This window comes from Actinomycetospora rhizophila (assembly GCF_042657905.1).
Classification (GTDB): Bacteria; Actinomycetota; Actinomycetes; order Mycobacteriales; family Pseudonocardiaceae; genus Actinomycetospora; species Actinomycetospora rhizophila.
The window spans coordinates 1-56,944 of sequence record NZ_JBHSKG010000010.1 but is presented as its reverse complement, the minus strand read 5'-3'; the positions used below and the strand labels follow the sequence as shown (position 1 = coordinate 56,944).

Annotated in this window: 54 protein-coding genes and 1 pseudogene (1 of these 55 cut by a window edge); 42 read left to right on the top strand and 13 right to left on the bottom strand. The window is 74.9% G+C overall.

Annotation, left to right across the window (positions count from 1 at the left end; all coding sequences use genetic code 11):
- The 3 genes from dprA to ACFPK1_RS18810 form a co-directional block, all read left to right on the top strand.
- Positions 1–558, top strand: partial view of a DNA-processing protein DprA gene (dprA, locus tag ACFPK1_RS18820; RefSeq protein WP_378022472.1) — the final stretch only. Its footprint begins 666 nt before the window's first position; 558 of the gene's 1,224 nt are visible here — the last part of the coding sequence; the start codon falls outside the window, past its left edge; its stop codon occupies positions 556–558.
- Between the two features lie 360 nt (positions 559–918).
- Positions 919–1,875 carry a tyrosine-type recombinase/integrase gene (locus tag ACFPK1_RS18815; RefSeq protein ID WP_378022471.1) on the top strand — a complete coding sequence of 319 codons (957 nt, stop codon included), beginning with the start codon at positions 919–921 and terminating at the stop codon, positions 1,873–1,875.
- A gap of 283 nt (positions 1,876–2,158) precedes the next feature.
- Positions 2,159–3,016 carry a FliA/WhiG family RNA polymerase sigma factor gene (locus ACFPK1_RS18810; protein ID WP_378022640.1) on the top strand — a complete coding sequence of 286 codons (858 nt, stop codon included), beginning with the start codon at positions 2,159–2,161 and terminating at the stop codon, positions 3,014–3,016.
- Positions 3,017–3,022: 6 nt separating this feature from the next.
- Here the strand turns inward: ACFPK1_RS18810 and ACFPK1_RS18805 are convergent, their stop codons facing one another.
- The gene (locus ACFPK1_RS18805; RefSeq protein WP_378022470.1) at positions 3,023–3,601 is read right to left on the bottom strand and encodes a peptidoglycan DD-metalloendopeptidase family protein; all 579 of its coding nucleotides are present in this window, start codon (positions 3,599–3,601) and stop codon (positions 3,023–3,025) included.
- A 500-nt stretch (positions 3,602–4,101) separates the two neighbouring features.
- Between ACFPK1_RS18805 and rpsB the strand changes: the two are divergent.
- The 14 genes and pseudogenes from rpsB to ACFPK1_RS18735 form a co-directional block, all read left to right on the top strand.
- Positions 4,102–4,962: pseudogene (rpsB, locus tag ACFPK1_RS18800) on the top strand (30S ribosomal protein S2); the annotation flags it as partial.
- A 220-nt stretch (positions 4,963–5,182) separates the two neighbouring features.
- Complete coding sequence (gene tsf / locus ACFPK1_RS18795; protein WP_378022469.1) at positions 5,183–6,007, top strand: translation elongation factor Ts; 825 nt, start codon at positions 5,183–5,185, stop codon at positions 6,005–6,007.
- Positions 6,008–6,111: 104 nt separating this feature from the next.
- Complete coding sequence (gene pyrH / locus ACFPK1_RS18790; protein WP_133825399.1) at positions 6,112–6,858, top strand: UMP kinase; 747 nt, start codon at positions 6,112–6,114, stop codon at positions 6,856–6,858.
- A 13-nt stretch (positions 6,859–6,871) separates the two neighbouring features.
- Positions 6,872–7,429 (top strand): ribosome recycling factor, encoded by a 558-nt coding sequence (gene frr, locus ACFPK1_RS18785; RefSeq protein WP_378022468.1) that lies wholly within the window; start codon positions 6,872–6,874, stop codon positions 7,427–7,429.
- 7 nt (positions 7,430–7,436) lie between these two features.
- Positions 7,437–8,357 (top strand): phosphatidate cytidylyltransferase, encoded by a 921-nt coding sequence (locus tag ACFPK1_RS18780; protein WP_378022467.1) that lies wholly within the window; start codon positions 7,437–7,439, stop codon positions 8,355–8,357.
- Complete coding sequence (locus ACFPK1_RS18775) at positions 8,354–9,112, top strand: class I SAM-dependent methyltransferase (RefSeq protein ID WP_378022466.1); 759 nt, start codon at positions 8,354–8,356, stop codon at positions 9,110–9,112. The genes ACFPK1_RS18780 and ACFPK1_RS18775 overlap by 4 nt, the downstream gene beginning before the upstream one ends.
- Before the next feature lie 161 nt (positions 9,113–9,273).
- A complete protein-coding gene (locus ACFPK1_RS18770) occupies positions 9,274–10,500 on the top strand; it encodes a glycine cleavage T C-terminal barrel domain-containing protein (protein WP_378022465.1) in 1,227 nt (408 codons plus the stop codon).
- Positions 10,501–10,513: 13 nt separating this feature from the next.
- On the top strand, positions 10,514–11,335 hold the full coding sequence (locus tag ACFPK1_RS18765; RefSeq protein ID WP_378022464.1) for a methylenetetrahydrofolate reductase: 822 nt from the start codon (positions 10,514–10,516) through the stop codon (positions 11,333–11,335).
- Between the two features lie 15 nt (positions 11,336–11,350).
- Positions 11,351–13,846 (top strand): GcvT family protein, encoded by a 2,496-nt coding sequence (locus tag ACFPK1_RS18760; RefSeq protein WP_378022463.1) that lies wholly within the window; start codon positions 11,351–11,353, stop codon positions 13,844–13,846.
- Positions 13,847–13,853: 7 nt separating this feature from the next.
- Positions 13,854–14,609, top strand: a complete 756-nt coding sequence (locus ACFPK1_RS18755) for an electron transfer flavoprotein subunit beta/FixA family protein (protein ID WP_378022462.1) — start codon at positions 13,854–13,856, stop codon at positions 14,607–14,609.
- Between the two features lie 11 nt (positions 14,610–14,620).
- Positions 14,621–15,580: an electron transfer flavoprotein subunit alpha/FixB family protein gene (locus ACFPK1_RS18750; protein WP_378022461.1), complete on the top strand. Its 960-nt coding sequence runs from the start codon at positions 14,621–14,623 to the stop codon at positions 15,578–15,580.
- A 259-nt stretch (positions 15,581–15,839) separates the two neighbouring features.
- Entirely contained in the window at positions 15,840–16,361 is a 522-nt protein-coding gene (locus tag ACFPK1_RS18745) for a hypothetical protein (protein ID WP_378022460.1), read from the top strand.
- Positions 16,358–17,515, top strand: a complete 1,158-nt coding sequence (gene rlmN, locus ACFPK1_RS18740) for a dual-specificity RNA methyltransferase RlmN (protein ID WP_378022459.1) — start codon at positions 16,358–16,360, stop codon at positions 17,513–17,515. Before ACFPK1_RS18745 ends, rlmN begins: the two co-directional genes overlap by 4 nt.
- 7 nt (positions 17,516–17,522) lie before the next feature.
- Positions 17,523–18,779: a GNAT family N-acetyltransferase gene (locus tag ACFPK1_RS18735; protein ID WP_378022458.1), complete on the top strand. Its 1,257-nt coding sequence runs from the start codon at positions 17,523–17,525 to the stop codon at positions 18,777–18,779.
- A 5-nt stretch (positions 18,780–18,784) separates the two neighbouring features.
- Here the strand turns inward: ACFPK1_RS18735 and ligD are convergent, their stop codons facing one another.
- Positions 18,785–19,735, bottom strand: a complete 951-nt coding sequence (gene ligD, locus ACFPK1_RS18730) for a non-homologous end-joining DNA ligase (protein WP_378022457.1) — start codon at positions 19,733–19,735, stop codon at positions 18,785–18,787.
- Positions 19,736–19,786: 51 nt separating this feature from the next.
- Between ligD and ACFPK1_RS18725 the strand changes: the two genes are divergently transcribed.
- Positions 19,787–21,169, top strand: a complete 1,383-nt coding sequence (locus tag ACFPK1_RS18725) for an FAD-dependent oxidoreductase (protein ID WP_378022456.1) — start codon at positions 19,787–19,789, stop codon at positions 21,167–21,169.
- A 13-nt stretch (positions 21,170–21,182) separates the two neighbouring features.
- On the opposite strand, the gene ACFPK1_RS18720 is transcribed toward ACFPK1_RS18725, so the two are convergent.
- Positions 21,183–23,168 (bottom strand): APC family permease, encoded by a 1,986-nt coding sequence (locus tag ACFPK1_RS18720; RefSeq protein ID WP_378022455.1) that lies wholly within the window; start codon positions 23,166–23,168, stop codon positions 21,183–21,185.
- On the bottom strand, positions 23,165–23,470 hold the full coding sequence (locus ACFPK1_RS18715; RefSeq protein ID WP_378022454.1) for a DUF2631 domain-containing protein: 306 nt from the start codon (positions 23,468–23,470) through the stop codon (positions 23,165–23,167). The genes ACFPK1_RS18720 and ACFPK1_RS18715 overlap by 4 nt, the downstream gene beginning before the upstream one ends.
- 91 nt (positions 23,471–23,561) lie before the next feature.
- Here ACFPK1_RS18715 and dxr point away from each other — a divergent pair, with 91 nt between their 5' ends.
- From dxr to ACFPK1_RS18660, 11 genes are all read left to right on the top strand, one after another.
- Positions 23,562–24,731, top strand: a complete 1,170-nt coding sequence (dxr, locus tag ACFPK1_RS18710; RefSeq protein ID WP_378022453.1) for a 1-deoxy-D-xylulose-5-phosphate reductoisomerase — start codon at positions 23,562–23,564, stop codon at positions 24,729–24,731.
- Positions 24,732–24,786: 55 nt separating this feature from the next.
- Positions 24,787–26,106, top strand: a complete 1,320-nt coding sequence (locus ACFPK1_RS18705; protein ID WP_378022639.1) for a M50 family metallopeptidase — start codon at positions 24,787–24,789, stop codon at positions 26,104–26,106.
- Between the two features lie 89 nt (positions 26,107–26,195).
- The gene (ispG, locus tag ACFPK1_RS18700) at positions 26,196–27,359 is read left to right on the top strand and encodes a flavodoxin-dependent (E)-4-hydroxy-3-methylbut-2-enyl-diphosphate synthase (RefSeq protein WP_378022452.1); all 1,164 of its coding nucleotides are present in this window, start codon (positions 26,196–26,198) and stop codon (positions 27,357–27,359) included.
- Positions 27,360–27,393: 34 nt separating this feature from the next.
- Entirely contained in the window at positions 27,394–29,397 is a 2,004-nt protein-coding gene (locus ACFPK1_RS18695) for a S9 family peptidase (RefSeq protein ID WP_378022451.1), read from the top strand.
- Positions 29,398–29,449: 52 nt separating this feature from the next.
- Positions 29,450–30,283 (top strand): GNAT family N-acetyltransferase, encoded by an 834-nt coding sequence (locus tag ACFPK1_RS18690; protein ID WP_378022450.1) that lies wholly within the window; start codon positions 29,450–29,452, stop codon positions 30,281–30,283.
- Positions 30,283–30,657, top strand: a complete 375-nt coding sequence (locus ACFPK1_RS18685; RefSeq protein WP_378022449.1) for a DUF3054 domain-containing protein — start codon at positions 30,283–30,285, stop codon at positions 30,655–30,657. The genes ACFPK1_RS18690 and ACFPK1_RS18685 overlap by 1 nt, the downstream gene beginning before the upstream one ends.
- A gap of 49 nt (positions 30,658–30,706) precedes the next feature.
- The gene (map, locus tag ACFPK1_RS18680; RefSeq protein ID WP_378022448.1) at positions 30,707–31,564 is read left to right on the top strand and encodes a type I methionyl aminopeptidase; all 858 of its coding nucleotides are present in this window, start codon (positions 30,707–30,709) and stop codon (positions 31,562–31,564) included.
- 4 nt (positions 31,565–31,568) lie between these two features.
- Complete coding sequence (locus ACFPK1_RS18675; RefSeq protein WP_378022447.1) at positions 31,569–32,579, top strand: dihydrofolate reductase family protein; 1,011 nt, start codon at positions 31,569–31,571, stop codon at positions 32,577–32,579.
- A 23-nt stretch (positions 32,580–32,602) separates the two neighbouring features.
- Positions 32,603–33,088 (top strand): hypothetical protein, encoded by a 486-nt coding sequence (locus ACFPK1_RS18670; RefSeq protein ID WP_378022446.1) that lies wholly within the window; start codon positions 32,603–32,605, stop codon positions 33,086–33,088.
- A gap of 23 nt (positions 33,089–33,111) precedes the next feature.
- Complete coding sequence (locus ACFPK1_RS18665) at positions 33,112–33,687, top strand: pyridoxamine 5'-phosphate oxidase family protein (RefSeq protein WP_378022445.1); 576 nt, start codon at positions 33,112–33,114, stop codon at positions 33,685–33,687.
- Between the two features lie 41 nt (positions 33,688–33,728).
- Positions 33,729–35,285 carry a cobyric acid synthase gene (locus ACFPK1_RS18660; protein ID WP_378022444.1) on the top strand — a complete coding sequence of 519 codons (1,557 nt, stop codon included), beginning with the start codon at positions 33,729–33,731 and terminating at the stop codon, positions 35,283–35,285.
- Here the strand turns inward: ACFPK1_RS18660 and ACFPK1_RS18655 are convergent.
- Together ACFPK1_RS18655 and ACFPK1_RS18650 are read right to left on the bottom strand one after the other, a co-directional pair.
- On the bottom strand, positions 35,264–36,487 hold the full coding sequence (locus ACFPK1_RS18655) for a saccharopine dehydrogenase family protein (RefSeq protein WP_378022443.1): 1,224 nt from the start codon (positions 36,485–36,487) through the stop codon (positions 35,264–35,266). The genes ACFPK1_RS18660 and ACFPK1_RS18655 overlap by 22 nt on opposite strands.
- 102 nt (positions 36,488–36,589) lie before the next feature.
- Positions 36,590–36,991: a nitroreductase family deazaflavin-dependent oxidoreductase gene (locus ACFPK1_RS18650; RefSeq protein WP_378022638.1), complete on the bottom strand. Its 402-nt coding sequence runs from the start codon at positions 36,989–36,991 to the stop codon at positions 36,590–36,592.
- Between the two features lie 156 nt (positions 36,992–37,147).
- Between ACFPK1_RS18650 and ACFPK1_RS18645 the strand changes: the two genes are divergently transcribed.
- Positions 37,148–37,792: a TetR/AcrR family transcriptional regulator gene (locus tag ACFPK1_RS18645; RefSeq protein ID WP_378022442.1), complete on the top strand. Its 645-nt coding sequence runs from the start codon at positions 37,148–37,150 to the stop codon at positions 37,790–37,792.
- Between the two features lie 2 nt (positions 37,793–37,794).
- Here the strand turns inward: ACFPK1_RS18645 and ACFPK1_RS18640 are convergent, their stop codons facing one another.
- The 4 genes from ACFPK1_RS18640 to ACFPK1_RS18625 are packed head-to-tail and all read right to left on the bottom strand — an operon-like array spanning position 37,795 to position 42,528.
- Complete coding sequence (locus tag ACFPK1_RS18640; RefSeq protein WP_378022441.1) at positions 37,795–39,333, bottom strand: class I adenylate-forming enzyme family protein; 1,539 nt, start codon at positions 39,331–39,333, stop codon at positions 37,795–37,797.
- A 27-nt stretch (positions 39,334–39,360) separates the two neighbouring features.
- Complete coding sequence (locus ACFPK1_RS18635) at positions 39,361–40,473, bottom strand: NDMA-dependent alcohol dehydrogenase (RefSeq protein ID WP_378022440.1); 1,113 nt, start codon at positions 40,471–40,473, stop codon at positions 39,361–39,363.
- Between the two features lie 7 nt (positions 40,474–40,480).
- On the bottom strand, positions 40,481–41,719 hold the full coding sequence (locus ACFPK1_RS18630; protein ID WP_378022439.1) for a thiolase family protein: 1,239 nt from the start codon (positions 41,717–41,719) through the stop codon (positions 40,481–40,483).
- 20 nt (positions 41,720–41,739) lie between these two features.
- A complete protein-coding gene (locus ACFPK1_RS18625) occupies positions 41,740–42,528 on the bottom strand; it encodes an enoyl-CoA hydratase/isomerase family protein (RefSeq protein ID WP_378022438.1) in 789 nt (262 codons plus the stop codon).
- A 99-nt stretch (positions 42,529–42,627) separates the two neighbouring features.
- Here ACFPK1_RS18625 and ACFPK1_RS18620 point away from each other — a divergent pair, with 99 nt between their 5' ends.
- Positions 42,628–43,269, top strand: a complete 642-nt coding sequence (locus ACFPK1_RS18620; protein WP_378022437.1) for a TetR/AcrR family transcriptional regulator — start codon at positions 42,628–42,630, stop codon at positions 43,267–43,269.
- Between the two features lie 131 nt (positions 43,270–43,400).
- Complete coding sequence (locus tag ACFPK1_RS18615; RefSeq protein ID WP_378022436.1) at positions 43,401–43,661, top strand: hypothetical protein; 261 nt, start codon at positions 43,401–43,403, stop codon at positions 43,659–43,661.
- A gap of 2 nt (positions 43,662–43,663) precedes the next feature.
- On the opposite strand, the gene ACFPK1_RS18610 is transcribed toward ACFPK1_RS18615, so the two are convergent.
- On the bottom strand, positions 43,664–44,332 hold the full coding sequence (locus ACFPK1_RS18610; protein ID WP_378022435.1) for a TetR/AcrR family transcriptional regulator C-terminal domain-containing protein: 669 nt from the start codon (positions 44,330–44,332) through the stop codon (positions 43,664–43,666).
- Between the two features lie 70 nt (positions 44,333–44,402).
- Between ACFPK1_RS18610 and ACFPK1_RS18605 the strand changes: the two genes are divergently transcribed.
- Both ACFPK1_RS18605 and ACFPK1_RS18600 read left to right on the top strand, forming a co-directional pair.
- On the top strand, positions 44,403–45,374 hold the full coding sequence (locus tag ACFPK1_RS18605; RefSeq protein ID WP_378022434.1) for an ABC transporter ATP-binding protein: 972 nt from the start codon (positions 44,403–44,405) through the stop codon (positions 45,372–45,374).
- Positions 45,374–46,237, top strand: coding sequence for an ABC transporter permease (locus ACFPK1_RS18600; protein WP_378022433.1), 864 nt, complete (start codon positions 45,374–45,376; stop codon positions 46,235–46,237). The genes ACFPK1_RS18605 and ACFPK1_RS18600 overlap by 1 nt, the downstream gene beginning before the upstream one ends.
- Positions 46,238–46,249: 12 nt before the next feature.
- Here ACFPK1_RS18600 and ACFPK1_RS18595 read toward each other — a convergent pair whose 3' ends face one another.
- The gene (locus ACFPK1_RS18595) at positions 46,250–47,638 is read right to left on the bottom strand and encodes a mycothione reductase (protein ID WP_378022432.1); all 1,389 of its coding nucleotides are present in this window, start codon (positions 47,636–47,638) and stop codon (positions 46,250–46,252) included.
- Positions 47,639–47,958: 320 nt separating this feature from the next.
- Between ACFPK1_RS18595 and ACFPK1_RS18590 the strand changes: the two genes are divergently transcribed.
- From ACFPK1_RS18590 to ACFPK1_RS18570, 5 genes are all read left to right on the top strand, one after another.
- Complete coding sequence (locus ACFPK1_RS18590) at positions 47,959–48,837, top strand: S1 family peptidase (RefSeq protein ID WP_378022431.1); 879 nt, start codon at positions 47,959–47,961, stop codon at positions 48,835–48,837.
- 243 nt (positions 48,838–49,080) lie between these two features.
- Positions 49,081–51,093 carry a VWA domain-containing protein gene (locus ACFPK1_RS18585; protein ID WP_378022637.1) on the top strand — a complete coding sequence of 671 codons (2,013 nt, stop codon included), beginning with the start codon at positions 49,081–49,083 and terminating at the stop codon, positions 51,091–51,093.
- A gap of 58 nt (positions 51,094–51,151) precedes the next feature.
- A complete protein-coding gene (gene cobO, locus ACFPK1_RS18580) occupies positions 51,152–51,766 on the top strand; it encodes a cob(I)yrinic acid a,c-diamide adenosyltransferase (RefSeq protein WP_378022430.1) in 615 nt (204 codons plus the stop codon).
- A 28-nt stretch (positions 51,767–51,794) separates the two neighbouring features.
- Complete coding sequence (locus tag ACFPK1_RS18575) at positions 51,795–53,201, top strand: cobyrinate a,c-diamide synthase (RefSeq protein WP_378022429.1); 1,407 nt, start codon at positions 51,795–51,797, stop codon at positions 53,199–53,201.
- Positions 53,198–53,545, top strand: a complete 348-nt coding sequence (locus ACFPK1_RS18570; protein WP_378022428.1) for a cobalamin biosynthesis protein — start codon at positions 53,198–53,200, stop codon at positions 53,543–53,545. The genes ACFPK1_RS18575 and ACFPK1_RS18570 overlap by 4 nt, the downstream gene beginning before the upstream one ends.
- Here ACFPK1_RS18570 and ACFPK1_RS18565 read toward each other — a convergent pair whose 3' ends face one another.
- Positions 53,546–54,211: an alpha/beta fold hydrolase gene (locus ACFPK1_RS18565; RefSeq protein WP_378022427.1), complete on the bottom strand. Its 666-nt coding sequence runs from the start codon at positions 54,209–54,211 to the stop codon at positions 53,546–53,548.
- Positions 54,212–54,347: 136 nt separating this feature from the next.
- Here ACFPK1_RS18565 and ACFPK1_RS18560 point away from each other — a divergent pair, with 136 nt between their 5' ends.
- The 3 genes from ACFPK1_RS18560 to ACFPK1_RS18550 form a co-directional block, all read left to right on the top strand.
- Positions 54,348–54,782, top strand: a complete 435-nt coding sequence (locus ACFPK1_RS18560) for a LapA family protein (RefSeq protein WP_378022426.1) — start codon at positions 54,348–54,350, stop codon at positions 54,780–54,782.
- Positions 54,782–55,861: a cysteine--tRNA ligase gene (locus ACFPK1_RS18555; protein ID WP_378022425.1), complete on the top strand. Its 1,080-nt coding sequence runs from the start codon at positions 54,782–54,784 to the stop codon at positions 55,859–55,861. Before ACFPK1_RS18560 ends, ACFPK1_RS18555 begins: the two co-directional genes overlap by 1 nt.
- Before the next feature lie 353 nt (positions 55,862–56,214).
- Positions 56,215–56,944: DUF222 domain-containing protein (locus ACFPK1_RS18550; protein ID WP_378022424.1), on the top strand; the 730-nt coding region annotated here is incomplete at its 3' end.

Below are 56,944 nucleotides of genomic sequence, written 5' to 3'. Positions count from 1 at the left end.
CGGCACGCCTCGCTGCTCGAGCACGTGGGCCAGCGCGGGCTGGTGGTCACCGAGTACCCGCCCGGTGCCACGCCGGCGCGCCACCGGTTCCTGGTGCGCAACCGGCTCATCGCGGCGCTCACGGCGGGGACGCTCGTGGTCGAGGCCGCCGCGCGGTCGGGCGCCATGCGGACCGCGCTCGTCGCCGGGGCGCTGGGGCGCGCGGTCATGGTGGTGCCCGGGCCGGTCACGTCGCTGATGTCGCTGGGGTGCCACGAGCTCGCCCGCCGCCCGGAGGTGTCGGTCGTCGGCCGGGTCGAGCACGTCGTCGAGGAGATGAGTCCAGTGGGGGACGGGCTCGCCCCTCCACCGGGTACCCCGGTGCGTCCGACGGACGGTCTTGACCCGGGTGCGATGCGTATGCGTGAAGCGCTTCCCCTCCACGCGGCGCGCACAGCCGTACGTCTGGCCCATGACGCCGGGGTCGACTTCGCGGAGGCGGACACCCACCTGAGGGATCTCGAGGCCCGTGGACTGGTCTCGGAACACGGTGGGCGGTGGCGTCGCCGACCCGGGTGAACAGGCACAGAGCGACGAACGGTTGCAGAGCGCGACGAATGGAACCGCTCCCCGACCGTCGCCGACGGTCACCGAACGCGGTGCGTCGGTGCTTGACCGTCGCCACCCGGATCGGGAGTCTTCACGGCGATGACCGGCACGTTCTCTCCCGACGACGCAGCTCGACGGCTGCCCGCGCCGCCGCGGTCACCCGGTCGAGGGGCCTCTCGTGAGTTCCCCTTCGACCCGGTGATTTCGTCACGCTCCGCGTTCGCCGAGACCGGCAGTGCGGGGACTCCGGGCGGGTCGGGAGCCACCGAACCGACCGGTCCGGATGCCGCGCGTCACGTTGCGGGCCACCGATCCGTCCCGTCCGGTGCCGTGCCGGGGCCGCGGCACCCGGACGCCGAGCGCGAGCAGGGCTCCGCGGCCCACCTCGCGGCGTTCGCCGCGCACCTGCGCTACGAGCGAGCGCTCTCGCCGCACACCGTGCGGGCCTACCTCGGCGACGTGACGTCCCTGCTCGCCCACCTCCGCGGGCCCGACGCCGGGGAGGACGCGCCGCTCGACCTCGACGCGCTCGACCTCGCCGGCCTGCGCGCCTGGCTCGCCGCCGTGCGGGCGCGGGGCGCGAGCCGCACGACGCTGGCGCGCCGGGCGGCCGCGGCACGCACCTTCACCGCGTGGGCGGCCCGCACCGGGCGCGCGGCCACCGACGCGGGCGCGCGGCTCGCGTCGCCGCGGGCCCACCGGCGCCTGCCCGAGGTGCTGCGCGCCGACCAGGCCGCCGCCGCCCTGCAGGCGGCGGCCTCCGGTGCGGCAGAGGGTGACCCCGTCGCGCTGCGCGACCACCTGCTGCTGGAGCTGCTCTACGCCACCGGTGTGCGGGTGGCGGAACTGTGCGGGCTGGACGTCGACGACGTCGACGACGGCCGCCGCACGCTGCGGGTCCTCGGCAAGGGCGGCAAGGAGCGCACCGTCGTCTACGGCGCGCCGGCCGCCACCGCGCTCGAGGCCTGGCGCCGGGAGGGGCGCCCGGCGCTCGCCGTCCCGACGTCACCACCGGCGCTCCTGCTGGGCGCCCGCGGCGGCCGGCTCGACCAGCGCATCGCGCGCCGGGTCGTGCACGACGCCGCCGGGGCCGTCCCGGGGGCACCCGACATCGCGCCGCACGGGCTCCGGCACTCGGCGGCGACACACCTGCTCGAGGGGGGAGCGGACTTGAGGAGCGTCCAGGAGTTGCTGGGGCACGCGTCACCGGCGACGACGCAGCTGTACACGCACGTGTCCGCCGAGCGGCTGCGGGCCGTTCACGACACCGCCCACCCCCGTGCCTGAGGCGTGGGGCGGCGCCGCGCGGGTGCCCGTGGCGACGATGTCCGCCGACGACGCAGCGCAGGGTGGCTCCGTGACCGGGCCGCAGACCGGCCCGCTGCCGGCCCTGCCGGGGTCGAACTCGGACGCCGCCGTGCGCGCCGCCGGGGTCGCCGCCCGCACGCCGCGCCGCCGGGCTCCCGGGCGCCGCGACCCGGCCGGTCCCGCCACCGACGGCGCCACGGCCCTCGCGCCGGTGCCCGCGCCGGCGGACGGGTCGCGCCACCAGCAGCCGGCGACTCCTGCCGTGGCCCCCGACGGCCACGTCCTGCCCGCGACGCTCGGCGGTGCCTCGCCGGGCGGCGCCGACGAGGAGGCGATGGTCGAGGCCGGCATCGCCGACCTCTGGGCCGCCTACGCGGACGACCCGCGCAAGTCGACCAAGGACCGGCTGGTGCTGCACTACGCGCCACTGGTCAAGTACGTCGCCGGCCGCGTGGGCACCGGCCTGCCCGCCCACGTGGACGTCGCGGACCTCATCCAGTGCGGGATCTTCGGCCTCGTCGACGCCATCGAGCGCTTCGAGCCCGACCGCGGCCGGAAGTTCGAGGTCTACGCGATGCAGCGCATCCGCGGCGCGATCCTCGACGAGCTCCGCTCCCAGGACTGGGTGCCGCGCTCGGTGCGCTCCCGGGCCCGCGAGATCGAGCGCGCCATCGAGCGCCTCGAGGGCCGCGAGCAGCGCTCGTGCAGTGACTCCGAGCTCGCCGCCGAGCTGGACACCTCCACCGAGGACCTCCGCTCGACGTTCGGGCAGATCGCGATGACCAGCGTCGCCGCGCTCGACGAGCTCGTCGCCGCGGGCCGCGGGGGCGGGTCGGTGGACGGGGCGGGCGCGCCGTCGCTCGCCGACTCGCTGCCCGACACCGGCGCCGAGGACCCGCTCTCGGCGATGGAGGACCGGGAGACCCGCCGCCTGCTCGCCGAGGCGGTCGGGCAGCTCGCCGAGCGCGACCGCACCGTCGTCGGCCTCTACTACTTCGAGAACCTGACCCTCGCCGAGATCGGGCGGGTCCTCGGGGTCACCGAGTCGCGGGTCTGCCAGCTGCACACGCGCGCGGTGATGCGGCTGCGCGCCCGGCTCGCCGAGCTCCAGCACGCCTGAGGCGCCTCAGGGGCCGGTCGGGAGCAGGCGCACCCGGCCGAGCCCCAGCAGCAGGAGCGGGTCGAGGTACTCGAGCGCGCCCGCCGCGGGGTCGGCCGACGGGCGGCGCAGGCCCCAGTGCAGGCAGGCGGCGACGGGGCAGCCGCGGTGCCCGGGCTCGAGCGCGCCCAGCGTGTCGCCCCGGCGGACCCGCGCGCCCGGCGCGACGGCGGCCGCCACCGGCTCGTAGGTCGTGCGCAGCCCGGCGGCGTGCTCCACCGAGACCACGCCGCGCCCGGCCACCCGGCCGGCGAACACCACGACCCCGTCGCCCGCGGCGATCACCGCGAGCCCCGGCCGCCCCGCCACGTCGGCGCCCCGGTGCCCGCGGCCGTAGTAGTGCGGCGGCGGGTCGAACAGCCGCGTCACCGTGCCCGGGGCGCCCGCGGTGGCCGGCGCGGCGCGCCCGTCCACCCCGGCGACGGGCCACCCGAAGGCGCCGACGGGCACGACGGGCGGGGGAGCGGGCGCGGCGGCGGCGGGTCCGGCGAGCAGGGCCGAGATCAGGGCGGCGAGCACGACGGCGGCCGGGGGACGACGGGTCACACGGGGTTGGACGCAGCCGGGGCCCGATCGGCTCCCTCGACCGGGCGAGGACCCCGCATCCCGGAGATCAGCAGGACCCCACGCACCTCGTGGCGCCGTCCGAGGTGCACCCCGTCCTGGTGATCTCCGACGTCGCCCGACCCGGGTGTCTCGCGCGATCGAGCGGGCGGGTTTCCTGACGTTGGACGTCAGCGTGGCCCCCACGCTGACACCACCCCGTGCGTCGGCGAGGGCGCGGGGAAGCGGGAGGAGGCGCGCGGGTACACTCGTGACCAGCGGTTCGTCGTCTCCACTGTCGTGGGGGTGCACGGGCCGACTTCGCGTGTCCTCGCAAGCGCTCGCACGCTCGTGCGCTGCCGGCACCCGGGCGGTCCCGCCTCCGAGCGGGTTGCCGGGACCGGTTCACCGAGGGCACCAGGGCGACGGCCCGACCGGGACCGTCGCGACAACCGCCAGGTCCGGTCGACGTGCCGGGCCGCCGAGAGAGGTCGTTCCACCGCATGGCCGTCGTCACGATGCGCCAGCTGCTGGACTCCGGTGTCCACTTCGGTCACCAGACCCGCCGCTGGAACCCCAAGATGCGCCGCTTCATCTTCACCGAGCGCAACGGCATCTACATCATCGACCTGCAGCAGACGCTGTCCTACGTCGATCGCGCCTACGAGTTCGTCAAGCAGACCGTCGCCCACGGCGGCACGGTGCTCTTCGTCGGCACGAAGAAGCAGGCCCAGGAGGCCATCGACGAGCAGGCGCGCCGCGTCGGCATGCCGTTCGTGAACCAGCGCTGGCTGGGCGGCATGCTCACCAACTTCCAGACCGTGCACAAGCGCCTCCAGCGGCTCAAGGAGCTGGAGGCCATGGAGCAGAGCGGGGGCTTCGAGGGTCGCACCAAGAAGGAGATCCTCATGCTCACCCGCGAGCACGACAAGCTCGAGAAGACCCTCGGGGGTATCCGCGACATGGGCCGCGTGCCCAGCGCGGTGTGGGTGGTCGACACCAAGAAGGAGCACATCGCGGTCGGTGAGGCCCGGAAGCTCAACATCCCGGTCGTCGCCATCCTCGACACCAACTGCGACCCCGACGAGGTCGACTACCCGATCCCGGGCAACGACGACGCCATCCGGTCGGCGGCGCTGCTGACCCGCGTGGTCGCCCAGGCGTGCGCCGACGGCCTGCAGGCCCGCGGCCAGCGCGACGGCGGCGAGCGCGGCGAGGACGAGCCGCTGGCCGAGTGGGAGCAGGAGCTCATGGCGCAGGGCGGGGACGGCGCCAGCGCGCCGACCGGCCTGGAGCAGGGCAGCACCAGCTCCGCGGTGGACGCCCCCGGCGACGCGCCGGTCGCGACCCCCGAGGCCGAGGCGACCACCAACGCCATCGGCGACGACACCACGCCGGTCAGCCGCCCCGAGCGCACCGCCGGCACCGTCGACGCGAACTCGGAGAGCGACGACAACGCGATCGCCGCCGCGCCCGAGGCCGGGCAGCAGAACGGCGCCCCGACCCCGCAGGGCGGGGCCGGCTGACGGTCGGCCCACCGATCGCCAGCACCCACACGACACGAGGACGGACGAGAGCCGCACCATGGCGAACTACACCGCTGCGGACGTGAAGAAGCTCCGGGACCTCACCGGGTCCGGGATGATGGACTGCAAGAAGGCCCTCGAGCAGAACGAGGGCGACATGGGCAAGGCCGTCGAGGCCCTGCGCATCAAGGGTGCGAAGGACGTCGGCAAGCGGGCCGGCCGCACCACCGCCAACGGCGTGGTGGCCGCCCGCGACGGCGCGATGATCGAGCTCAACTCCGAGACCGACTTCGTCGCCAAGAACGCCGACTTCGTGCAGCTCGCCGAGGACATCCTCGGCGTGGCGCTCGCGAGCGGCACCAAGGACCTCGAGTCGCTCAAGGCCGCGTCCCTCGGTGAGGGCACGGTCGAGGACAAGGTCCAGGAGCTCTCGGCGCGCATCGGCGAGAAGCTCGAGCTGCGCCGTGTCGCGCTGCTCGACGGCCCGACCGCGACCTACCTCCACCGTCGCTCGTCGGACCTCCCGCCGGCCATCGGCGTGGTCGTCGGCTACACCGGCGACGGCGACGAGGCCGCCGAGGCGGCCCGCGGCGCGGCCATGCAGGTCGCGGCGGCGCGCCCGCTCTACACCACCCGCGACGAGGTCCCCTCGGACGTGGTGGACAACGAGAAGCGCATCGCCGAGGCCACCGCCCGCGAGGAGGGCAAGCCCGAGAAGATCCTCGAGAAGATCGTCGAGGGTCGGCTCAACGGCTACTACAAGGACACCGTGCTCCTCGAGCAGGACTCGGTGGCCGTGGACAAGAAGACGGTCGGCAAGGTGCTGGAGGAGGCGGGCGTGTCCGTCCGTACCTTCGCGCGCTTCGAGGTCGGCCAGCCCTGAGTCGTGCGGGGGCGGGGCCGGGTCCACGCCCGGCCCCGCCCCCGACGCACTCGCAGAGCACGTCCCCGTCGGTGGGAGGAGAGCGCGTGGCCAGTCCCCAGACCGTGTCGGACGCGGGCCCCGATGCCCGTTCCGGACATCGCCGGGTCCTGCTCAAGCTCGGCGGCGAGATGTTCGGCGGCGGCGGGGTCGGGGTCGACCCGGTCGTCGTGCAGACCGTCGCCCGCCAGATCGCCGACGTCGTGAACTCCGGCATCCAGATCGCCGTCGTCATCGGCGGCGGCAACTTCTTCCGCGGCGAGGAGCTGCACCGCTACGGCATGCAGCGCCAGCGCGCGGACTACATGGGCATGCTCGGCACGGTCATGAACTGCCTGGCCCTCCAGGACTTCCTCGAGCGCGAGCACCACATCGACACCCGGGTGCAGACCGCGATCACCATGGGCCAGGTCGCCGAGTCCTACATCCCGCGGCGCGCGATGCGCCACCTCGAGAAGGGCCGCGTCGTCATCTTCGGCGCCGGCGTCGGGATGCCCTACTTCTCCACCGACACCACGGCCGCCCAGCGCGCGCTGGAGATCGAGTGCGAGATCGTGCTCATGGCCAAGGGTGTCGACGGCGTCTACACCGCCGACCCCAAGCTCGACCCCACGGCGACGATGTTCCACGAGATCTCCCACCGCGAGGTGCTGGAGAAGGGCCTGAAGGTCGCGGACGCCACCGCCTTCAGCCTGTGCATGGACAACAACATGCCGATCATGGTGTTCAACCTGCTGGTCGACGGGAACATCGCACGCGCGGTGCGGGGTGAGAGGATCGGCACGCTGGTCCACACCCCATCCGGCTCCTGAGGAGAGGCGACACATGATCGACGAGACGCTCCTCGACGCCGAGGAGAAGATGGAGAAGGCGGTCAGCGTCGCCAAGGAGGACCTCGGCGGCGTGCGCACCGGTCGCGCGAGCCCGGCGATGTTCAACCGCATCAACGTCGAGTACTACGGCGCGTGGACCCCGCTGAACCAGCTCGCGTCGGTGCAGGTGCCCGAGGCGCGGATGGCGGTCATCAAGCCCTACGACGCGAGCCAGCTGCAGAGCATGGAGCGCGCGATCCGCGACTCCGACCTCGGCGTCAACCCGAGCAACGACGGCCAGATCATCCGCGTCGTGTTCCCGCAGCTCTCCGAGGAGCGCCGCAAGGACATGGTCAAGGTGGCGCGCAGCAAGGGCGAGGACGCCAAGGTGTCCATCCGCAGCGTGCGTCGCAACGCCATGAGCGAGCTCCAGCGCATCGTCAAGGACGGCGAGGCCGGCGAGGACGAGGAACAGCGCGCCGAGAAGGAGCTCGAGAGCGTCACCGCGCGCTACGTCGCCGCGGTCGACGACCTCGTGAAGAACAAGGAAGCCGAGCTCCTCGAGGTCTGAGGTCCCCATGCCCTCCTCCGCATCGCGGCCCCGGCGCCCCGCCCCGGCAGCGGCCGACGCCGCCGGGTCCGCGGCGACCCCGGCGACCCCGGCGGAGGACAAGCCCAAGTCCTCCCGCGCCGGGCGCAACCTGCCCGTGGCCATCGGGGTGGGCCTCGCGATGGGCGCGGTCATCCTGGTCGCGCTGCTGACCGTCCGGCAGGCGTGGATCGGCATCGTCGCGATCTCGGCGGTGATCGGCACCTGGGAGCTGTTCGGCGCCCTGCACCGCGGCGCGGGCATCCGCCTGTCGCGGGTCCCGGTGCTGGTCGGCGGGCAGGCGATGATCTGGCTGGCCTGGCCGTTCGGCACCGAGGGCATCCTGGGCGCGCTGCTGGTGACGGTGCTGGGCTGCTTCCTGTGGCGCATGCGCCTGGGCGCGGCCGGTTTCGTGCGCGACGTGGGCGCCTCGATGCTCGTGCTGTGCTGGGTGCCGCTGTGCATGGCGTTCGGGTCGATGCTCGTCGTCCCCGCCGACGGCACCGCGCGCGTGCTGACGTTCCTCATCGTCGTCATCTGCTCCGACACCGGCGGCTACGCGCTGGGCGCGCTGTTCGGCAAGCACCCGATGGCGCCGAAGGTCAGCCCGAAGAAGTCGTGGGAGGGCCTGGCCGGGTCGCTGATCGCCGGCTCCACGGGCGCGTGCCTGTGCGTGGCGCTGCTGCTCGACGACCACTGGTGGTACGGGCTGATCGTCGGGCCGCTGCTGGTGGCCACCGCCGTCACCGGCGACCTCGTCGAGTCGCTCATCAAGCGCGACCTCGGCATCAAGGACATGGGCCACACCATCCCCGGCCACGGCGGGCTGATGGAGCGCCTCGACTCGCTGGTCACCTCGGCGCCGATGGCCTGGCTCCTGCTGCTCGTGCTCGTCCCCGTGCACGTGTGACCAGGGCAAGCAAAGGATCGGAGGGTCGAGCTCCGCTGCGCTCCGTCTCCCGCGACGTCGTCGAGTCCCCGAACATCTGGCGCTGGCCCGAGGTCTACGAGCGCGAGAACGAGGCGCAGGACGCCACCGGCGCGCTGTGGGACACGGTCGCCGAGCTCGCCCCCCACGACGGCGCGGACGTCGTCGACGTCGGCTGCGGCGACGGCTACCACCTGCCCCGGTTCGCGCAGCGGGCGCGCACGGTGGTGGGCGTCGAGCCGCACGCCCCGCTGGTGGCCCGCGCCCGCGAGCGCGTCGAGGGCCTGCCCGGCGTCCGCGCCGAGCAGGGGAGCGCGGCCGCCCTGCCGCTGCCCGACGACTGCGCCGACGTCGTGCACGCCCGCACCGCCTACTTCTTCGGCCCCGGCTGCGAGCCCGGGCTGGCCGAGGCGTCGCGGGTGCTGCGCCCGGGCGGGGTGCTCGTGATCGTCGACCTCGACGCCACCCGCCACTCCTACGGGTCCTGGATGCGCGCCTCGGCCCCGCGCTACGACCCCGGCGCCGCCGAGCGCTTCTTCGCCGGGCAGGGCTTCGCGGTGCGCCGCGTCGACACCCTGTGGCGCTTCGCCGACCGCACGACGCTCGCCGACGTCCTGCGCATCGAGTTCACCCCCGCCGTCGCGCAGAAGGCGATCGACGGCACCCCCGGCCTCGCGCTGCCCGTCGCGTACCGCGTGCACACCCGCCGGGAACCGTCCGGGCTCGTCCGGCCGTGACCAGCTGTAACGCTCCAGAAACCCACTGATCCGGATCTCTTGACGTGATCTCGGTCACGGTCGCACTCTGGTTGCGTCCAGCGAAACCGGTTGCGGGAAGCGCAACATCGTCCGTATGCAGGCTCGGGGGGCCGCCGGACGCACGATGAAGTGAGGTGCTGATGACGGACGTCCTGCCCACCCGGGCGGCGGTGGAGCTCGTACCGGAGCCGTCGTCGACGGTGGTGACGAATCCCGGGATCCTGCTGTACCCCCGGCTGCGGAAGTCGCCGTACTTCTGGAAGTCGCGCGCGCACGGCGTGGCGATGTACAGCGTCTACAACCACACGTACCACCCGCGCCACTACGGCGACCCGATCGCCGAGTACTGGGCGCTGCTCGAGGACGTGACCCTGTGGGACGTCGGCGTCGAGCGCCAGATCGAGATCGTCGGCCCGGACGCGTTCGCGTTCACCAACATGCTGGTGCCGCGCGACCTGACCAAGTGCGCGGTCGGCCAGTGCAAGTACGTGTTCATCACCGCGCCCGACGGCGGGATCATCAACGACCCCGTGCTCCTGCGGGTCGAGGAGGACCGCTTCTGGCTCTCGCTCGCCGACTCCGACGTCGGGCTGTGGGCGAGCGGCCTGGCCCACGCCGGCGGCTGGGACGTGCAGGTCCGCGAGATCGACGTCGCCCCGGTGCAGGTCCAGGGCCCGAAGGCCAAGGCCGTGGTCACCGACCTGTTCGGGACCGACGTCGCCGAGATGCCGTACTACCACCTGCGGCACGCGGTGATCGACGGCATGGAGGTCGTCGTCAGCCGCACCGGCTACAGCGCCGAGATCGGCTACGAGATCTACCTGCGCGACGCCGTCGCGAACGCCGGCCGGCTCTGGGACCGGGTCTGGGAGGCGGGCCGCCCGCACGGGATGCGCCCGATCGGCCCGTGCCACATGCGGCGCATCGAGGGCGGCATGCTCGCCTACGGCTGCGACATCACCCTCGACACCAACCCGCTCGAGGTCGGCTACGACTACACGTGGATGGTCGACCTCGACCAGGAGGCCGACTTCGTCGGCAAGGACGCGCTGATCCGCGCCAAGGCGCGAGGGCTCTCGCGGTCGATGGTCGGCGTCGAGATCGGCGGCGCGCGCCTGGGCACGTTCAACGACGGGTCGATGATCGAGCCGTTCACGGTGCGCAACGAGGCGGGCGAGCGCGTCGGCACCGTGACCAGCGCCTGCTGGTCGCCGCGGCTCGAGCGCAACATCGGCCTGGCGATGGTGGCGACGCCGTCCACGCCGCTGGGGACGACGCTGCAGATCGCCACCCTGGACGACGTGCGCGACGGCGTCGTGGTCGAGAAGCCGTTCGTCGACCCGCGCAAGCAGACGCCCAAGGGCTGAGCGGGGGCCGGTCATGGACCACGTCACCACGCTCGCGACCCTGCTGGCCGCGCCGCGCTTCGAGGTGGCGCCGACGGCGGGGGTGCTGGACGCGGCCGCGGACCTCCCGGCCGGGGCGACGGTGACCGTCACCGCCGCCCCGAGCCGGGGCCTCGCGGCCACGGTGGACACGGCCGTCGCGCTCGCCGCGCGCGGGTTCGCGGCGGTGCCCCACCTCGCGGCGCGCAGCGTGCGCGACCGCGGCGAGCTGGCCGGGCACCTCGACCGGCTCGCCGCGGCCGGGGTCCGCGAGGTGTTCGTGGTCGGCGGCGACGCGCGCGAGCCCGCCGGGGACCTGCCCGACGGGCTCGCGCTGCTGCGGGCGATGGAGGACCTCGACCGGCGCCCGCCGCGGGTGGGCGTCCCGTCCTACCCCGACGGCCACCACCGGATCGCCGACGACGTGCTGTGGGCCGACCTGCGGGTCAAGCAGTTCCACGCCGACTACACGGTCACGCAGCTGTGCTTCGACGCCGACCTCGTGTGCCGGTTCGCCGGCGAGGCCCGGGCCCGGGGGATCGACCTGCCGGTGATCGCCGGCGTGCCCGGCGTCGTGGACGCCGCGCGGCTGCTGCGGCTCTCGGTGCGGATCGGGGTCGCCGACGCCGTGCGTTTCGCCCGCTCCCACCGCGCCACCGCGGGGGCCTTGCTGCGGGGCGGGCGCCACACCCCCGACGAGCTCGTCGGGGGCCTCGCGGCGTCCGGGTGCGAGCTCGCGGGGCTGCACCTCTTCACGTTCAACCAGATCGAGCCGACCGTGCGGTGGCTGTCGCAGGCCCGCCGCACGGCCGCGTGACCCCGAGGAGCCACCGTGACACCGTTCCCGGACCGCGCCCAGGTCGTCGTCATCGGGGCCGGCATCGTCGGCAACGCCGTCGTGCACCACCTCGCGCGGCTGGGCTGGCGCGACATCCTGCTCGTCGACAAGGGGCCGCTGCCCGACCCGGGCGGGTCCACCGGGCACGCGTCGAACTTCGTCTTCCCGGTCGACCACTCCCGCGAGATCACGCTGCTCACCGGCGACTCGATGCGCCAGTACACCGAGCTCGGGACGCTGACGACCTGCGGCGGGATCGAGGTCGCCCGCACCCCGGAGCGCGTCCAGGAGCTCGACCGGCGGATGTCGTCGGCGCGGGCGTGGGGCATTGACGCCGAGCTGATCACGCCGGCCGAGGTGGTCGACAAGGTCCCGTTCCTCGACCCCTCGCCGCTGCTCGGGGCGTTCTGGACGCCGTCGGTGGCCGTGGTCGACCCGCTGCGGGCCGGCGAGCTGATGCGCGAGCGGGCGACCGCGGCGGGCGCGCTCACCGTGTCCGCGCTCACCGAGGTGCTCGCGATCGACACCGAGGACGGGCGGGTGCGCCGCGTGCGCACCGACCGCGGCGACGTCGAGGCCGAGTACGTCGTCGTGGCCTGCGGCGTGTGGAGCCCGCGGATCGCGGCGCTGGCCGGCGCGACGATCCCGCTGACGCCCGCCGTGCACCAGATGATCGACGTGGGGCCGATCGCGGAGCTCGCGGCCACCGGGCGCGAGATCGCGTTCCCGATCATCCGCGACATGGACCCGCTGATGTACGAGCGGCAGAGCGGCGCCGACCTCGAGATCGGGTCCTACGCCCACCGGCCGATCCTCTGCGACCCCGACGACATCCCGTCGCTGGCCGCCGCGGCGCTCTCGCCGACCCAGCTGCCCTTCACCCCCGACGACTTCGACCCGCAGATGGAGGCGGCGCTCGAGCTCTTCGCGAGCATCCTCGACCGCCCCGACGCCGGCATCCGGCACGCCATCAACGGGCTGCTCTCGCTCACCCCGGACGGCCACCCGCTGCTGGGGGAGACCCCGGAGGTGGCGGGCCTGTGGTCCGCGGCCGCCGTGTGGATCAAGGAGGGCCCCGGCGTCGGGCGGCTCATCGCGGAGTGGATGACCGCGGGCGTCCCCGAGATCGACCCGCACGCCGCCGACGTCGCCCGCTTCGCCCCGCACGAGCGCACCCGCGCCCACGTGCGGGCCCGCGCCGCCGAGGGCTTCAACAAGACCTACGGGATCATCCACCCGCGCGAGCAGTGGAGCTCCGACCGCGGCGCGCGCCGCTCGCCCTTCTTCGGTCGCGAGGAGGCTCTCGGCGCCGAGTTCTTCGAGGTCGCGGGCTGGGAGCGCCCGCAGTGGTACCGGTCCAACGAGCCGCTCGTCGCCGAGCTCGGCGTCGAGGACCGCCCGCACGAGTGGGACGCCCGCTGGTGGTCGCCGATCATCAACGCCGAGCACCTGGCGATGCGCCGCGGCGTCGCGATGATCGACCTCAGCGCGTTCGCGCAGTTCGACGTCCGCGGCCCGGGCGCGCTCGCGTACCTCCAGCACCTCTGCGTCGCGCAGATGGACCGCCCGGTCGGGCGCGTGATCTACACGCCGGTGCTCGGGCCCGACGGCGGGTTCCGCAGCGACCTCACCGTCGTGCGGCTCGGCGACCAGCACTTCCGGGTGGTCACCGGCGGGTCGGACGGGGCGCGCGACCTGCACTGGTTCACCCGCCACCTGCCGGTCGACGGCTCCGTCGCGCTGGTCGACGTGACGTCGGCGGTGTGCACGCTCGGGCTCTGGGGGCCGCGGGCGCGCGACGTGCTCGCGGCGGTCACCGAGGACGACGTGTCGCACGAGGCGTTCGGCTTCGCCACCGGGCGCGCCATCACCATCGGGTCGATCCCGGTGCTCGCGCTGCGCCTGTCCTACGTCGGCGAGCTCGGGTGGGAGCTGCACGCGCCGACCGAGTGCGGCCTGCGGCTGTGGGACGCGATCGCCGAGGCCGGCGCACCGCACGGGATCGTGCCCGCCGGCATCGGCGTCTACGGCACCACGGCGCGCATCGAGAAGGGCTACCGGCTCATGGGCCACGAGCTCGACGGCGAGCACGGCCCCGTCGAGGCCGGGCTCGCGCTGCCGGGGCTCAAGTCCGCGGACTTCGTCGGCAAGGCCGCGTACACCAAGGCACGCGAGGGCGAGCCCGAGGCGACGCTGTGCACGCTGACCCTCGATGCCTCGACACACCGGCGGTACCCGCAGGGCGGCGAGCCGGTGCTCACCGCCGACGGCGCGCGGATCACCGACCGGCGCGGGCGCCCGTCGTACGTCACCAGCGCCGGCGCCGCCCCGTCGCTCGGCACGCACCTGCTCATGGCGTACCTGCCGCCGTGGCACGCCGTGGAGGGGACTGGCCTGCTCGTCGAGTACCTGGGGGAGCGCTACCCGGTCACGGTCGCCCGGGCCGGGCGGACGCCGCTGTTCGACCCCGACGACGCGCGGATGAGGTGAGGTGCGCATGGACGTCCTGGTCTGCATCAAGCGCGTCCCCGCGGTGGGCGCGGAGATCGCGCTGACCGCCGACGCCACGGCGATCGACACCCGCCACCTCGGCTTCACCATCGGCCCGCACGAGGAGTGCGCGGTCGAGGAGGCGGTGCGGATCGCCGAGCGCACCGGCGGGTCGGCGGGCGTGCTCACCGTCGGGCCGCCCGAGGCCGACGAGCAGCTGCGCTACGCGATGTCGATGGGCGCCGACCACGCGGTGCGCGTCGAGGCACCCGTGGCCGACCCCGACCCGGAGGTCACCGCCGCGGCGATCGTCGGCGCGGTGCCCGACCTGCGGCCCTACGACCTCGTGCTGTTCGGGGAGGCGTCGGCGGACGCCGGGCACGCGCAGGTGGGCTTCCGCGTGGCCGCGGTGCTGCGGCGCCCGGTGGTCGGCGGGGTCAAGGGGATCGACACCGGCGACGGGCGGGTGCGCCTGGAGCGTCACGTCCCCGAGGGCGTCGAGGTGCACGAGGCCCCGCTGCCCGCGCTCGCCGCGGTGCTCGAGGGCCTCAACCTGCCGCGCTACCCGACGATCAAGGGCCGGCTGCGGGCGAAGAAGGCGCCGATCCGGGTGCTCGCGGTCCCGACCGCCACCGGCGGGCTGCGGACCCGCCGGCTGCGCCACCGGCCCGAGGCCCGCGCGGAGACCGTCGTCCTGGGGCGCGGGGCCGCGGCGGCGCCCGCCGTCGTCGACGTCCTGACCGAGCTGGGGAGGGTGCGCTGATGGTGCTCGCGATGATCGAACGCGACGGCGAGGGCGTCCTGGCCGCGGCGTCCGCCGAGGTCCTGGCGGCCGCGCGGGACCTGGCCGACGGACTGGGCGACGGTGTCGGGGCGGTCGCGGTCGGGGAGCCGGGCGACCTGCCCGACGACCTCGTCAAGCGGGGCGTGTCGACGCTGCACCTGCTGCGCCACGAGCTGCTCGCCGACGCCGGGCCCGCCACCGTCGGGGAGGCGCTGGCCCAGCTCGTGGCCGCCGAGCGGCCCGTCGCGGTGCTCGCGGCGGCCACCGACGCGAGCACCGAGGCGATGGCCTGGGCGGCCGGCGCGGTCGGCGTGCCGCTGGCGACGGCGTGCCTGGAGATCCGGCCCGGCGCCCCGTGGGAGGTCACCCGCGAGCGGGCCGGCGGCATCCTGCTCGAGGACGCCGAGCTCGACGCCCCGATCCGCTTCGCCACGCTGGGCACCGGGACCCGCACGCCCACCGAGACCGCCGCGGCCGCCGAGGTGACGGTGCGCGCGTTCGTCCCGGAGCTCGACGAGACGGTGCCGCGCGCCCGGCTCGTCGAGCGCCGGGCGCGGGCCAGCGGCATGACGCTCGCCACCGCGCCGGTCGTCGTGTCCGGCGGCCGCGGGGTCGGCAGCGCCGAGGGCTACGCCGTGCTCGAGGAGCTCGCGGGGCTGGTCGGCGGGGCCGTCGGGTGCTCGCGGGTGGCCACCAACAACGGGTGGCGCCCGCACAGCGACCAGGTCGGGCTCACCGGCACCCGCGTCAGCCCGGACCTCTACATCGCCTGCGGGATCAGCGGCGCCACCCAGCACTGGGTGGGGTGCATGAACGCCCGCGCGATCCTCGCCGTCAACACCGATCCCGAGGCGCCGATGGTGAGCCGCGCGACGTGGGCGGTGATCGGCGACGTGCACGAGGTGCTGCCCGCCGTGGTCGCGGAGATCCGGCGGCGAGCCGGGGGTTGACGGGCGGGGCTGGCGTCCGGAGCAGAGGCGCGGTGGCGTTACCGTGGATGTCGTGTCCGCGTATCCCCCTCCGCGTCCGCCGTCCGGGTACCCCGGCCCCGGTGGGCAGGGTCGTCCCGGTGGCCCCGGGGGCCACCACGGTGGCTACCAGGCCGGCCACGGCGGCGGCCCCGGCCGTCCCGCCGGCTTCAGCGGTGCCGGCGGTGGCGGTGGATATCGCAGCTCCGGGGGGTCGTCCCCGCGGCCGAGCGGTCGCGCCGTGCGCATCGACCCGGTGCTCGTCGAGATCGGCGCCGGGCTGGTCTGGCTGGCCGTGGGCACGCTCGGGCTCGCGGCCGACGGCGCGGGCACGCTGGTGCTCGCGGTCGGCATCGCGGTCGCCATCGGCATCGGCGTGGAGAACCGCCGGCGCGGGCCACGCCCGTTCGACACCTCGCGGTCCACCGAGGTGCTGCGCCTCGGCGGCGGCGTGATCGTCGCGGTGATCGTCGCGTCGATCGTGCTCGGGCTGCTCAGCGGCTCGGCGTTCCTGCCGGGCATCGCGCTGCTGCTCACCGGCGGGGCGTTCGTGCTGCTCAGCCGCGCCACCGGTCAGCGCCCCACGCGCTGGCTCGGGATCGCGCTCGTCGCCATGGGCCTGCTGTCGGCCCTCATCACGCTGGGCACCGCGGGCGGGTTCGTCTCGCAGGGCCTGCTCGGCGTGCTCGCGGGCGTGCTGCTCCTGCTGTCCGCGGCCGACCGGGTCGGCCTCGTCGAGATGCTCCGGGACCGGACGCGATGAGCGAGCCCGCCCCGATCGGTGCCGATGCCGCCGGCGCTGCCGGCCCCGTCCTCTCGCTGTCGCCCCGCGGCAGCCGGCGCGGCCGCCCCGCGCGCCACCTCGCCGACCTCGACCCGGCCGCCCGCCGCGACGCGGTCACCGAGCTGGGCCTGCCGGCCTTCCGGGCCGACCAGCTCTCCCGCCACTACTTCACCCGCCTCGAGGCCGACGCGGGGACGATGACCGACCTGCCCGCCGCCGCGCGGGACACGCTCGGCCCGGCCCTGCTGCCCGAGCTGCTCACGCCCACCTCGGTGGTCGACTGCGACGGCGGCGCCACCCGCAAGACGCTGTGGCGCGCGAACGACGGTGCCCTGGTCGAGAGCGTCCTCATGGGCTACCCCGACCGCGCCACCGTCTGCATCTCCAGCCAGGCCGGGTGCGGCATGGCCTGCCCGTTCTGCGCCACCGGCCAGAACGGCCTCGAGCGCAACCTCTCGACCGCCGAGATCGTCGAGCAGGTCCGCTCGGCGGCCGCCGCGGTCAAGGGCGGCGAGCTCGGCGCCGACCTGCGCCGCCTGTCCAACGTCGTGTTCATGGGCATGGGCGAGCCGCTGGCCAACTACGCGCGCGTCGTCGACGCCGTGCACCGGCTCTGCGACGCCCCGCCGGCGGGCCTGGGTCTCTCGCAGCGCTCGGTCACCGTGTCGACGGTCGGCCTCGTGCCCGCGATCCACCGGCTCGCCGACGAGGGCCTGCAGGTGACCCTCGCGGTCTCGCTGCACACGCCCGACGACGAACTGCGCGACACCCTCGTGCCGGTGAACACCCGCTGGCCGGTCGCCGAGGTGTTCGGCGCCGCGCGGCACTACGCCGAGGTCACCGGGCGGCGCATCTCCATCGAGTACGCGCTGATCCGCGACGTCAACGACCAGCCCTGGCGCGCCGACCTGCTGGCCAAGCTGGCCCACAAGCACCTCGGGCGCCTGGTGCACGTCAACCTCATCCCGCTGAACCCGACCCCGGGCAGCAAGTGGGACGCGAGCCCCGCCCCGGTGCAGGCCGAGTTCGTCCGGCGGGTGCGCGACGGCGGCGTGGCGTGCACCGTCCGCGACACCCGCGGGCGCGAGATCGCCGCCGCCTGCGGGCAGCTCGCCGCCACCGCCCGTCCGTGAAGCGCTCGTGACGCACGAGGTCCGCCGGATCGTCCCGCACGCCGCCGAGGGCGTGGCCGACGCGGACACCGTCACGTGGGCCCGCGCGATGCTCGCGGCGTTCCTGCGGCCCCGCGTCCCCCCGGGCGACCTGGCGCGGGCGGCCGCGGACTACGTCGGCCAGCGGCTGCGCGGGGTGTACGAGACCGGCGACCCGGCGCCCGTCGCGACGCTGCGCTCGTGGGACACGCGGATGAGCGTGCCCGGCGGCGAGGTCGCCGTGGACGCGGTCACCTCGATCGGCGTGCGCTCGACCCACCGGCGCCGCGGGCTGCTGCGCGCCGTGCTCGTCGACGACCTCGCCGACGCCGCCCGCGCCGGCACCCCGGTCGCCGCGCTGACCTCCACCCAGGGCGCGCTGTACGAGCGCTTCGGCTTCGGGCTGGCCAGCTGGAACCGCGCGCTGCGCCTGGACACCCGCACGGCGACGTTCCGCGCGCCCGAGGCGACGGGGCGGCTGCGCACCCTCGACGTGGCGACGCTGCCGTCGGCCGCCGGCCCCGTGCAGGACCGCGCCCGGCGCCGGCACCCGGGGTCGATGGACCGCACGGGCATGTCGTGGACGGCGCTGATGACCGGCGAGAACACCTTCAGCGGCATGACGGCCGACCCGCACCGGCACGCGGTGCTGTGGTCGGACGCCACGGGCCGGCCCGACGGCTACGTCGTCTACCGCGTCGCCCAGGACTGGGCGGGCGGGGCCGGCGAGATCGCCGTGCTCGACCTGCAGGCCACCACGCCGGAGTCGTACCGCGAGCTGTGGCGCCACCTCGTCTCGCTGGACCTCGTCGGCGCCGTGATCTGGAACGACGCCTCGACCGACGAGCCGCTGCCGTGGCTGCTCACCGACCCGCGGGCCGCCGCGGCGGGGGCCGGCCGCGAGATGCTGTGGCTGCGGATCCTCGACGTCCCGGCGGCGTTCGGGGCCCGCCGCTACCCCGTCACCGAGCAGCTCGTCCTCGCCGTCGCCGACCCCGCGGGCCACGCCGCGGGCACCTGGCTGCTCGACACGACCGACCCCGTCGAGCCGCGGGTCGTCACCACCACCGCCGAGCCGGACGTCGCCCTCGACGCCGCGACGCTCGGCTCGCTCTACCTCGGCGGCGCCGACCCCCGGGTGCTCGCGCGGGCCGGGCGCCTCGAGGAGCGCACCCCGGGTGCGGCCGGCCGGCTCGCGCGGCTGCTCGCCGCGCCGAGCGTGCCCTGGAACGGCATCCGCTTCTAGCGGCGTCACACCTCGGGCGGCTCGTCCGGCACGTCCGCGTCGCGGTCGGCCCACTCGAGCAGCGCGCGGAGGTCGAACACGGCCTCGTCGATGCCGGCGGTGAGGTCGCCGACCTCGGCGTAGCGCGCCGGCATCGTCGCGATGGTGAAGTCGCCGGGCTCCGCGTCGTCGATCTCGTCCCAGCGCAGCGGCGCCGACACGCGGGCCTCCGGCGTGCCGCGCACCGAGTAGGCCGAGGCGATCGTGTGGTCGCGGGTGTTCTGGTTCCAGTCGAGGAAGACGGTGCCGGGCTCGCGGTCCTTGCGCCACCAGGCGGTGGTGACGAGGTCGGGGGCGCGCCGCTCGACCTCGCGGGCGAACGCCAGCGCGGCCCGCCGCACCTCGGTGAACGAGTGCTCGGGGCGGATGCGGACGTAGACGTGCAGGCCCTTGCCGCCCGAGGTCTTGGGGAAGCCGACGGCGCCGAGCTCGTCGAGCACCTCGTGGGCCACCGCGGCCACGCGCCGGATCGTCGGGAACTCGACGCCGGGCATCGGGTCGAAGTCGATGCGCCACTCGTCGGGGGTCTCGACGTCGGCGGCGCGGGTGTTCCAGGGGTGGAACTCGACGGTCGACATCTGCACCGCCCAGATCACGTCCGCGGGGCTCGTGACGCACAGCTCGTCGGCGGTGCGGTTGTAGCGCGGGAAGTGCACGCGGACGGTGCGCACCCAGTCCGGCGCGCCCTTGGGCAGCCGCTTCTGGTGCACCTTCTCGCCGTCGGTGCCCGTCGGGAAGCGGTGCATCATGCAGGGCCGCTCGTAGAGCGCGCGAACGATGCCGTCGGCGACCGACAGGTAGTAGTGGGCGAGGTCGAGTTTGGTTTCTCCCCGCGCCGAGAAGTACACCCTGCCCGGGTTGGTCAGCCGCACGGTCCGGCCACCCACCTCGATCTCCGCAGCGTCGCTCCCGGCCACGTCGGGAACCTACCCTTCCGCCGCGGTCGGTCCCCTGCGAAACGGAGCCCCATGAGCAAGCGGATGGTCGTCCTCGGGGGCGACGCCACCGGCATGTCGGCCGCGTCGACCGCCCTGCGCCACGCCGGCGACGGCGAGCTCGAGGTCGTCGTCCTCGAACGCGGGCACTACACGTCGTACTCGGCGTGCGGCATCCCGTACTGGATCTCCGGGCACGTGCCCGACCGCGACCAGCTCATCGCCCGCTCGCCCGGCGAGCACCGCGAGGCCGGCATCGACGTGCGGATGCGCACCGAGGCGACCGCGATCGACCTCGAGAAGCGGACGGTGAGCGTCCGCGGGGTCGACGACGGCGACACCTACGAGCTGGGCTTCGACGAGCTCGTCATCGCGACCGGCGCCGTCCCGACCGTGCCGCCGCTGGAGGGTGCGGACGCGCAGGGCATCTTCGGGGTGCAGTCGCTCGAGCAGGGCGAGGAGATCGTCAAGGACCTCGCCGACGGCGACCGGCGCCGCGCCGTCGTGGTGGGCGCCGGCTACATCGGTGTCGAGATGGCCGAGGCCATGGTCGTCCGGGGCATCGAGACCACGGTCGTCGAGCACGCCCCCGAGCCGTTCACGCAGGTCGACCCGGACATGGGCGCGCTGATCCGCGAGGCCATGGAGGGCATGGGCATCACGGTGATCACCGGGACGTCCGCCGACGGCTTCGACGTCGGCGAGGACGGACGGGTCACCGCGGTGCGCGCGGGCGACACGGTGCTGCCCGCCGACATCGTCATCATGGGCCTCGGGGTGAAGCCGAACGCCGCGCTCGCCGCCGACGCCGGGCTGACCATCGGGCCCTCGGGCGGGATCGTCACCGACGTGCGGATGCAGGCCGCGCCGGGGGTGTGGGCCGGCGGTGACTGCGTCGAGGTCCGGCACCGGCTCTCCGGCGCGGGCGTGCACATCGCGCTGGGCACCCACGCCAACAAGCACGGGCGGATCATCGGCACCAACATCGCCGGCGGCTACGGCGCCTTCCCGGGCGTGATCGGCACGGCGATCAGCAAGGTCTGCGACCTCGAGATCGGGCGTAGCGGCCTGACCGAGCGCGAGGCCGCCGCCGCCGGCTTCGGCTACGTCGCCACCAGCGTCGAGTCGACGACGACCGCGGGCTACTGGCCGGGCGCGGAGATGATGACGGTCAAGGTGCTCGCCGAGCAGCGCACCGGCCGCCTGCTGGGCGCGCAGATCGTCGGGCGGCAGGGCTCGGGCAAGCGCATCGACGTCTTCGCCACGGCGATCTGGAACGGCATGACCGTCGAGGAGATGACGTTCATGGACCTGTCCTACGCGCCGCCGTTCTCGCCGGTGTGGGACGCGGTCCTCGTCGCCGCGCGCAAGGCCGCCAAGGAGGTCCAGGGCGAGATCCCGGCGTCCCCGGTGTGATGGGCGGAGCCCATCAGCCCACGTGGACGGCCGGGCGGCGGGTGCGGTCGGGCTCGGCCTCGCGCAGCACCTCGCGGGTCACCGGCGCCACCTCGCCGACGCCGAAGAGCAGGTAGCGCGCGAGGTTGGTCGCCGGGCTGCCCTCGTCCCACTCGAAGTAGACGTGGGGCACCACGCCGGTGACGTCGCGCAGGTGCAGCAGCAGCGCGGCGATGGCGTTGGGCACTGTCGAGCTGCGGGCGCGCAGCACGCGGTAGCCGTGTCGCTCCTCGCCCAGCACGTGCAGCTCGGACTCGAAGTTCGAGGGGTCGTCCACCGTGATCTCCACGAACACCACGACGTCGGCGGACGGGATGTGGTGGTCGTAGCGCTCCTCGAGGTCCTTCTCCTCGTACTCGCGCTTGTCGCGGCGGTCCGGCTCGTTGGCGACCAGGCGGATCGTCGCGTGCGGGTCCTGCGCGGTGGCCTCGCGGACGATGCGCCGCGCGGTCTTGTCGAGGTGCACGGCGGTGATCCGCAGCTCGGTGCTGCGCAGCGCCCGCGACGCGAACGAGACCACGAAGATGGCGGCCACGAACAGCAGGCCGATCTTGAGGCCCTCCGGGCGCTCGATCATGTTCGCGATCGTCGTGTAGACGAAGACCACGGCGATGATCCCGAACCCGACCGTCGCGCGCTTCTGCCCCTTGGCCCGGGCCGAGAGCGTCACCGAGATCGACGCCGACGTGATGAGCACGAGCACGCCGGTGGCGTAGGCGCCGCTCTGCGCGTCGACGCTGGCGTCGAAGATGATCGTGATGAGGATGCCGAGCGCGGTGAACACCAGCACCATCGGCCGCACCGCGCGCGCCCAGTTCGGCGCCATGCCGTAGCGGGGCAGGTAGCGCGGCACCAGGTTGAGCAGGCCCGCCATCGCCGACGCCCCCGCGAACCACAGGATCGTGATCGTCGAGAGGTCGTAGACGGTGCCGGCGATCTCGCCGAACTGCTCGTGCGCCAGGTAGGCCAGCGCACGCCCGTTCGCCTGGCCGTCCGGACCGAACTGCTCGAGCGGGATGAGCAGCGTCGTCACGAAGCTCGAGGTGACGAGGAAGCCGCTCATGATCAGCGCGGCGGTGGTGAGGAGCTTGCGCGCCCCCGCGATGCGCCCGGCCGGGTTCTTCTCGGTGTCGCCCGGCGCGCCCCGCACCAGCGGCATGACGGCCACGCCGGTCTCGAAGCCCGACAGGCCCAGCGCGAGCTTGGGGAACACGACCAGGGCGATCGCCACGATGACCAGCGGGTTGCCGTGCTGGGTGAACAGCGCGTCGGTCCAGTCGACGATGCGCGTCGGCTCGGTGAACACGCGGTAGAGCCCGCCGACGACCACCACGAGGTTGAGCAGCAGGAACGTGGCCACGACGACGACCGCGATGCCGATGGCCTCGGCGAAGCCGAGCAGGAACACGACGCCCAGCAGGATCACCAGCCCGCAGGTGAGCGGCACCTCCCAGCCGTGCAGCGCCCCGCCGACCAGCGGGTTCTCGACGACGTGCGCGGTCGCGTCGGCGGTGGAGAGCGTGATCGTGATGAGGAAGTCGGTGACCGCGAAGCCCAGGAGCACGAGCACCAGCAGCTTGGACCACCAGTACGACAGCAGCTTCTCGAGCATCGCCACCGAGCCCTCGCCGTGGGGGCTCTCGCGCGCCACGCGCCGGTAGATCGGCAGGGCGCCGGCGAGGGTCAGGACGACGAGGACGAGCGTGGCGATCGGCGAGATCAGCCCGGCGGCGACGACCGCGACCGCGGGCTGGTAGCCCAGCGTGGAGAAGTAGTCGACGCCGGTGAGGCACATGACGCGCCACCACGGCTTGCCCTGGTGCTCCGGCGCGGGGCGGGCGTGGGGCCCCGAGTACTGCGAGCCGCGGTCGACGAGGCCCTCGAGGAGCCACCGGCGCAGGGCGGAGGACCGTTCCCGTCGCTCGGTGGAGCCGGCCGGCGGGGCCGGCGGGGCGCTCACCGCCGCCAGGACGTCCGAGACCGGATGATCGCGCCGAGCGACAGCGCGAAGAAGCCGACCGCCAGGACCACGAGCCAGATCTCCTCCTGGCGGCCCTCGTGGTTGCCCCACAGCATGATCAGCATGATGGCGGCGACGAGGAAGCCCGACAGGCGCGCGACCTTCGGGTAGTGCCCGTGCCAGCCCCACTCCACCGAGGGCTCGTCGTCGGAGGAGACGCCGTTGACGACCACGGCGGCGTCGTCACGGTGCGCGACATCGCCGCCGCCCTGGTGCTGACGGGCCGGGCTGTTCGAGACCACGAAGACTCCTGGGGATCGCTCGTGCGGGCGCGCTCAACCTACCGCGCGCCCACCTGTCGCGCGCCGCGCGCGCCCGTGATGATGAACCGCGATGAGCACACCCCCCGGGCCGCGCCGGATCGTCCTCCTGGGCTCCACCGGCTCGATCGGCACCCAGGCCCTCGACATCGTCCGCGCCCACCCCGACCGCTTCGTCGTCACGGGCCTCGCGGCCGGCGGCGGGCGCCCCGACCTGCTGGCCGCGCAGGCCGCCGAGTTCGGCGTGCCGACGCTCGCGGTCGCCGACCCCGCCGCCGCGCCGGACCTGCGCGAGCGGACCGGGGTCGAGGTCCTCGCCGGCCCCGGGGCCGCCGCCGAGCTCGCCGCGGCGGACGCGGACGTGGTGCTCAACGCCATGGACGGCTCGCGGGGCCTCGCGCCGACCCTGGCCGCGCTCGCCGCCGGCGCCACCCTCGCGCTGGCCAACAAGGAGTCGCTGGTCGCGGGCGGCCCCCTGGTGACCCGCGCGGCGCGGCCCGGCCAGATCGTCCCGGTCGACTCGGAGCACTCGGCGCTCGCGCAGAGCCTGCGCGGCGGCCTGCCCGAGGAGGTCTCGCGCCTGGTGCTCACCGCGTCCGGCGGCCCGTTCCGCGGGCGTCCCCGCGCCGAGCTCGCCGGCGTCACGGTCGAGCAGGCCCTCGCGCACCCGACGTGGGCGATGGGGCCGGTGGTGACGCTGAACTCCTCGACGCTGGTCAACAAGGGGCTCGAGCTGATCGAGGCGCACCTGCTGTTCGGCATCCCCTACGAGCGCATCGACGTCGTCGTGCACCCCCAGTCGATGATCCACTCGATGGTGACCTTCGTGGACGGCGCCACGATCGCGCAGGTCAGCCCGCCCGACATGCACATGCCGATCGCCCTGGCGCTGGCCTGGCCGCAGCGGCTGGCCGGCGCGAGCCGCCCCGAGACCTTCGCCGACCCGGCCAGCTGGACCTTCGAGCCCGTCGACACCGAGGCGTTCCCGGCGCTGGGGCTCGCGCGGGCGGCGGGGTCGGCCGGCGGCTGCCTGCCCGCGGTCTACAACGCGGCGAACGAGGAGGCCGTCGCCGCGTTCCTCGCCGGGCGCTGCGCCTGGACCGGGATCGACGAGACCCTCGCCGCCGTCCTGGACGACGCGGGGGGGTGGGCGCGCGACCCGCGTGACGTCGAGGACGTGCACGCCGCCGAGGCGTGGGCGCGCCGCCGGGCGGGCACGCTGCTCGCCGCGCCCGTCGGCTGAGGACGCCCACCCCACGCAGGGCACACCGCCCGCCGGACTACCGTGTCACGCCGTGATGCTCGTCCTGGGGATCGTGCTCTTCGCGCTGGGGCTGCTGCTCTCCATCGCCTGGCACGAGCTCGGCCACTACACCGCGGCGCGGCGCTTCGGCATCCGCGTGCCCGAGTTCATGGTCGGGTTCGGGCCGACCGTGCTGTCGGTCAAGAAGGGCGAGACGCGCTTCGGGTTCAAGGCGATCCCGCTCGGCGGCTACATCCGCATGATCGGGATGGTGCCGCCGGCGCGCGGCGAGCTCATCGGGCGCAGCCGCCGCTCCGGCCCGTTCCAGGGCATGGTCGACGACGTCCGCGCCGACTCGGTGCGCGACTTCGAGCCCGGCGACGAGGACCGCCAGTTCTGGACCCGCAAGCCGTGGAAGCGGATCATCGTCATGCTGGCGGGTCCGTTCATGAACCTGATCCTGGCGATCGCGCTCTTCGCGATCGTGCTGATGGCGATCGGGGTGCCGACCCCGACGCCGGTGGTCAAGACGGTCAGCCAGTGCGTGCTGCCGGCCTCGCAGGCGCAGACCACGCAGTGCCCGCCCGGTGCCCCGCTGACCCCCGCCGCCCAGGCCGGGTTCCGGCCCGGCGACCGGATCGTGAGCTTCGACGGGCGCCCGTACACCGAGTGGTCGCCGCTCATGAACGCCATCCGCAGCGCGCGGGGCACGGTGCCGGTCGTCGTCGAGCGCCCCACCCCGACGGGCACGCAGCAGCTCACGCTGACGCCGACCCTCATCGACAACCAGGTCGCCGACCTGAGCCCGCCGCCGGAGGGGGCGCCCCCGGACGAGCGGCGCTACGTCACCGCCTCGTTCCTCGGCATCGAGCCGACCAGCCCGCTGGTGCGCCAGGACGCCGGCGCGGTCGTCACGGCCGGCGGGGTGCTGCTGGGGCGCACCGTGGAGGCGGTCGCGCGGCTGCCCGAGAAGGTGCCGGGGCTCATCGGCGCGGTGTTCCTCGGCGAGCAGCGCGACGTCGAGGGCCCGGTCAGCGTCGTCGGCGTCTCGGTGCTCGGCGGCCAGGTGCTCGAGCGGGACCAGGCGATCCTCGAGGAGGTGGCGATCTTCCTCAACCTGCTCGCCGCCGTGAACCTCTCGCTGTTCCTGCTCAACCTGCTGCCGATCCTCCCGCTGGACGGGGGCCACGTGCTGCCCGCGGTGTGGGAGGCGATCAAGAAGCGGATCGCGCGCCTGCGGGGCCGGCCCGACCCCGGGCCGGTCGACCTGGCGCGCCTCATGCCCATCGGCGTCGGCTTCGCCGTGCTGATCATGGCCTACGGGGCGCTCGTGATCGTGGCGGACATCGTCAACCCGATCCAGCTGCCCCTGTAAGGGGTGGTCGGCGCCACCGGCGCGGTCGGTGGCACTGGGGCAGACTGGGTGGTGACGAATCCACGTCGTCTCCCATGTCGAGGAGTGAGATGACCGTCGACCTCGGTCTGCCCGAAGCACCGCCGGTGCTCGCGCCGCGCCGCAAGACCCGCCAGCTGGACGTCGGCGGCGTCGGTGTGGGCAGCGACCACCCGGTGTCGGTGCAGTCGATGACCACCACGCTGACCAGCGACGTCAACGCGACGCTGCAGCAGATCGCCGAGCTCACGGCGGCGGGCTGCGACATCGTGCGCGTCGCGGTGCCCAGCGCCGACGACGCCGCCGCGCTGCCGGCGATCGCGAAGAAGTCGAACATCCCGGTGATCGCCGACATCCACTTCCAGCCGAAGTACGTGTTCGCCGCGATCGACGCCGGCTGCGCCGCGGTGCGCGTGAACCCCGGCAACATCAAGAAGTTCGACGACAAGGTCGGCGAGATCGCCGCCGCGGCGAAGGCCGCGGGCACCCCGATCCGCATCGGCGTCAACGCCGGCTCGCTCGAGCCCGGGATCATGGCGAAGCACGGCAAGGCCACGCCCGAGGCGCTGGTCGAGTCGGCGCTGTGGGAGGCCTCGCTCTTCGCCGAGCACGACTTCCACGACATCAAGATCTCGGTGAAGCACCACGACCCGGTGACGATGGTGCGCGCCTACGAGCTGCTCGCGGAGCAGTGCGACTACCCGCTGCACCTCGGCGTCACCGAGGCCGGGCCGACGTTCCAGGGCACCATCAAGAGCGCCACCGCGTTCGGGGCGCTCCTGAGCCGGGGCATCGGCGACACCATCCGCGTCTCGCTGTCGGCGCCGCCGATCGAGGAGGTCCGCGTGGGCCTCTCGATCCTCGAGTCGCTGAACCTGCGCCCCCGCAAGCTCGAGATCGTCTCCTGCCCGTCCTGCGGGCGCGCGCAGGTGGACGTCTACAAGCTCGCCGACGAGGTCACCGCCGGCCTCGAGGGCATGGAGGTGCCGCTGCGCGTCGCGGTGATGGGCTGCGTCGTCAACGGCCCCGGCGAGGCCCGCGACGCCGACCTGGGCGTGGCCTCGGGCAACGGCAAGGGCCAGATCTTCGTCAAGGGCGAGGTCATCAAGACCGTCCCCGAGGCCCAGATCGTCGAGACCCTCATCGAGGAGGCCCTGCGCCTCGCCGAGGAGGCCGGCGAGGAGGAGCTCGCGGGCGGCACGGCCGGCGGCGCCCCGACGGTGACCGTCGGCTGAGGCGCCGCCCGCCGTCGCGTGGTCGGATGGGCGCGTGAGCACGTTCGACGATCTCGACGCCTTCGCCGCCACCCGCCGCTGCGCCGGCCTCGCGCTGTCCCCGGACGGCGCGCGGCTCGTCACGACGGTCTCGGAGCTCGCGGCCGACGGGAAGAAGTACGCCACCGCGCTGTGGGAGATCGACCCGGGTGGGCAGCGCGCGCCGCGGCGGCTGACGCGCTCGTCGACCGGCGAGTCGTCGGCCGCGTTCACCCCGGCCGGCGACCTGCTGTTCACCTCGCGGCGCGCCGACCCCGCCGCCGAGAAGCCCGACGAGGAGCGCACCGCGCTGTGGCTGCTGCCCGCCGCGGGCGGGGAGGCGCGCCCGGTGGCCGAGCGCCCGGGCGGGGTCAGCGGGTTCGTCGTCGCCCGCGACGCCGGCACCATCACCCTCGTCACGCCGAAGCCGGTGGAGGGCGACGCGCAGGAGCAGCGCGAGGCCCGCGAGAGCGCCGGGGTGTCGGCGCGCCTGCACACCGAGTTCCCGGTGCGGTTCTGGGACCACGACCTCGGGCCCGGCCGCGCCCACCTGCAGCGCTGCGCGCCGCCCGATGCGGGTGACCCCGACGCCGGCTACGGCGAGCCCGAGCACGTCGCCCCGGGCGCCGGCGAGCGCCTCGGCGGCAGCGCGATCAGCCCGGACGGGCGGACGGTCGCGGTGGTCGTCGACGTCCCCGACCCCGCCGACCCCGCGTCGTGGCGGCGCCGCCTGGAGCTGCACACCGAGGACGGCACGGTCGTGGTCGGCGACGAGCCCGGCGCCGACCACGAGGCGCCGACGATCACCCCCGACGGCCGCTGGCTGCTGTGGGTGCGCGAGCGTCACCCGCGCCCGGGTCGCGGGATGGCGCACACGCTGCGCGCCCGGTCCCTGGTCGACGGCAGCGAGCGCGACGTGCTCCCCGCGGAGCAGTGGCAGGTCCGCGGCGTCACCGGGGCACCGACGGGCGACGTCGTGTACGTCGTGGTCGACGAGCGCGGGCACGGGCCGGTGCTGCGGGTGTCGATCACCGACGGGTCCGTCACGCGCCTGACCGCCTCCGGCGCCTACACCGACGTCGTGGCCGCCCCCGACGGGTCGGCGCTCTACGCGCTGCGCTCCGCGGTCGACGCGCCGCCGACGCCGGTGCGCCTCGACCCCGACCGCCCCGACCAGGAGCCGGCCGCGCTGCGCGGGGTCACCGTGCTCGACCCGCTGCCGGGAACGCTCACCGAGGTGCACGCCACCGCCGCCGACGGCACGGCGCTGCGCTCCTGGCTGGTGCTGCCCGGGGGCGCGTCGGCCTCCTCGCCGGCGCCGCTGCTGCTGTGGATCCACGGCGGGCCGCTGTCGAGCTGGAACGCGTGGTCGTGGCGCTGGAACCCGTGGCTGATGGCCGCACGGGGCTGGGCGGTGCTGCTGCCCGACCCGCGCCTGTCCACCGGCTACGGCCAGACGTTCCTCGACCCGGCCACCGGGGCGTGGGGCGACCTGCCCTACACCGACCTCATGACCGCGACCGACGCGGCGCTCCGGCGCGACGACGTCGACGCGACGCGCGTGGCGGCGATGGGCGGCTCGTTCGGCGGCTACATGGCCAACTGGATCGCCGGGCACACCGACCGCTTCGCCGCGATCGTCACCCACGCCAGCATCTGGCACCTCGACGGCTTCGTCGGCACCACCGACGCGTCCTTCCACTGGCGCCGCGAGTGGGGCGACCCGCTCGACGAGCGCGACCGCTACGACGCCCACTCGCCGCACCGGCACATCAAGGCGATCACCACGCCGACGCTGGTGATCCACGGCGACAAGGACTACCGCGTCCCGATCTCCGAGGGCCTGCGGCTCTGGTACGACCTGCAGCGCAGCGGCGTCGCGTCCCAGTTCCTCTACTTCCCCGACGAGAACCACTGGGTGCTCCAGCCGGGCGACGCCGCGCTCTGGTACCGGACGGTGTGGGCGTTCCTCGACCACCACGTCCTGGGCCGGCCGTACGAGCGTCCGGCGCTCGTGTAGAGACACGCGACTCCGCTGGGAGTTCCGCACCGCGACATGGCAGGCTGACAGGGTGCTCCGTACCGCCGGTGCGCGGCTGCTCGACGACCGGGACCGGTCGAAGGTGCGAAGCGCCCTCGACGCCGACCCCGTCGCCACCTGCATGGTGGCGTCCCGGGTCGAGACCGTCGGGGTCGAGCCCTGGCGTCTGGGCGGCGAGCTCTGGGGCGTCGGGGGCCGGCTCGACGGCCTGTGCTTCTCCGGCGCCAACCTCGTGCCCCTGCGCGGCGACCGCACCGAGGTGCGCCACTTCGCCGAGCGGGCCCGCCGCCAGCGCCGCAACTGCTCGTCGCTCGTCGGGCGCCGCGAGCTGGTGCTGCCGCTGTGGGAGGAGCTCAGCGAGTACTGGGACGCCGCCCGCGAGGTCCGCGCCGACCAGCCGCTGATGGCCACCGCGGCCGCGCCGGCGATCGAGCCCGACCCCGCCGTGCGCCAGACCCGCCCCGACGAGCTGGAGCGCTACCTGCCCGCGGCGATCGCGATGTTCCTCGAGGAGGTCGGGGTCGACCCGCGCCTCGGCGACGGGGGAGCGGGCTACCGCGCCCGGGTCGCCGAGCTGATCGGCGCCGGGCGGGCCTTCGTGCGCTTCGAGCAGGGCGAGGTCGTGTTCAAGGCCGAGATCGGCGCGCTGTCCGCGCGGGTGGGGCAGATCCAGGGCGTCTGGGTGCACCCCGAATGGCGCGGCCGCGGGCTCGGCCAGTCGGGCACCGCGGCCGTCGTGGCGCACCTCGTGCGGGCCCGCCGCGTCGCGAGCCTGTATGTCAACGCGTTCAACACCCCGGCCCGGCGCGCCTACGAGCGCATCGGGTTCGAGCAGGTCGGGTCGTTCGCGACGGTGCTCTTCTGATGCTCACGACCGCGACCCGCCGGACGGCCGCCTGGCTCGCCCTCGACGCCGTCGCCGTCCTCGCGTTCGCCGCCGCGGGGCGCACGAGCCACGCGGAGGACCTCGCCGGCACGCTGCTCACCGCCGCGCCGTTCCTCGCGGGCGCTGCGGTCGGCGCGCTCGCCGGGCGGACGTGGCGCGACCCCCTGGCGTGGCGCTCGGGGCTCGCGGTGTGGGCGGGCGCCGTGGTCGTCGGCCTGGTGCTGCGCGCCGCGCTCACCGGCCGCCTGCCGCTCTCGTTCGCGATCGTGGCGACGGTGTCCCTCGGCGTGCTGGTGCTCGGCTGGCGCGGCGCCGTGCACCTCGTGGGCCACGTGCGCGCCCGCCGCGCCTGACCGGTCACGCGCGCGGCGCCCCGGCCACCGGGACGCCTACGCTGGGGCCATGCCGGTTCGCGCTCCGCTGCGGCCCGGGGAGCAGACACCGCTGCGCCCGGTGCCGCCGCACATCCCCCGCCCCGACTACGTGGGCAGGCCCGCGCCCGCCCGCAGCACCGACCCCTGGGTGCAGACGCCCGAGATCATCGAGGCGATGCGGGTGGCGTCGCGGATCGGCGCGCAGGCCCTGCGGGCCGGCGGCGAGGCCGTGAAGCCGGGCGCCACCACCGACGACGTCGACCGCGTGGTGCACGAGTTCCTCGTCGACCACGACGCCTACCCCTCGACGCTCGGGTACCGCGGCTTCCCCAAGTCGTGCTGCACGTCGATCAACGAGGTCATCTGCCACGGCATCCCGGACTCGACGGTCATCGAGGACGGGGACATCGTCAACATCGACGTCACCGCCTTCATCGGTGGCGTCCACGGCGACACCAACGCGACGTTCCTCGCCGGCGACGTCGACGAGGAGGACCGCCTGCTCGTCGAGCGCACCCGCGAGGCGACGATGCGGGCGATCAGGGCGGTGAAGCCCGGGCGCGAGCTCAACGTCGTCGGGCGGGTCATCGAGTCGTACGCCAACCGCTTCGGGTACGGCGTCGTGCGCGACTTCACCGGCCACGGCATCGGGCGGGCGTTCCACTCCGGGCTGGTCGTCGTGCACTACGACGACCCGACGCGCCACGAGATGCTCGAGCCCGGCATGACCTTCACGATCGAGCCGATGATCACCCGCGGCACGATCGACTACGACGTGTGGGACGACGGGTGGACGGTGACCACGAAGGACAAGTCGCACACCGCCCAGTTCGAGCACACGATCCTCGTCACCGACACCGGCAGCGAGATCCTCACACTGCCGTGAGCGGATGAAGCGCCCGCACGTGCTCGCCTCGGCGGCGGTGTCGATCGACGGTTTCCTCGACGACGCGTCGCCGCGGCGGCTCGTGCTCTCCGGGAACGCCGACCTCGACCGCGTCGACGCCGAGCGCGCCGGGGTGGACGCGATCCTCGTCGGCGCCGGCACCGTGCGCGCCGACGACCCCCGCCTGCTCGTGCGCTCGGCCGACCGCCGCGCCGACCGGGTCGCCCGCGGCCTCGGGCCCTCGCCGCTGCGCGTGGTGCTCTCCTCGCACGCCGTCGACCCGGGCGCGCGCGTGCTCACCGAGGGCCGCGACGTCGCCGACACCGTGGTGCTCGCCGGCACCCCGCACGAGGTGCTCGACCAGCTCGCGGGCCACGGCGTCGTGCGGCTGATGGTCGAGGGCGGGGCGGGCGTGCACCGGGAGTTCCTCGGCGCCGGGGTGGTCGACGAGCTGCAGCTGGCGGTCGCCCCGCGGCTGGTCGGCGCCGGCCCGCGCTTCACCGGGGCGCCCGAGCAGGCGCACCTGGTCGAGACCCGCACCGTCGGCCCCGACGTGCTGCTGCGCTACCGCTTCGGCGACGCCGACGCCCGGTGGCTGGGGGAGGCCTGCTCGCTCGCCGAGCGCTGCCCGCCCTCGCCGTCGGCGTTCTCGGTGGGCTGCGTGGTCGTGGCCGCCGACGGCACGGTGCTCGCGACCGGGCACAGCCGCCGCGACGACGTCCTCGACCACGCCGAGGAGGTCGCCCTGCGCGACGTCGACCGCGACGACCCGCGGCTGGCCGGCGCGACGATCTACACCTCGCTCGAGCCCTGCGGGCAGCGCGCGTCGCGGTCGGTCACCTGCGCCCAGCACATCCTCGACGCCGGCATCGGCCGGGTCGTCATGGCCTGGCGGGAGCCGCCGCTGTTCGTCGGGACGCCGTCCGGGGCCGCCCGCCTGGAGGCCGCGGGGGTGGAGGTCGTCGAGTGCCCCGGGTTCGCCGAGCTCGCGCGGCGGCCCAACCGGCACCGCTGAGTCCCGTCCTCCATCGTGGGGACGTGCGCTCCCTGCCGATCCTGCTGCCCGCCGCGGTGATCCGGGCCCGCGCCTGCCCGCTCGCCTCGATCCGCCAGATCCGCACCTGGCGGCTGCGGTTCGTCGAGCACACCGCCGGGGCCGACCGGCTCCCGCGCCCCGCCGGCTGGTCCGACGTGGTGGACGCGCACGCCGTCCCGCGGGGGGAGCACGCCGTCGAGCTCACCGGCGACGGTTTCCGGGCCGTCTGGGACGCGCCGCACGCGGTCGAAGGCCCCGTCCGCCTGCGCGGCGAGCTGGTGGTCGACCCGCTCGACGGCCTCGAGACCACCGGGCGCATCCACCGCGTGCGGCTGCTCACCGAGACCGTGCGCGAGGACTCGCCTGGGCGCCGGGTGGTGGCGCTGGCCGCGCGGGACCTCTCGGCGATCCCGAAGACGGTGGACGACACCCGCGACCGCGGGGTGCTGCTGGACCTGGAGATCGGGCCAGCGCTGGGCGTCGCCTGAGCACGGCTGCGAGACTGCGCGGCGTGGCGAAGGTCTACGAGCGCATCGAGCCCCGCCTGGCGCGCTGGATCGGCGAGCAGCCGGTGTTCTTCGTGGGCACCGCGCCGCTGTCGGGCGACGGGCTGGTCAACGTCTCACCGAAGGGCCTGCGCGGCACGTTCGGGGTGCTCGACGACCACACGTTCGCCTACGTCGACATGACCGCGAGCGGGGTGGAGACGATCGCCCACCTGCGCGAGAACGGCCGCGTCTGCGTCATGTTCTGCTCGTTCGACGGCACGCCGAACGTCGTGCGCCTGCACGGCCGCGGGCGGGTGGTGACCCACGGCGAGCCGGGGTTCGACGCCGCGCTCGAGCCGTTCGCGATGGGGCTCGCGTCCCGGCGCACCGAGGCCCGCGGCGTCGTCACCGTCGACGTCACCCGCGTCGCCGACGCGTGCGGGTACGCCGTGCCGCGCATGGCGCTCGAGGGCGACCGCGAGCTGCTCGACTCCTGGGCGCAGCGGCGCAGCCCGGAGTGGCTGCGCGGGTACCGCGCCGAGAAGAACCAGCACTCGCTCGACGGCCTGCCGGGGCTCGCCGGGCTGCCGGACTGGTGACGGGCGGACTGGTGACGGGCGGACTGGTGACGGGCGGACCGGTGAGGGGTGCGCTGCTCGTCGCCGGCACGACGTCGGACGCGGGCAAGAGCGTCCTGGTCGCCGGAATCTGCCGCTGGCTGCACCGCCGCGGCGTCGACGTGGCGCCGTTCAAGGCGCAGAACATGTCGAACAACAGCGTCGTTACCGCCGACGGCGGCGAGATCGGGCGCGCGCAGGCCCTGCAGGCCGCGGCGTGCGGGCTCGCCCCGAGCGTGCTGTTCAACCCCGTGCTGCTCAAACCGGGCAGCGACCGCAGCTCCCAGGTCGTGGTGCGCGGCGTCGTCGACGGGACGGTGTCGGCCGCGAGCTACCGCGAGCGCAAGGCGGCGCTGCTCGAGGTCGTCGTCGACACCCTCGCCGAGCTGCGCGCCGCCCACGACGTCGTGGTCTGCGAGGGCGCCGGGTCGCCCGCGGAGATCAACCTGCGGGCCACCGACATCGCCAACATGGGCCTCGCGCGCGCCGCGGACCTGCCCGTGGTCGTCGTCGGCGACATCGACCGCGGCGGCGTGCTCGCGCACCTGTTCGGCACGCTCGCCGTCCTCGAGCCGGCCGACCAGGCGCTGGTCGCGGGCTGGATCGTCAACAAGTTCCGCGGCGACCCCGCCCTGCTCGCCCCCGGCCTCGACCAGCTGCGCGCACTCACGGGCCGCCCGACGCTCGGGGTGCTGCCGTGGAGCCCCGAGCTGTGGCTCGACGCCGAGGACTCGCTGGGCCACGTGGCCGACGGCGTGGTCGGCCGCCCGGCCGCGCCGCACGGGCGGGACTGGCTGCGGGTCGCCGTCGTGCGCCTGCCGCGCGTCTCCAACGGCACCGACGTCGACGCCCTGAGCTGCGAGCCCGGGGTGGCCGTCCGGTGGGTCACCGAGCCCTCGCGCCTCGCCGACGCCGACCTCGTCGTCCTGCCCGGCTCGAAGACGACCGTCGCCGACCTCGCCTGGCTGCGCGCCTCCGGGCTGGCCGACGCGGTGGCGGCGCACGCCCGCGCGGGGAAGCCCGTGCTCGGCGTCTGCGGCGGCTACCAGATGCTGGGCCGGCGCATCCACGACCCGCACGGCGTCGAGGCCGCGCCCGGCACGGTCGACGGGCTGGGGCTGCTCGACGTCGAGGTGACCTTCGACGTCGCCAAGCACCTCGGCACCCCGACCGGCACCGCGCTGGGCGAGCCGGTGGCGTTCTACGAGATCCACCACGGCCGCGAGCTGCGCGGCGGTGTCGGACGATCTGGTGCGCCCCCGCTGGTGACGCTCGCCGACGGGACGCCCGAGGGCGTCGACGCCGGGCACGTGCTGGGCACCCACGCCCACGGGCTGCTCGAGAACGACGCCCTGCGCCGGCGCCTGCTCATCCGCGCCGCCGCGGCCGCGGGCCGGGAGTTCGTCGCCGCGCCCGAGGTGTCCTACGCCGCCGTGCGTGCCGCCCAGCTCGACCTGCTCGGTGACCTCGTCGAGAAGAACCTCGACACCGACGCGCTGGAGCGGTTGATCACCGGCGGCGCGCCGGGAGACCTCCCGGCCATCCGGACGACGACGAGTCAGGCGCGCGCCACGTCGTAGACGTGCCCGGCGGTGCGCAGCCGCTCGATCAGCGCCGGGCCCATGGCCGTGGCGGGGGTGAGCGAGCCGGCGCGCTCGGGCAGGCGGTCGCCGTCGAGGGCGAGGCACAGCGCGCTCTCGCCGAACATCACCGCGGTCGCGGCGTAGCCCGGGTCGCCCGAGCCCGAGACGCGCGCGGTGTAGCGGGCCCCGGTGGAGGTCGTCGCGTCGACGTCGTGGCGGAACCAGCCGTTCTCGCGCGTCTTCTCGCCGGGGCCCTCGCCGGGCTTGGGCAGGACGCGGTCGAACGCCTGGCGCACACCCGGGGTCGCGAATCCGGCGAGCATCGCGCCGAGCCCGGCGGTGACCGCCCCCGCCGCCACGGCGCCCACGGGCCCGCTGCCGACGCCCATGACCTCGCCGTAGCGCAGGCCCTTGCCGTAGGCGTAGCCCGCGATCGCGTTGGACCGCCGCACGATCCGGGTGTTGTACGAGGCCATGACGAACGGCGCGACCCAGCGGCCGTCGACCCGGTGCGGGGTCGGGTTGTCGCTGGGCTGGCGGGTGTCGGGCTCGGCGTCGCGCTCGGGGGAGAGGCCGAACGGGTCGCGCATGAGCTTCATGACCGAGCGGTCGGCCTTCGCGGCGTCGGCGAGCCCGCGCATCGAGTCGATCGTGCCGCCGGAGACGCCCCCGCGCATGCGGGCGACGGCGGTGACGTCGGCGAGCTCGCCCTCCCCGTCGGCCTGCACGCGGCTGTGCAGCAGCAGGACGGCGAGGTCGGAGGGGATCGAGTCGTAGCCGCACGAGTGCACGATCCGCGCCCCGCTCGCGCGCGCCGTCGCGTCGAAGCGGTCGATGGCCTCGCGGGCGAACTGGACCTCGCCGGTCAGGTCGGCGTAGTGGGTGCCGGCCGTGGCGCACGCCTCGACCACGGGCATGCCGTAGCGGGCGTAGGGGCCGACGGTCGTCGCGAGCGCGTCGGTGGAGGCGGCCATCCGGGCGAGCGCGGCGGTGTCGCCGGTGTCGGCCACGACGAGCGGCCAGTCGCCGCCCGGGGCGGGCAGCCGGTCGCGGACCTTCTCCAGGCGCTCCCGCGAGCGCCCGGCCAGCGCGATCCGCGTGCCGGCGGGAGCGCTGCGGGCGAGGTAGGCGGCCGTCAGCTCCCCGACGAAGCTCGTCGCGCCGAACAGGACCAGCTCGTGCTCACGATCACCGGACATGGCCGCACGATACTGGCCCGGCGGTCGGGGCGAGTCGGTGGTTACTGGCTGGTATCACTCGCCAGGAGAGCGATACCAGCCAGTAACCGCGCCCCGGCGCGCTCACGCGCTCGTGATCGCGAAGACCGGGTGGCGGTCGGCGATGGCCGCGAGCTCCTCGTCGCCCGCGTCCGCCCCGACGCCCTCGAAGAACGCGCCGACCTCCCAGGCCCAGGCGCGCAGATAGGCGCGCAGGACCGGCACCTTCTCGGCGTCGGCGAGCTCGACGGCGCGGACGGTCTCGGTGTGCCGCCCGACGGTCAGCTCCGCCTCGCCGGCCACGCGCAGGTTGCGGACCCACTGCGTGTGGCCGCGCGCGGCGACGAGGTAGCGGCGTCCTTCGAAGGTCAGCGGGTTGACCGGGGTGGTGCGCACCTCGCCGCTCGTGCGGCCGCGGACGCCGAGGACCGCGGAGCCGGCGAGCGGCACGCCCAGGCGGGTCAGGCCGGCGACGATCGGGTTCATCACGCGGCGGGTCAGTCGGCCGGGGGCCTGGTAGTGGGTGGTCACGGTGTCCTCCTCGTCGATTTCGAGAGCAGTGCTCTCGTTCGGGGACGAGTGTTCCCCCGTTCCGGCTCCGCGTCAAGAGCACTGCTCTCGTCTTGTGGCACGATGCCCGCCATGCCCCCCGGAGCCCGCGCGCGGGCGCGCGCCGAGACCAGCCGCGCGATCCTCGACGAGGCGCGCCGCCAGCTCGCCGAGCAGGGCGCGGCCGCGCTCTCGCTGCGGTCGGTGGCGCGCGAGGTCGGCATGGTGTCCTCCGCGGTGTACCGGTACGTCGCCAGCCGGGACGACCTGCTGACCCGCTTGATCATCGAGGCCTACGACGCGGTGGGGGAGCGGGCCGAGGCCGCGCGCGACCCGGGGGCGTCGCCGCGCGTGCAGTGGCGCGCGGTGTGGCGGGCGGTGCGCACCTGGGCGCTCGAGCACCCCGCCGAGTACGCGCTGATCTACGGCTCGCCGGTGCCGGGCTACGCCGCGCCGGCCGAGACGATCCCGGCGGCCGGGCGCGTCGGCCTCGTGCTGGCCGCGATCGTCGTCGAGCACGGCGACCCCGGGGCGGCCACCGGCTGGCCCGAGGTCCTGCGACCGGACGTCCTGCCCGGCGTGCCGCCCGCCCTCGCCGTCCCCGCCGTCGTCGCGTGGACCCAGCTCTACGGCACGGTCGGGTTCGAGCTGTTCGGGCAGTACGAGAACGTCGTCGTCGACCGGGACGCGTACTTCGACGCGGTCGCCGACGCCGCCGCGGCGTCGGTGGGCCTCTGAGATCAGGCGCCGCCGACCCGACTGTCGTGCCCCTCCCAGTACGGGTCGCGCAGGACCTTGCGCTGCACCTTGCCGGTCACCGACACCGGGAGCGGCTCGGTCGTCAGCCGGACCGCCGACGGCTTCTGGTAGCTGCCCAGCCGGGTGGCGACGAGGTCGATGACCTCCTGCTCGGTGAGGCGGGCACCCGGGGCGGTGACACACACGGCCACGGGACTCTCGCCCCACTTCGCGTGCGGGACGCCGAACACCGCGACCGCGCGGACCTCGGGATGGTCGGCGATGATCGTCTCCAGCTCGGCGGGCCAGATGTTGAAGCCGCCCGAGACGATCATGTCGTCGACCCGGTCGAGCACGTAGAGGTAGCCGTTCGCGTCGAGCCTGCCGATGTCGCCGGTGCGCACCCACCCGTCCACGAGGCGCTCGGCGGTCCGCTCCGGGTCGCCCCAGTAGCCGCGCATCTGGGACTCGACCCGCGTCCAGATCTCGCCCTCGGCCCCGGCCGGGAGCACCTCGCCGTCCGGTCCGCGGATCTCCAGGTGGCAGAACGGCAGCACCCGCCCGGCCGAGCGCATCGGCGTCGAGCCCGGGACGTCGGCGAACCACTCCTCGGGGGTGAGGATCGTCAGCGGGATGGCCTCGGTCTGCCCGAACACCTGGTGCAGGACGTCGCCGAACACCCGCCGGCCCGCGTGGACGGTCGCGTCGGTGATCGGCGCCCCGCCGACGAGGATGCAGCGCAGTGCCGACCAGTCCCGCTGCGCGGCGGACGGGTCGGCGGCCAGACCCGCGAGCATCGAGGGCGCCGCGAAGGTGTGCGTCACCCGGTGACGCTCGGACATCTCGAGCACCGTGGGCACGTCGAACGGGCCGTAGAGCAGGTTGACCGCACCGGCGAGCCAGGCGGGCAGGAAGAGGTAGCCCGCGGCGTGGGAGATCGGGGCGGCGTGCCCGACGACGGAGTCCCAGCCGAGGTTGGGCAGGCGGTAGTACCAGTTGCGGCAGTTCACGAGCCAGTCGTGCTGGGTGTAGCCGACGCCCTTGGGTCGGCCCGTGGTGCCCGACGAGTGCCGGATGATGTACCAGTCGTCGGGCCCGACCTCGACCTCGGGATCGGTGCCGTCCTGCGCGGCGAGCCACGTCTCGTAGGTCTCGTCGCGCACCACGACGTGGCGCAGCGCGGGGCACTCGTCCTCGAGGCCCTTGACCGCGTCGGCGTACGCGGCCTCCGCCACGACCACCACCGCACCGGTCTGGTCGATCATCACCTGGTGCGAGCGGCGCGAGTTGCGCGGGTAGAGCGGCACGCGCACGGCGCCGGCGATGGCCGCGCCGACGAAGAAGTCGGCGGCGCCCAGGGTGTTGTCCTCGACCGCGGCCACCCGGTCGCCGGGGCGCACGCCGAGCGCCCGCAGGCCGTTGGCGACGCGCACACCGCGGTCCCAGGCCTGCGCGAAGGTCAGTGTGCGGTCGCGGGTCACGAGGGCGGTGCGGTCGGCGTGGAACCGCGCGGACTGGCGCATGAGGCTGGGGACGTCCACGGGTGTCTCCTGTTCCGTGCTGGCTGGTCAGTGCTGGTGGGCGATGACGCCCCGGACGATGCGGCCGGCCACCAGGTCGTCGTAGCCCGCGTTGACGTCGGAGAGGGCGTAGGTGGCGGTGATGACCTCGTCGAGACGCAGGTCGCCCGAGCGGTAGAGGTCGAGCAGGCGGGGGATGTCCGTCGTCGGGTTGCAGTCGCCGAAGAGGCTGCCCTTGATCGTCTTCTTCCAGAGCGTCGCGACGGTGCCCGGCAGGGCCACCGTGGTGTCGGTGAAGCCCGCCATGGCGACGAGGACGACCGTGCCGGCCTTGCCGACGGCCGCGAACGCCTGCGCGACGACCTCCGCGTGCATCGTCCCGACCGTCACCACGGCGGCGGTCGCGCCGACGCCGCGCGTCAGCTCGTGGGCGAGGCGCTCGGCCTCCTCCGCGCCCGCCACGGCGTGGGTGGCGCCCAGGCGGAGCGCGGTGTCGCGCTTGAGGGCCACCGGGTCGACGGCGATCACGTGGCGCGCCCCGGCGAACCGCGCGCCCTGCACCGCGTGGACGCCGATCCCACCGGTCCCGTACACGACGACGGTGTCGCCCGGGCGGACGTCGGCGGCGTTGACCGCCGCGCCCCAGCCGGTCGGCACCCCGCAGCCCACGAGCGCGGCGCTGGCCCCCGGGAGGTCGGGGTCGACGCGCACGCAGGAGTACTGGTGCACGACACCGTGGCCGGCGAACGTCCCGAGCATGCACATCGCCCCGTAGCGCCCGCGCTCGCCGTGCACCACCCAGTGGTCGCCGGGCAGGGGGCCGCGCATCGTGCCGGCGGCCCAGTCGCAGAGGGCCTGCCGGCCGGTGGCGCACCAGTGGCAGGCCCCGCAGCTCGGCACGAAGGAGCAGACGACGTGGTCGCCGGGCGCGACGCGGGTGACGCCGGGCCCGACGTCCTCGACGACGCCCGCCCCCTCGTGCCCGAGCACCATCGGCAGGCGGCCGGCGATGTCGCCCTGGACGACGTGCAGGTCGGAGTGGCACAGCCCGGCGTGGGTGAAGCGGAGGAGCACCTCGCCCTCGCCGGGCCCGTCGAGCTCGACCTCCTCGATCTCGAGGGGCTTCCCGACCTCGTGCAGCACCGCGGCGGTGGTCCTCATCGAGGCGTCACCGCTGCCGCAGGATCGTGACGCACGTCGAGGCGTCCTCGATGCCGTGGAAGCCGCCGCCGCCCTGGCTGATCGACACGCGCGCGCCCCCGACCTGGCGCTCGCCCGCCTCTCCGCGCAGCTGGGTGACCAGCTCGTGGGTCTTGGCCAGGCCGGTCGCGGCGATGGGGTGGCCCTTGGAGACCAGGCCGCCCGACGGGTTCACGGGGATCCGCCCGCCGAGGGTCGTCTCGCCGCGTTCGGCGGCCGCGCCGCCCTCGCCGCGCGGCACCAGCCCCAGGTTCTCGGTCTGCAGCACCTCGCCGAAGCTCGTGGCGTCGTGGACCTCGGCCACGTCGACGTCGCCCGGCCCGAGCCCGGCGCGCTCGTAGGCGCGGGTGGAGGCGAGCACCGAGAGGTGGTGGTCGAGGTCCTCGGGGGCGCGGTCCGAGCCGCTGGCCAGCTCGACGGCCGCGATCCGCACCGCGCGTCCCGGGTCGGCGAGGCGCCGCCGGGCCGGCTCGCTGCACACGACGGCGGCCGCCGCCCCGTCGGTCATCGGCGCGCACATCGGCAGCGTGATCGGCCAGGAGATCGTGGGCGCCGCGAGCACCTCGTCGGTGGTGAACGGCCGGCGGTACTGCGCCCGGGTGTTGGCGACGCTGTGCCGGTGGTCCTTGGCCGCGACGGCGGCCAGCTGCCGGGCGGTGAGCCCGTAGCGCTGCATGTGGAACTTCGTCAGGGACGCGTAGACGTCCATGAACAGGCTCTTCGCCTCGGGCGCGGGCTCCTCGACCCCCTCGGGGGTCGGGACGTCGGCGCCCAGGGCGAGGAGGCCCGCGGTGGTCCCGTCGGCCTCGTGGACGTCCCACGCACCGTGGAACCAGGCGAGCGCGCCGGCCTTGTCGACGGTCATCCGCTCGACCCCGACCGCCAGCACGACGTCGGCGTCGCCCGCGCGGACGCGCTGGTCGGCGAGCAGCAGTGCGGTGTCACCGCTGGCGCAGGCGTTCTCGACGTTGAGCACCGGGCCGCGCTGGAACCCGAGCGACCGCATCGCGATCTGCCCGGCGACGGCGTGCTGGCCCTCGAGGGCACCCTGCATGGTGGTCGTGAAGACGACGGCGTCGACGTCGTCGATCGTGAGGCCGGCGTCCTTCAGCGCGTCCTCGACGGCCTCGGCGGTCAGCTGCTTGACCGTCGCCTCCGGGCGGCGGCGGAAGGGCGTCATGGACACCCCGGCGATGTGTGCGGTCACGGTCGTCTCCTCTCGAGGGGTCAGAAGCGGGGCGCGCGCTTGTCGCGGAACGCGGCGAGGCCCTCGCGGTAGTCGGGTGCGTACGCGTGGTCGGCGGCGACGGCCTGCTCGCGCGCCAGGGCTTCGTCCACCCCGGTCTCGAGGCCGCCGTCGACGAGCTCCTTCATCCGCCGCAGCCCGTCGGCGCTGCGCGACGCCAGCCGCGCGACCAGGCGCTCGGTGGCCGCCGGTAGCTCCTCGTCCGGCACGACCTCGCCGACCAGGCCCCAGTCGCGCATGGTCGCCGCGGGCACGGTCTCGCCGGTGAACATCAGGTACTTGGCGCGGTTGGTGCCGATGCGACGCGGCAGGCGTACCGAGCCCCCACCGGCCGGGAGCAGCCCGTAGTTCGCGTGGCCGTCGCCGAACACCGCCGACTCGACCGCGAGGACCACGTCGCAGGCGCACGCGAGCTCGAGCCCGCCGGCCACGGCGATGCCGTTGACGGCCGCGACCACGGGGATCGGCAGTAGCTCGAGGCGCCGCAGCAGCGCGGAGATCGCCGCGTGGAACGCCGCGGTGCCGGCGCCGTCGTCGAGCCCCCGCTCGCGCGCCATGGCGGCGACGGCCTCGAGGTCGCCGCCTGCCGAGAAGGCCCGCCCGTGCCCGGTGATGACCAGGACCCGGGCGTCGCCGAGGTCGTCGAGCGCGGCGTCGAGGGCGTCGACCGTCTCGGGGCCGATCGCGTTCAGACGCGCCGGGCGGTCGAGCGTCAGCGTGACCGTCGGGCCGGGGCCGCGGTCGACGAGGACGGGGGCGTCGTCGGTCATGGGGATAACTTCTACCAAACGCTGGGTGGAAAAACTAGGCGTGCACCGCGGTGCCCGGCGACGCCGATAGGCTCGGCGCGCGTCGGAGAGGGAGGTGCCGTGAGCTCAGCGCAGCCGGACGCGCCGCGCCCGCCCGCCCGTCGGCGCTCGCCCGGGCGTCCCGACCGGCGGGCCGCGCGCCGGGAGCAGGTGCTCGACACCGCGGCCCGGATGTTCTTCGAGCGCGGCTACGAGGCCACGACGACGACCGAGATCGGCGCCGAGCTCGGCCTGCTCAAGGGCAGCGTCTACTACTACATCTCCAGCAAGGAGGACCTGCTCTACGAGATCGTCGAGCAGTACCACCGCGACACGCGGGAGTACTTCGACCGCATCGAGGCCTCGGACGCGCCCCCGCTGGACAAGCTGCGCGAACTGATCGCGACCGAGACCGCGCACACCGCCACCAACCTGACGCGGTCGAGCCTCTTCTACACCGAGTGGCGCTCGCTCTCCGAGGAGCGCCAGCGGACGATCGTCGCCGAACGGACGCGCCACGAGGACGCCGTGCTGCGGTGGATCCGCGAGGCTCAGGCCACGGGCGCGGTGCGGGCGGACCTGGACGCGAAGGTCGCCACGTACGCGATCTTCGGCATGGTCAACTCGGCGTACCGCTGGTTCCGTCCGGAGGGTCGGCTCTCGGCCGACGAGATCGGGCGGGAGTTCTGCGAGCTGATCCTCGGCGGCCTCGAGACGCGGTGAGCGGGCCGGTCGCGGCCGTGCGGGGCCGGTCGCGGACGTGATCGTGGCCGGGTGGACCGTCCGGGTGCTTGACGGCGCGTGTCAGGCGCCGGAACGTGACGCCGACGCCGACGTCGAGAGGGGCCCGAGAGATGCCCGAGAACGAGCAGGACCACGTGGCCCCGCCGATCCCCGAGGCCATCGCGCGCGAGCGCGCCGCCGAGGAGACCGCGGAGCGCGACGACTCGCTGGCCGCCACCGAGCGCCGCGGCCGCGCGCACGAGGCCGACCGCGACACCTCGCTGCCCGGCACCGAGCGCCGGGAGCGCGCCGAGGCCGAGCGCGCCGACGCCGAGGAGGCCCGGGAGGACCCGCGCCCGATCCCCGGCGAGGAGCACCGCAAGCGCGACTGAGCTCAGCCGCTCCGCACCGTCGCCCCGAGCTGCACCCGCAGGCCGGCGATCATGAGGTCGAGGCCGTGGCGGAACAGCGCGTCGTGGTCGGCGCCGTGCTCCGGGCGGTCGGCGAGCAGGGCGGCGAGCGCCGCGTGGTGCGGGAAGCGCGCGGGGTCGTGCCCGGCGTGCCCGGACCGCCCGGACCCCCCGGATCGCTCGGCGAGGGCGTCCCGCTCCCGTTCCGCCTGGTACTCCAGCGCCGAGCCGATGACGAGGTTGCCCACCGCCTGGAGGGACGCGAACGCCTGCGCCGGGGTGAAGCCCGCGCCCACGAGGGTGCCCAGCACCTCCTCGACGGCCGGCATCGCCGCCTCGGTCGGCCGGTTGCCGGCGAGCACCCGGGCGGCGTCGCGGTGGGCGATCAGCGCGCGGTACTGGGCCGTTGCGCGCTCGCGCAGCCAGTCCGCCCAGTCCTCGCCCGGCGCCAGCGGCGTCACCTGCCACTGGTCGACGAGCAGGCGCTCGGCGACGTGGTCGAGCAGCGTGCGCTTGTCGGCGACGTGCCAGTACAGGGTCGGCGCGCTCACCCCCAGCTCGCGCGCGAGGCGGCGCAGGGACAGGCCCTCGAGGCCGACCTCGGCGAGCAGGTCGACCGCGGCGTCCACGACGTCGTCGCGGGTGAGGGCCATCCAGGTCTCCCTTGCTGTCTCTAACGCTGTCAGAGTAGCGTCTCTAACACCGTTAGGGGAGGGGCAGGGGATGGACGCACCGGCGGTCGCGGTCCGCGGCCTGGTGAAGCGCTACGGGCCGGTCGAGGCCGTCCGCGGCATCGACCTCGAGGTCGCGCGCGGGGAGACGTTCGGCTTCCTCGGGCCGAACGGCGCGGGCAAGTCGACGACGATCAACATCCTGTGCACGCTGGTCGAACCGACCGACGGCCACGCCGAGGTCGTGGGGCTCGACGTCGTGCGCGATCGCGCCGCGGTCCGCCGCCGGATCGGCCTGGTCTTCCAGGACCCGACCCTCGACGCCCCGATGTCGGGCGAGCAGAACCTGCGCTTCCACCAGGAGCTCTACGGGGTCGACCGCCGGCGCGCGGCCGGCCGCCGCGAGGAGGTCCTGCGGATGGTCGGGCTCTGGGAGCGCCGCGGCGACGAGGTGCGGACCTACTCCGGCGGCATGCGCCGGCGCCTCGAGATCGCCCGCGGGCTGCTGCACTCGCCGCAGGTGCTCTTCCTCGACGAGCCGACCATCGGGCTCGACCCGCAGACCCGCGGCACGATCTGGGACTACGTGGCCGAGCTCCACCGCACAGAGGAGATCACGGTCTTCGTCACCACCCACTACATGGACGAGGCCGAGCACTGCGACCGGATCGCGATCATGAACGAGGGCCGGATCGTCGCCCTCGACACCCCGGACGCGCTGAAGGCGCAGGTCGGGGCCGACCGGGTCGCGATCACCACCGACGACGACGAGGCGGCCCTGCGCGCGCTGCGCACCGAGCTCGGGATCGAGGGGGCGGTGCGCGAGGGTGCGGTGACGATCGCGGTGCCCGACGGCGCCGGCTTCGTGCCGCGGCTGTTCGACCGCCTCGGGGTGGGGATCCGCTCGGTCACCGTCACCCGGCCCAGCCTCGACGACGTGTTCCTGGCCCACACCGGCACGACGATCCGCGACGCCGAGGCCGGCCCGTCGATGCACCCGATGGCGATGCGGATGAGGCGCTGATGACCACCACCGTGCGACCCGAGGCCCTGCACATCCCCGAGAGCAGCCTCGCCACCGAGGCCCGCGCCGCCACCGTCGTCTGGCAGCGCGAGATGATCCGGTTCGCCAAGGACCGCTCGCGGATCCTGTCCTCGCTGGCCCAGCCGCTGCTGTTCCTGTTCGTACTGGGCACCGGCCTGGGCTCGCTGCTGAACTCGAGCGCCGGCGGCGCGGTGGGGTTCACGACGTTCCTGTTCCCCGGCGTCATGGCGATCTCGGTGCTGTTCACCGCGGCGTTCGCCGGCATCTCGATCGTCTGGGACCGCGAGTTCGGGTTCCTGCGCGAGATGCTCGTCGCGCCGGTGTCGACGGCGTCGATCCTCGTCGGCAAGGCGCTCGGCGGCGCATCGGTGGCGACCCTGCAGTGCCTCGTGCTGCTGGCCCTGGCCGGGCTCGTCGGGGTGCCCTACGACCCGCTCATGCTGCTCGCGATGATCGGGCTGATCTTCCTGATGGGCTTCATGATCACCGCGCTGGGCCTGGTGCTGGCGGCGCGGGTGCGCCAGGTCCAGTCGGCGATGCCGCTGGTCCAGCTCGTGATCACGCCGCTGATGTTCCTGTCCGGCGCGCTCTTCCCGCTCTCGGGGCTGCCGACGTGGCTCGCGGTGCTCACGCACGTCAACCCGATGACCTACGCCGTGGAGCCCCTGCGGTCGGTGGTGTTCGACCACCTCGACGTCGACGCCGCCACCCGCGCCCGCTTCGACCCCGGCATCGTCTGGGGGACGTGGCCGGTGCCGGTGGGCGTGCAGATCCTCATCACGCTCGCGTGCTGCGTCCTGCTGCTGGCGCTGGCCGTGTGGCGGTTCCGGCGCACCGAGTAGACGGACCCGTGATCAGCACTGCTCGGGGTCGAGGGGGAGCCCGAGCAGGGCGTTCTCGATCACCTCGGGCAGCGCCGGGTGGATCCAGTACTGCTTCTCGGCCATCGTGCGGGCGTCGAGGCCGAACGTGATCGCCTGGATGAGCGGCTGCACGAGCGACGAGGCCTCCGGGCCCATGAGGTGGGCGCCCAGCAGCGTCCCGTCCGGCGCCGCGACGAGCTTGACGATGCCGGTGGTGTCCTCCATCGCCCAGCCGAAGGCGACGTCGCCGTAGCGCTGCACCTTGGTGACGTAGCGGATGCCGCGGTCGCGGCAGTCCTGCTCGCGCAGGCCGATGGAGGCGATCTGCGGATCGGTGAACACCGCCGCCGGCACGTGCGCGTTGTTCGTGGCGCGCGGCTCGTCGGGGTGCAGCAGGTTGTGCCGCACGACGGCGGCCTCGTGGTTGGCGACGTGCTTGAGCTGGTGCTCCGAGCTCACGTCGCCGAGCGCCCACACGCCCGGGGAGGTGGTGCGCTGCTGGTCGTCGACGACGATCCGGCCGTCGGGGTGCAGGGCGAGCCCGCCCGCCGCGGCGTCGAGGCGGTCGGAGTTGGGGATGCGCCCGGTGGCCACGAGCAGGACGTCGCTCTCGATCGCCCCGTGGCGGGTGTGCACGACGATCGTGCCGTCGGCACGCTGCTCGGGCGGGGCGGTGGGCGCGGCCTCGAGCAGGACGTTCCAGCGGTGTGCGGCGAGCTCGGTGAAGCGCGCCGAGACCTCCTCGTCCTGCTCGCGCAGCAGGGCCGGTCCGCGGGTGGCGAGCGTGACCTCGGAGCCCAGCGCCGAGAACACGTGCGCGAACTCGGCGGCGATGTAGCCGCCGCCGATGATCGTCAGGCGGCGCGGCACCTCGTCGAGGCGCATGACGGTGTCGGAGGTGTGGAAGGGCACGCCGCTCGACGCGATGACCTCGGGGATCGCCGGGCGCGCGCCCGCGGCGACGACGACCCGCTCGCCGGTGACCGTGACCGTCTTCCCGCCCTCGGTCGGCGTCACCGCGAGCGTGCGCTCCCCGGTGAAGCTCGCGTGACCCAGGTAGACCGTCGTGCCCTCCTGGCCCTGCCGGTAGCGCTGCCCGCCCGCCGAGATGGGGTCGATCCGCCCGAACACGCGGTCGCGGATGTCCGTCCAGCGGATCTTGTCGACCGAGGCGTCCACGCCGAGGTCGCCCGCCCGCCGGACGGTCTCGGCGACGTCCGCGGCGTAGACGTACATCTTGGTCGGGATGCAGCCCACGTTGAGGCAGGTGCCGCCGTAGACACCGTGCTCGATGATGGCCACGTCCATGTCGGCGAACCGTTCGTCCGGGATCGTGTTGCCGGAGCCGGTGCCGATGATGACCAGGTCGTGGTGGGGCACGCCCTCCACGGTAGTGCGCGACCGGAGCCCGTGCGGTCCGGCCGGTGAGGGTCACCCACGCGAGGCGGCCGCGACGAACGGTCGCCGGGCGTTCCGCTCGTCGATGAGCGGCGACCGTTCACCGGCCGATCGCCACCCGTCGGTGTCGTTTACCGACGAAAATCGACCGTTCGTCGTCGCTCGGCGGAGCGAACCTTCCACTCGGCGCCTTGTCCGAGGTCCGGACGGCTGCTGTGGTCTGCGGCCAACGGCAGCTCGCACTGAGCCGAACAGCTCAGTTGCCGAGCCGCCGCACGGACCTGGGCGAAGGGGCGGACCGGATGTCGAACGGCGTGCGTGGTGGGCGGGTCCCCGACTGGACGGGTCGAGCGCTCGTGCTCGCCGGGGTGACCCTCCTGCTCGCGCTCGTCGGTGCCGCCGGCGCGTGGGCCGCCGAGGGGACCACGCCGGACGGCGACCCCGGCGACCCCGGCGGCGCCGGCGGCACCGCGGGGTCCGGTCTCGTCGTCGACGCCGGTGTCCGGGTCGTCGGGGGCGCGCGGACCACCACCGACGAGAACCCGTGGGCGGTGTTCCTCACCGACGCCGGGGGCTTCCAGTTCTGTGGCGGCACGCTGGTGACGCCGACCAAGGTGCTCACCGCCGCCCACTGCATGGCCAGCACGACCGCCGAGCACACCCGGGTGGTGACCGGTCGCGACGACAAGCAGTCGGCGGTCGGCGAGACCTCGGGCGTCCGCTCGGTGTGGGTCAGCCCGGAGTTCGAGGGCGTGGGCCGGGGCACCGACCTCGCGGTGCTGACGCTGGAGACGCCCAGCACGCGCACGCCGCTGCCGCTGGCCGGCCCGGGCGACGAGACGCTCTACACCGACGGGCGCGCCGCCCAGATCTTCGGCTGGGGCACGACGGCGGAGAGCGGCGCCCCGTCGCGCTACCTGCTGACGGCGACCGTGCCGATGCGCGGCGACGACTACTGCCGCTCGGGCGACCGGTCGTTCGACGCGCGCCGCCTGACCTGCGCCGGCTTCGACCAGGGCGGCGTCGACTCCTGCCAGGGCGACTCCGGCGGCCCGCTGGTCGCGGCGGGCAAGCTCATCGGCGTCACGTCGTTCGGCGACGGCTGCGCCCGCGCCGGCAAGCCCGGCTACTACGTGCGGGTCGCGGCGGTGAGCACGGCCCTCGCGCCGCAGCTCAACTGAGACGTCCGGACCGGAGGGCAGACCGGTCCGACGAAACGGAGACGGGACCCGGGCCCACCTGCCCCCGGGTCCGGGTCCCGCTCCGCGGACGCCGTCACCGTCATCTCAGCGCCTTCATCTCAGCGGGCGCTCAGATGTCGTGGGTTAGGGTCGGCCGTCCCGTCCCTCCCCTACTCGTGAGGACCCCTCTTGGGCTTCCCGTTCTCGGCCGTCGTCGGCCACGAGGACCTGCGAACCGCCCTCATGCTCACCGCGGTCGACCCGGGCATCGGGGGCGTGCTGGTGCGCGGGGAGAAGGGCACGGCGAAGACGACGATCGTGCGTGCGCTCGCGACGCTGCTGCCGCCGGTCGAGGTCGTCGCCGCCGACCGCTTCTCGGTCGACACCGACGCGGGCGAGGTGAGCCCCGACGGCCCGTTCCCGCTCGACGCCGCGCGGGAACGCCGTCCCGTGCGGCTGGTCGAGCTGCCCGTCGGGGCGTCCGAGGACCGCGTCATCGGGTCGCTCGACCTCGAGGAGGTCCTCGCCCACGGCCGCGCGACCGTGCGGCCCGGGCTGCTCGCCGCCGCGCACCGGGGGGTGCTCTACGTCGACGAGGTCAACCTGCTCCACGACCACCTCGTCGACCTGCTCCTCGACGCCGCCGCCACCGGGCGGGCCACCGTCGAGCGCGACGGCGTCTCGCTGACCCACCCGGCGGCGTTCCTGCTGGTCGGGACGATGAACCCGGAGGAGGGCGAGCTGCGCCCGCAGCTGCTCGACCGCTTCGGGCTCACCGTGCACGTCACGGCCTCGCGCGACGTCGCCGAGCGCACCGAGGTGGTGCGCCGGCGGTTGGCGCACGACGCCGATCCCGACGGCTTCGCCGCCCGCTTCGCCGGCGACGAGGACGCGCTGCGGGCGCGCCTGGTGGCGGCCCGCGCCCGCCTGGCGTCCGTGGTGCTGCCCGACGCGGAGCTGGTGCGCATCTCGGCGCTGTGCGCGGAGGTCGAGGTCGACGGGATGCGCGCCGACGTCGTGCTGGCCCGCACCGCGGTCGCCCACGCCGCCTGGCGCGGGGCCGAGGCCGTCGACGCCTCCGACGTCCGCGCGGCCGCCCGGCTCGCCCTGCCCCACCGGCGCCGCCGGGACCCGTTCGACGAGCCGCACCTCGGCGAGGACGAGCTCGACGAGGCGATGGAGAAGGCGGACGAGGCGGCCGACGAGGCGGCGGCCGACGAGCCCGAGCCCCCGGAACCGCCGGAGGGCGGGCCGGACGACGGCGGGGGTCCCGACGACGACGGTGGTGGCCCGGACGACGGTGGCGGTCCGGGTGGCGGAGGGGGCGCGCCGCCCCCGAGCGCGTCGGCGCCGCCTCCGGAGACGTCGGACGGGGACGCCGACCAGCCGTCACCACCCTCACCGCCGTCCGGACCCGCAGAGCCCGAGCCCGCCGGCGTCCCCGTCGGCGCGCCGGCGCGGACGCGGCTGAAGGCCCGCCGGTTCGAGGTCCGCGGCACGGGGGAGGGGGCGCCGGGCCGTCGCTCGCGCGCCCGGGGACGGCAGGGCCGCGTCGTGCGCGCGGTGCCGGACGCGCGCGACGACACGACCCTGCATGTGCCGGCGACGGTCCTGGCGGCCGCCGGACGGGGGGCGCGCGTGGGCCGGGCCGACCTGCGCCACGCCGTGCGCGAGGGCCGCGAGGGCAACCTCGTCCTGTTCTGCGTCGACGCGTCGGGGTCGATGGCGGCGCGCCGGCGGATGTCGGCGGTGACCGGGGCCGTCGCCGCCCTGCTGCGCGACGCCTACCAGCGCCGCGACCGGGTCGGCGTGGTGACGTTCCGGGGCACGGCGGCGAGCGTGGCGCTCCCGCCGACGACCTCGGTGCACACCGCCCACGCCCGCCTGGGTGACCTGCGCACCGGCGGGCGCACCCCGCTCGCCGACGGGCTGCGCACCGCCCGGGCCGTCCTGCGCACCGAGCGCACCCGCGACCCCCGCCGGCGGGGGCTGCTCGTGGTGCTCACCGACGGGCGCGCGACGTCGTCCGGGGGGCTGGACGCCGCCCTGGACGCCGCGCGGGGGCTCGCCCGCGACGCCGGCGCGGCCGGGCGCGGCGCGAGCATGAGCACGGTCGTCGTCGACTGCGAGTCCGGTCCCGTGCGCCTCGGGCTCGCCGGCCGCGTGGCGCGCGTCGCCGGCGGCACCGTCGTCACCCTCGACGACCTGACCGGCGAGTCCGTCGCCGGCGTCGTCGAGCAGTTCCGCGCCTCGTGAGCGAACTTCGGGGCTATAGCCCCAAAGTTCGCTCACATGCCGACGAAGGAGGCTGACAGTGCCGCAGGGGGTCCCGAGCAGCGTTCCGGACGACGGGCTGACGACGCGCCAGCGCCGGCGCCGCCCGCTGCTCGTCGTGCACACCGGCGTGAACAAGGGCAAGTCGACCGCCGCGTTCGGCCTCGCGCTGCGGCAGTGGACCGCCGGGTCGTCGATCGCGGTGTTCCAGTTCGTCAAGTCGGCGAAGTGGCGCGTGGGTGAGGAGACGGCCCTGCGCGCCCTCGGTGACCTGCACCGCGACACCGGCCAGGGCGGGGCCGTCGAGTGGCACAAGATGGGCGAGGGCTGGTCGTGGTCGCGCAAGCAGGGGTCCGAAGAGGACCACGCCGCGGCCGCGCGGGAGGGCTGGGCGGAGATCCGGCGCCGGCTCGAGGCGGGCGCGCACGACTTCTACGTGCTCGACGAGTTCACCTACCCCCTGAAGTGGGGGTGGATCGACGTCGACGAGGTGGTCGCGGTGCTGGGCGCGCGGCCCGGCCACCAGCACGTCGTCGTCACCGGCCGCGACGCGCCGCCCGCCCTGGTCGACGCCGCGGACCTCGTCACCGAGATGACCAAGATCAAGCACCCGATGGACGCGGGGCAGAAGGGGCAGAAGGGGATCGAGTGGTAGGAGACGAAGCGGAGCGGAGCTCGACCCCGTGACAGCTGCTCTCCCCCCTCGGCTGGTCGTCGCCGCGCCCTCCTCGGGCAGCGGCAAGACCACCGTCGCCACCGGCCTGCTCGGCGCGCTCGCCGCCCGCGGCACCGCCGTCGCCCCGTTCAAGGTCGGCCCCGACTACGTCGACCCCGGCTACCACGCGCTGGCCGCCGGGCGCCCCGGACGCAACCTCGACGCCGTGCTCGTCGACGCCGCGACGCTGCCCGGGCTGGTCGCGCACGGGTCCCGGGGCGCCGAGCTGGCCGTGGTCGAGGGCGTCATGGGGCTCTTCGACGGGCGGATCGGCGCGCCCGCCGACGCCGACGGCTCCACCGCCCACGTCGCCCGGATGCTCGACGCCCCGGTGGTGCTCGTGGTGGACGCGCGCGGGCAGTCCCGCTCGATCGCCGCGCTGCTCGCCGGGTTCCGGGACTTCGACCCGCGCCTGCGCCTGGGCGGGGTGATCCTCAACCGCGTCGGGTCGAACCGTCACGAGGAGATCCTCCGCGCCGCGTGCGCCGAGGTCGCCCTGCCCGTGCTCGGCGTCCTGCCCCGCCACGCCGAGCTCGCCGTCCCGTCGCGGCACCTCGGGCTGGTCACGGCCGCCGAGCACGGCGCCGCGGCGCGCTCGGCGGTCGACGCGATGGCGGGCCTCGTCGCCGACCACGTCGACCTCGACGCCGTCGCCGCCCTCGCCCGCTCGGCGCCGCCGACCCCGGCGTCGGCGTGGGACCCGCGCGCGGCGGTCGGCGCGGTCGTCCCGGGCGAGCCCGTGGTGGCCGTCGCCGGGGGCGCGGCCTTCACGTTCGGCTACCCCGAGCACGTCGAGCTCCTGGCCGCCGGCGGGGCACAGGTGGTCACCGTCGACCCCGCCCACGACACGGCGCTCCCCGACGGCACCGCCGGGCTCGTGCTGCCCGGCGGCTTCCCCGAGGAGCACGCCGCGGCGCTGAGCGCCAACGCCGCGCTGCGCGAGGACGTCCGCGCGTTCGCGGCGGCGGGCGGCCCGGTGCACGCCGAGTGCGGCGGGCTGCTCTACCTCGCGCGGTCACTGGACGGCGCGCCGATGTGCGGGGTGCTCGACGCCGACGCCGCGATGGGCCCACGCCTGGCCCTGGGCTACCGCACCGCGACCGCGTGCGCCGACTCCCCGCTGGCTGCGGCCGGCGAGACGGTCACCGGTCACGAGTTCCACCGCACAGTGACCACCCCGCGCGCCGGCAGCTCACCGGCGTGGCGCTGGGGCGGCGCCGAGCCCGAGGGGTTCGTGGCGGGCGGCGTCCACGCGTCCTACCTGCACACGCACCCGGCGGGCCGCCCGGACGGTGTGGCTCGATGGCTCCGCCACGTGAGTGATCTGGGTCGTCGGGACGACCCAGATCACTCACGTGGCCGCAGGCCCTCGTGACGGTGCTGGGCGTCGGCATCGAGCCGGGGACGCCGCTCGCGCACCTGCAGGAGGCCGTCGACGCCCTCGCGCTGGCCGGCTTCGACGTCGTCGCGACGATCTCGACCCGCGCCACGGAGCCCGCGGTGGTCGCCCTGGCCGCCGGCCGGACGCTGCGGACCTACCCCGCGAGCGAGCTCGACACCGTCGACGTCCCCAGCCCTTCGGCCGTCGTCCGCCGCCTCACCGGTACCGGCAGCGTCGCCGAGGCGGCCGCGGTCCTCGCCGCCCGCGAGCGGGGTGGCGGCGTGCTCGTGACGCCCAAGCAGCGGGGGCACGGGGTGACGGTGGCGGTGGCGCGCTGATCATCGGGCGGCGTCGAGCAGGATGTCGCGCAACCGATCGGGGACGTCGCGCATGAGGTTGTGCGCGGCGTCCAGCTCGTGGACGGTCCAGCGCGGGTCGCCGTGGAGGCGGGCGAGGGTCGGCGCGAACGGCGAGGTCATGCCGCCCCATCGCTGCGCGTAGAGATAGACGCGCCGGCGGAAGCGCTCGAGGCCGTGCTCGAGGCGCGCGGGCTGCTCGAGGGTCGCGAGCGGGTGGTCGCTCGCGCGGGCGTCGAAGAACGGCAGCCTCGGGACGAGGCCGGTCGCGCGGCCCTCGTCGTACCAGGCGCGCTCGGCGTCGTTCGTCATCGTCCGCGCGCTCTCGCCGTCGCGGGGGACGAAGGCGTCCAGGTAGACGAGCGCGTCGACCCGCGCGGGGCGGCGGTCGGCGGCGACGGTCATCGGGAGCCCGCCGTAGCTGTGCCCGGCGAGGACCACGGGACCGCGGCTCGCGTCGAGGGCGCGGACGACGTCGGCGACATGGGTCTCGAGGTCGACGGCCGGATCGGGCGGCGTGCCCGGGTCGCCGACGGAGGTGAGGGTCAGGGCCCGGACGTCGTAACTGGCGGCGCGCAGGTCGGCGGCGAGGTCGTCGAAGCACCAGCCGCCGTGGCACATGCCGGGGACGAGGACGAAGGTCGTCATGTCCTCATCGTCGGGGGTGCCCGCGCCATACGTCGAAGACATGCTGCGTCTTCGCGCCATCATCACCGCTTCTGCCTCGGGTGGTGCCCACCCACGGGTCTCACGCCCGGTGCCGGAACGCGCGAAGATGACGGGCATGAGCGAGCAGTCCCGGTACGGGGCACCGTCGCCGGCCGACGGACCGACCAGCCCCGGTACCGGCGCGGTGTCGCGGGCCGAGCTGGACAGGACCACTCCCGGAGCGTCGGCCCCGCCCACCGACCACCCCACGATCCCCGACGGCGCGGCCGCGGCACGCCCGCGGATCCGGACGTCCCCGGGCCGCACGCGGGTCGGTGGCGCCTGGATCGGGCTGATCCTCGGCGCCGTCGTGCTCGTGTTCCTGCTGATCTTCATCCTCCAGAACCTCGACCCGGCGCGCGTCGTGTTCCTCGGGCTGGAGGCCACCCTGCCGCTCGGCATCTGGCTGCTCTTCGCCGCGATCGCCGGGGTGCTCCTGCTCGCCATCCCCGGACTCGGGCGGATGGTCCAGTGGCGCCGGGCGGCCAAGCGCACGGGGAGGACCCGCTGATGAGCCCGTCGCTGCGCCTGGCCGGCGCGCCGTTGCCGCTGGTGGGGCGCGCCCGCGCCTACGTCTGCGGCATCACCCCCTACGACACCACCCACCTCGGGCACGCCTCGACGTTCGTGTGGGCCGACGTGGCCGCCCGTGTGCTGCGCCGCATCGGCATCGAGGTGGTCAGCTGCCGGAACGTCACCGACGTCGACGACGTCCTCGACGCCGCCGCCGAGCGGGCCGGCGCGCGGTTCGACAGCTTCGCCGCGGTGGGCCAGTTCCGCTTCGACCACGACATGGCCGCCCTCGGGGTGCGCCCGCCGACCCACGAACCGCGCGCCCACAACCACGTCGACGGGGTCGTCGCGCTCGCGTCGGCGCTGCTGGAGCGGGGCGCGGCGTACGAGCGGGACGGGGCGGTGCTGTTCCGGTCGGCCCGGCTGCCCGCGGTGGACCTCGCGGGCGACGAGACCTCCAGCGAGGCCCCCTGGCCCGCCGCCGACGACCCCGCCGACGCCCTCGTCTGGCGCCCCGCCGCGCCCGGCGAGGCCGCCTGGCCCAGCCCGTGGGGCGAGGGGCGCCCCGGCTGGCACGCGGAGTGCGCGGCGATGGCGCTCACCGTCCTGGGCTCCGCGGTCGACCTGCACATCGGCGGCGCCGACCTCCGCCACCCCCACCACACCACCCAGGCCGCGATGGTCGAGGCGGTCACCGGGGTCGCGCCGTTCGCCCGTGCCCGCCTGCACGTCGGGACGGTGCGTGTGGACGGCGAGAAGATGGCCAAGTCGGCGGGGAACCTGCTGCTCGTCGGCGAACTGCTCGAGACCCACCCGGCCGCGGCTGTGCGCCTGCTCCTGCTCGACCGGCCCTGGGCGCAACCATGGGACGTCACCACGGACGCGCTCGACGCGGCCGGCGCCCGCCTCGAGCGGCTCTACGCCGCGGCGGCCCGGGCCGGCGGGTCGGAGGCCGCCGGGAGCGCGGTGCTCGCGCGGCTGCTCGACGACCTCGACGTGCCGGGCGCGCTGGCGCTCGCGGAATCCGAGGGCGGCGACGCGGCGCGGACGACGCTGGCGGTGCTGGGGCTGGCCTGAAGGATCGGCGGTGCTGAGCGAGGGGCACCTTCGGTCGGGTAGACGGGCGCGGGGTGCCCTTCGCCGGGAGCGCGGCGGGCGCGAGCGGTGCGCTGCGCATGATCAGCGGGCGTGGCGGGTTGCTGAACGTGCCGCTCGCCGCGGTGCCGGACGGCGTCCGGCGTGCCCCGCGCCGGCTCGTGGAGATCACGGGCACGTCGTGCACGTCTGTGGGCGGGCCAGGGTGCGTCAGGTGCTCGTGATCATCGGGGCTGGTCGGGCGGTCTCCGAGATCGCTGAGGCGGTCTGCGTGACCGGGGCCGGCGGTGTCGCGGGTGTCGCCGCTGTCGTAGCTGTCCGCTAGAATCGAACGCATGAGCGAACGGGTGCTCGGGACGAGGGAGCGGGACGCGATCGAGCGCGCCCGCCTCGCCGAGACCGCCCGCCGCCGCGAGGCCTACACACGTCTGGAGCAGGTCGCCGAGCTCGAGGAGCTGCAGGTCGCGGAGGTGACCGGGGATCGCTCCACCGCGCGGGTGCTCGAGCAGCTCTGGCGGGTCGGGGCGCTCGAGGCCCGCCGGCTGGTCGACGAGGCCCGCGACCTGTGCGGTCGCCGCTCCATGACCGGCGAGGTGTTGGCGGCGCGGTTGCCGGGCACCGCGGCGGTGGCCGCGGCCGGCCGGATCGGCCCGGCCCACATCGGGATCGTCCGGGCCACGATGCGCCGCCTCGACCGCGTCGACGGGCTGCCCCGACAGGAATGGGTCGACGCCGAGCAGCGGCTGGCCGACGAGGCCACCCGGCTGGGACCGCGGGGGTTGCAGGCGGTCGCCGACCGCCTGCTCGCCCACCTCGACCCCGACGGGGAGCAGCCGCTCGAGCAGGACCCGGGCGGTGATGACGAGTTGTTGTTCACCCGCCGCAACAACGGGATGCTGCTGTTCCGCGGGCGGATGTCCGACCCCGTCGACGCCGAAGCGTTCACCGGGATCATCGACGACCTCGCCGCCCCCTGCGGCCCCGACGACACCCGCCAGCTCGCGCAGCGCCGCATCGAAGGCCTCAAAGACCTCGTCGACACCGCCCGCACCCCCAGCGGCACGC

Coding starts and splice junctions, on each gene's coding strand:
- tsf (WP_378022469.1), top strand. CDS start 5,183: ATGGCGAACTACACCGCTGCGGACGTGAAGAAGCTCCGGGACCTCACC.
- frr (WP_378022468.1), top strand. CDS start 6,872: ATGATCGACGAGACGCTCCTCGACGCCGAGGAGAAGATGGAGAAGGCG.
- ACFPK1_RS18780 (WP_378022467.1), top strand. CDS start 7,437: ATGCCCTCCTCCGCATCGCGGCCCCGGCGCCCCGCCCCGGCAGCGGCC.
- ACFPK1_RS18770 (WP_378022465.1), top strand. CDS start 9,274: ATGACGGACGTCCTGCCCACCCGGGCGGCGGTGGAGCTCGTACCGGAG.
- ACFPK1_RS18765 (WP_378022464.1), top strand. CDS start 10,514: ATGGACCACGTCACCACGCTCGCGACCCTGCTGGCCGCGCCGCGCTTC.
- ACFPK1_RS18755 (WP_378022462.1), top strand. CDS start 13,854: ATGGACGTCCTGGTCTGCATCAAGCGCGTCCCCGCGGTGGGCGCGGAG.
- ACFPK1_RS18750 (WP_378022461.1), top strand. CDS start 14,621: ATGATCGAACGCGACGGCGAGGGCGTCCTGGCCGCGGCGTCCGCCGAG.
- rlmN (WP_378022459.1), top strand. CDS start 16,358: ATGAGCGAGCCCGCCCCGATCGGTGCCGATGCCGCCGGCGCTGCCGGC.
- ACFPK1_RS18725 (WP_378022456.1), top strand. CDS start 19,787: ATGAGCAAGCGGATGGTCGTCCTCGGGGGCGACGCCACCGGCATGTCG.
- dxr (WP_378022453.1), top strand. CDS start 23,562: ATGAGCACACCCCCCGGGCCGCGCCGGATCGTCCTCCTGGGCTCCACC.
- ACFPK1_RS18705 (WP_378022639.1), top strand. CDS start 24,787: ATGCTCGTCCTGGGGATCGTGCTCTTCGCGCTGGGGCTGCTGCTCTCC.
- ispG (WP_378022452.1), top strand. CDS start 26,196: ATGACCGTCGACCTCGGTCTGCCCGAAGCACCGCCGGTGCTCGCGCCG.
- ACFPK1_RS18685 (WP_378022449.1), top strand. CDS start 30,283: ATGCTCACGACCGCGACCCGCCGGACGGCCGCCTGGCTCGCCCTCGAC.
- map (WP_378022448.1), top strand. CDS start 30,707: ATGCCGGTTCGCGCTCCGCTGCGGCCCGGGGAGCAGACACCGCTGCGC.
- ACFPK1_RS18675 (WP_378022447.1), top strand. CDS start 31,569: ATGAAGCGCCCGCACGTGCTCGCCTCGGCGGCGGTGTCGATCGACGGT.
- ACFPK1_RS18655 (WP_378022443.1), bottom strand. CDS start 36,487: ATGTCCGGTGATCGTGAGCACGAGCTGGTCCTGTTCGGCGCGACGAGC.
- ACFPK1_RS18650 (WP_378022638.1), bottom strand. CDS start 36,991: ATGAACCCGATCGTCGCCGGCCTGACCCGCCTGGGCGTGCCGCTCGCC.
- ACFPK1_RS18645 (WP_378022442.1), top strand. CDS start 37,148: ATGCCCCCCGGAGCCCGCGCGCGGGCGCGCGCCGAGACCAGCCGCGCG.
- ACFPK1_RS18635 (WP_378022440.1), bottom strand. CDS start 40,473: ATGAGGACCACCGCCGCGGTGCTGCACGAGGTCGGGAAGCCCCTCGAG.
- ACFPK1_RS18625 (WP_378022438.1), bottom strand. CDS start 42,528: ATGACCGACGACGCCCCCGTCCTCGTCGACCGCGGCCCCGGCCCGACG.
- ACFPK1_RS18615 (WP_378022436.1), top strand. CDS start 43,401: ATGCCCGAGAACGAGCAGGACCACGTGGCCCCGCCGATCCCCGAGGCC.
- ACFPK1_RS18610 (WP_378022435.1), bottom strand. CDS start 44,332: ATGGCCCTCACCCGCGACGACGTCGTGGACGCCGCGGTCGACCTGCTC.
- ACFPK1_RS18605 (WP_378022434.1), top strand. CDS start 44,403: ATGGACGCACCGGCGGTCGCGGTCCGCGGCCTGGTGAAGCGCTACGGG.
- ACFPK1_RS18600 (WP_378022433.1), top strand. CDS start 45,374: ATGACCACCACCGTGCGACCCGAGGCCCTGCACATCCCCGAGAGCAGC.
- ACFPK1_RS18590 (WP_378022431.1), top strand. CDS start 47,959: ATGTCGAACGGCGTGCGTGGTGGGCGGGTCCCCGACTGGACGGGTCGA.
- ACFPK1_RS18585 (WP_378022637.1), top strand. CDS start 49,081: ATGCTCACCGCGGTCGACCCGGGCATCGGGGGCGTGCTGGTGCGCGGG.
- ACFPK1_RS18565 (WP_378022427.1), bottom strand. CDS start 54,211: ATGACGACCTTCGTCCTCGTCCCCGGCATGTGCCACGGCGGCTGGTGC.
- ACFPK1_RS18560 (WP_378022426.1), top strand. CDS start 54,348: ATGAGCGAGCAGTCCCGGTACGGGGCACCGTCGCCGGCCGACGGACCG.
- ACFPK1_RS18555 (WP_378022425.1), top strand. CDS start 54,782: ATGAGCCCGTCGCTGCGCCTGGCCGGCGCGCCGTTGCCGCTGGTGGGG.